Genomic DNA, 57,671 nt, shown 5'->3' on the forward strand with positions numbered 1-57,671 from the left:
CTTGGTGCGTTCGCTGAGCTCTAGGCTGTCCAGGTCGATGCGACCATCCGGAGTGGCGGTGTACCACTTCAACGTCGCGCCGGTGCGCTGGGCGAGTTCCTGCCACGGCACCAGGTTGGCGTGGTGCTCCAGTTCGGAGACGACGATCTCGTCGCCTTCTGTGACCTGCAATTCCCCTGCCCGGACGTCGCCCAGTATGTAGGCGACCTCGTTGAGCGCTTCGGTGGCGTTCTTGGCGAAGGCGATCTCCCGGTCTTCGGCGCCGACGAAGGCCGCAATGGCCTCGCGAGCCGACTCGTAGGACTCGGTGGCCTCCTCCGCAATCTCGTAGGCACCACGGTGCACCGGAGCGTTATGGGTGGTCAAAAACTCCCGCTCCGCATCCAATACCTGCACTGGCCGCTGGGCGGTAGCTCCGGAATCCAGATACACCAGCTTCTTCCCGTCGCGCACAGTGCGCGAGAGAATCGGGAAGTCGCTGCGGATCTTCGCGGTGTCCAGGGAACTGTTTGAACTCACAAGTTCACACTTTCTGCCCAGTTGATCCTGGGGCGAGCAAGGTTGGTTGAAAGAAACGGATGGGGGGGATAGACCGCAGGCTTAGATGAACTTGTCGTAGCCTTCGGCCTCGAGCTGCTCAGCCAGCTCCGGGCCACCGGATTCTACGATGCGGCCGTTAGCGAAGACGTGCACGTGGTCTGGCTTCACGTAGTTCAGGATGCGCTGGTAGTGGGTAATCATCACCACGCCACCGTTCTCGCGCTCCTGGTAGCGGTTGATGCCGTCGGAGACGACGCGCAGCGCGTCAACGTCCAAGCCGGAGTCGGTTTCGTCCAGGATGGCGAACTTCGGCTTCAGCAGCCCCAGCTGTAGGATCTCATGGCGCTTCTTCTCGCCGCCGGAGAAGCCCTCGTTGATGGAGCGCTCGGAGAACGACGGGTCGATCGCCAGCTCTTCCATCGCGCCGCGGGCTTCCTTGACCCACTCGCGGATCTTCGGTGCCTCACCGCGCACAGCGGTGGCGGAAGAACGCAGGAAATTAGCCATGGAGACACCCGGTACCTCAGTCGGGTACTGCATAGCCAGGAACAGGCCCGCACGGGCGCGCTCGTCGACTTCCATGTCCAGCAGGTTCTCGCCGTCCAGCAGCACCTCGCCTTCAGTGATCTCGTAGCGCGGGTGGCCAGCGATGGCGTAGGACAGGGTGGACTTGCCAGAGCCATTCGGGCCCATGATGGCGTGAGTCTCACCGGAGTTGATGGTCAGATTAACGCCGTGCAGGATCGGCTTCGGATCCTCGTTCTCGTCGGCGGGGACGACCTGCGCGTGCAGGTTCTTGATTTCCAGAGTGCTCATTGTGTGTAAAAGCTTTCTTTGGGTGTTTGACGGGTGAATGAATTTAAAGAACCGTGTGCTGCAGCTCGGCTTCGACCTTGTCCTCCAGCAGCTCGCGGATGGACTCTTCCGGAATGCGCTTGATCACGTCGGTGAAGAAACCACGGACGATCAGCATTTTTGCGCTAGCCGGGTCGATGCCTCGGGACTGCAGGTAGAACATGTGCTCGTCGTCGAAGCGACCGACGGTGGCGGCGTGCCCCGCGCCGACGATCTCGCCGGTCTGAATCTCCAGGTTCGGCACCGCATCAGCGCGCGCGCCGGAGGTCAGCAGCAGGTTGTTGTTCTTCTCGTAAGTGTCGGTGCCCGTGGCAACCGGGCGGATCAGAACGTCGCCGATCCATGCCGTGCGTGCCTCGCGGGCATCTTTGCCCTTCTCCGGCTCGCCCTGCAGCGCACCCTTGTACAGCACGTTGGAGCGGCAGTTGCGGATCGAGTGATCCACCAGCAGGCGCTGCTCGAAGTACTGACCCGCATCCGCGAAGTACAGGCCCAGCAGCTCAGCGTCGCCGCCGGTGTCCGTGTAGCGCACGTGCGGCACGGAACGCACGACGTGGCCGCCGAAGGCCGCGTAGTAGTGGCGCACGGTTGCATCGCGGCCAACCTGGATGTGCGAGTTCGACAAGTGTACCGCATCGTCGTTCCAGTCCTCGAACACCACGGTGGTCAGCTTTGCACCGGTGCCAACGACGAACTCGACGTTGTCAGAGTGTGCGCCGGAGCCCTCGTAGCGGACGAACACCACGGCCTCGGCGTGGGGCTCGAGCTCCACGACCAGGGTGCCGTAGGAGACCTCGTCTTCCCCCGGGCCGTCGACGGTGATGGTCACCGGAGCCTTCAGCGCCGCATCCCTGGAGATGCGCACGTAGTCCGCGGACTCGGTGTTCTCCCACGCCTGGGCTGCGGCACGATCCACGGGAGCACCCGCGCGGCCGAGACGCTTGTCGCCCGGTTCCAACTGCTCGATGGTCACGTTGGGGGCGTCATCATCAGAAACACCGACAGCAACCGCAGCGCGCTTGCCAGCTACGGCCGAGCCATCGTGCAGGCCGCGCAGCTCGCGCAGCGGGGTGAAGCGCCAATCCTCATCCTTACCGCGCGGCACGGCGAAGTCCGCGGCCGAGAAAGAGGTGAAACGGTCACCCTTGGTCTGGTGATCCGTACCAGCCTGGACCGGTGTGATAGTCGCTTCGGTTTCGTTGAGTTGGGTGGTCATTTGGTTTAACCCACCGATCCTTCCATCTGCAGTTCGATTAGACGGTTGAGCTCCAGGGCGTACTCCATGGGCAGCTCCTTGGCGATGGGCTCCACGAAGCCGCGGACGATCATCGCCATTGCCTCTTCCTCCTCGATGCCGCGGGACATCAGGTAGAACAGCTGATCCTCGGAGACCTGGGAGACGGTGGCCTCGTGGCCCAGCGTCACGTGGTCGTTACGAATGTCGTTGTACGGGTATGTGTCCGATCGAGAGATGGAGTCGACCAGTAGCGCGTCACACTCGACGTTCGACGCGGAGTGGTGCGCATCCTTGTTCACCTGCACCAGGCCACGGTAGGCAGCGCGGCCACCGGCGCGGGCGACGGACTTGGAGACAATGTTCGAGCTCGTGTGCGGAGCCATGTGCACCATCTTCGCGCCCGTGTCCTGGAACTGACCCTCGCCAGCGAAAGCCACGGAGAGCACCTCACCCTTCGCATGCGGGCCGGTCATCCACACGGCCGGGTACTTCATGGTCACCTTCGAGCCGATGTTGCCGTCGACCCACTCCATCGTGCCGCCCTCTTCGCACTTGGTGCGCTTGGTGACGAGGTTGTAGACGTTGTTCGACCAGTTCTGGATCGTGGTGTAGCGGCAGCGGCCGCCCTTCTTCACGATGATCTCAACCACTGCGGAGTGCAGGGAGTCGGTCTTGTAGATCGGCGCGGTGCAGCCCTCGACGTAGTGGACGTATGCGTCCTCGTCGACGATGATCAGCGTGCGCTCGAACTGACCCATGTTCTCGGTGTTAATGCGGAAGTACGCCTGCAGTGGGATGTCCACGTGCACGCCCTTCGGAACGTAAATGAAGGAACCACCGGACCAGACGGCCGTGTTCAGTGCGGAGAACTTGTTGTCGCCGGCCGGGATAACGGTGCCGAAGTACTCCTCGAACAGCTCAGGGTACTCGCGCAATCCGGTATCGGTATCGACGAAGATCACGCCCTGCTTTTCCAGGTCCTCACGGATCTGGTGGTACACAACCTCGGACTCGTACTGGGCGGCCACGCCAGCGACCAGGCGCTGCTTCTCGGCCTCCGGAATGCCCAGCTTGTCGTAGGTGTTCTTAATGTCCTCCGGCAGATCCTCCCAGGTCTGAGCCTGCTTCTCGGTGGAGCGGACGAAGTACTTGATGTTGTCGAAGTCGATATCGCTAAGGTCCGCGCCCCACGTCGGCAGCGGCTTCTTGTCGAAGATATTCAAAGCCTTCAGGCGGCGCTTCAGCATCCACTCTGGCTCGTCCTTCTTCGCGGAGATGTCGCGGACGACGTCCTCGTTAAGGCCGCGGCGGGCGGAGGCGCCGGCGACATCGGAATCGTGCCAGCCGTAGCCGTACGCGCCGATGGAATCGATGATCTCTTCGTCGGTCTGGGGTTTAGTTTCAGGTGTTTGTGCAGCTTGAGTCATGGTTTAACTTTCCTTCTTGGGGGAAGGGTCAATGGTTCTAAGCGGAATATAGGTGGTGCAGACACCGTTGCCGTCAGCGATCGTTGCCAAAGGTTGAGTGTGCTGTCCCAGCAGCTCTGCAACCACCCGGTGCTCCGCCGCGCACAATTCTGGGAACTCGTGAGCGACATCTTGGATCGGGCAGTGATGACGGCAAATCTGTACGCCACCGCCTGCGTGACCGACAGTGGCAGCGTAACCCCGCTCGGTCAATGCATCGGCAATGGCCTGGGCCTTGGCGGCAACGTCCGCATCGGCGTCGGAGACGTCCTGCAGCAGATCGTTGATGCGCTGAGCGGCGAAATCCTCCACCGCTTCCTCCCCGCCGGCAGAGCGAAGAGCGCGCAGCGCCAGCAAGGCGAGCGTGTCGTAATCATGTCCAAACTCGGCCCTGCCTTCGTCGGTCAGCCTAAAGAGCTTGGCGGGCCGTCCACGTTGCCCGGATCGAGGTGCCTCGACGACCTCGGCGAGGCCATCGGAAACGATGTTGTCTAAGTGACGCCGAACGCCGGCGGCGCTTAGCCCGAATGCCTCGCTAATGTCCGATGCGCTCACCGGACCGTGGCGCAGCACGTGCAGAAGAATGCGGTGCCGCGTGTCGTGTTCTGCGGTGGGCTGGGTTGCCCGCTCCTCAGATGTCCGTGCCACGCTGTACCTCCTTTGGCTCCTGTTCGAGTGCGCCTGTGCAACTAAAAGTTGTGCCTACATGATTAGACAACAAAAGTGTGTCGTAAATATTCCCGCTTGTCTACTAAGGCAACCCTGCCTAACTGGAACTGAGTGTGCTTCTTTTCGTTGTGGCGCTGGTCACGGCCATGCATGACGAAGATTGCTTGCGACATTCGGTAGTATTTGCACCTATGACTACCCCCACCTCAGCCACCCCGAGCTCGCCTCGGGGGTCGCGTCTCCTGGCGCCCTGGCGGAGGTTCCAGGAGCAATTGCCCCAACTGGGCCTGGCGGGATCGCGTTCGGCACAACTGCACTCTGATTCCGAAGGCGACAATGTGCCGGAAAGTTCGCTGCAGCTCCAGCCTCTCAGCCGCGGGCTGTCTATGCGCCTCTACGCTGCGGTATTCCTAGGCGCCCTAGGCACCATGTTGATCACGGTCGGCGGCTTGGGCGCCGGCGCGTTCCCCGTGATTCACAACCCCTATTGGGACTTCCCCGGTGTGAACACGCTGGCGCGGATGCTGCACTCCACCACCGTTCTTGTCTTCGTGGGGATCGGCTTCTTAGTTTATGGCTGGCTGCTTCTGTTTACCTTCGCTGTTTCAGCGCCTGGTCGGCCCAACCAACCGATCCCGGTACGCACCTACTGGCGCACTTTCTTCGTGTGGGTCACCCCGCTCATGGTTACCCCGCCGCTGTTCACCCAGGACATTTACTCTTACCTGGCGCAGGGGGCGATCGCCGCGAAGGGCTGGGACCCCTACAGCGCCGGACCTGTAGACTTGCTGGGCATCGATGATCCCTTAGCCCGTTCCGTGCCCTTGATGTGGGCGCACTCCCCCGCCCCCTACGGCCCGGTGGCGCTGGGCTATGGCGAGGTCATTTCCATGCTGACCGGCAACTCCATCATCCTCGGCATCGTGCTGCACCGGTTGGTGGCCATTCTGGGGCTGGCCTTAAGCGGCTGGGCGCTTGTCCGTCTGGCACGGCGCTGTGGCGTGTCGAGCGGAGCTGCGTTGTGGCTGGGCGTGTTGAACCCGCTGGCGATCCTGCACCTGGTCGGCGGCATTCACAACGAGGCGGCCCTGATCGGCCTTCTCCTTGCCGGGCTGGAGCTCGTGCTGCGTGGCGTGGATAACGAAGAACGCCCCCTCACCAGCCGCTGGATACTCATCATCGGCGGTTTTAGCCTGATTACAATGGCCGGCCTAGTCAAAGTCACGGCCTTCATCGGCCTGGGCTTTGCCGGTGCCGCGCTCGCCCGCTGGTTCGGCGGGCGCCTGGTGGATCTCTTCTCTGCAGCGGCCGTCGCCGTAGTGGTCGCAGCTGTAACCTCCGTCGTATTCTCCCTCGTCACCGGGGTCGGCTTTGGCTGGATCACCTCCCAAGGTGGCGCTGCGGAGATCATTTCCTGGATGTCGATCACCACCTCCCTTGGCTTGACCTCCGGAGCACTCGGATCTCTTTTGGGGCTGGGCGATCACACTGATTCGGCGCTCATCGTCTTCCGTACACTCGGCCTGCTTGTGGGCGCGTTCTGGGTTGTTCGCATGCTGTGGGCCTCTTTCCGCGGCCGTATCCACCCCGTAGGCGGGCTGGGCGTGGCCACCCTCATCCTGGTGCTCTTTTTCCCCGTCGTTCACCCGTGGTACCTCCTGTGGGCGATTCTCCCCCTCGCGGCCTGGGCGAACCGGCGTGCGTTCCACCTCACCGCCGTGATCTACTCGGTGGTGTTCAGCTTTTTTATCCTCCCCCGCGGATTGTCCCTGCCGACGTCCACCGTTATCTACATTTATGCAATGAGCTTCGTATTCTTCCTGGTAGCGCTGGTTGTCCTGCGGGCATTTGCCGCCCACAACGCAGATCTGGCAGAGGCTTTGTCGTTCCGCCCCAGTACACTCAGGCGAACGGTAGCCGCTACTACGTAAAACCCTTCTAGGGGGCTAGACTCTCTCATCATGACAACAAGACCTGAAACCCAGGCACCCCAAGCAGCCCCAGCACGGGCAAGCTCTCCCGTGCTTCAGCTCCGCGACGTAGTCAAGACCTACGGTGAACGCCGCGCCGTCGACGGACTGAGCCTTGAGCTGTCCGCCGGCCAGGTGCTCGCACTGCTAGGCCCGAATGGCGCGGGCAAAACCACGACCGTCGAAATGTGCGAGGGCTTCATCCGCCCCACCGAAGGCACCATTCGCGTATTCGGCAAGGATCCCGCCGTCGAATCGGATGAGGTCCGCAGCCGCATCGGGGTAATGCTGCAAGGTGGCGGCGCGTACCCCGGGATCCGCGTGGGCGAGATGTTGCGGTTGGTGGCGTCGTATTCGAAAAACCCCTTGGACCCCGACTGGCTGCTCGAGACCGTCGGGCTGACCGGCCACGAAAAGACACCCTACCGGCGCCTATCGGGCGGTCAGCAGCAGCGCCTGAGCCTGGCCTGCGCGCTGGTGGGGCGGCCCGAACTGGTGTTCCTAGACGAGCCGACCGCCGGCCTGGATGCCCAGTCCCGCCTGGCGGTATGGGATCTTGTGGCCTCGCTGAAGCGCGACGGCGTGGCGGTGGTGTTGACCACCCACCTGATCGACGAGGCCGAGGCGCTGGCCGACCAGGTGGTCATCATCGATTCCGGTTGCGTGGTCGCTTCCGGCACACCGGAGGAGATGATGTCAAGCCGTGACCCGAACTCCACCGGCGCGTGGCTGTCGGTGCAGGTTGATTCCGACGCCGCACTCCCCGCTGTCTCCGCGGCCATCGCCAAGCGCGCGGAGGAGCCGGTGACGGTGGGCGAGCTGCGCCCCCGCCACTTCAGAATCGAGGCCGAGGGGCTGAGCCCGCAGTTGGTCGCAGCGGTGGCCGAGGCTTTCGCCGATGAATCCGTGATGATTAGCCAACTCGAGGTCAACAGGCAGTCGCTGGAGGACGTCTTCCTCTCTATCACCGGAAAGGACATCCGCTCATGAGTACCACCAGCCGCTTCGAGCCGGGTCTCTTTGCCCCTGCATCCCAGCAGGCGAAGTCTGGTGACATCGTCAAGGCCCAAGCCAAGATCGAATCGCTGCTCTTCTTGCGCCACGGGGAGCAGCAATTGCTCTCTATGGTCATTCCGCTGGGGCTGCTTATTGGTCTGACGCTGATTCCCGGCGATGACGCATCCCACGCAGTGACACGCATATTTCCCATGGCTTTGGCGATCGCCCTGATGGGCGCGGGCTTCACTGGACAAGCCATCGCAGTGGCCTTCGACCGGCGCTATGGGGCTCTGAAGCGCATCGGCGCGGCGGGCGTGCCCACCTGGGCGCTGATCGCGGGCAAGGTCGTCGCGGTGTGCATCGTGGTCTTGCTGCAAGTGTTGGTGCTTTCCATCGCCGCGTTCGCGCTGGGGTGGCGCCCGGACATCGTGGGGCTGCCCGCTGCCCTGGTGACGGCGGTGCTGGGAGTGGCGGCCTTCACCAGCCTGGGCCTGCTGCTGGGCGGCACCCTGAGCTCGGAACTGGTGCTGGCGCTGGGCAACACGATCTGGTTCGTTCTACTGGGCGCGGCTGTGTTCGCCACCATGGCAACCCCGGCCGGTGAAAACGTCAATGCTTTCCTCATGGCCGTGCCCTCTGTGGCGCTGATGGAAGGCTTCCACACCGCCGTGGTTGCCGGTGGATTCAACTGGTTGGCGCTGCTGAGCCTAGCCGTGTGGGCCGTGATCGGCTCGGTCCTCGCACTGAAGCTTTTCCGCTTCACCATGGAGAGCGACTAGCGGAAGAAGGGCTAGCGGCAATTAGCCCCGCCACGTGGGCTTCCGATAGTCTTAAAGGCGTGCTTGAGACTATGAAACGACGCGCCGCGGAGGAGAACAATCCCTTCGTCAGAGCGCTGCTGAAGCTGTACGCCTTTGCACATGCAGTCGACCGCAGGTTTGGCTTCCCTCGGCCCGTTACCGCGCCGACGATTCGGCGCCAGCGGCTCTTCGCCATCATCCTGTTGGCCTGCCAGACGGGAATTACCTTCACCGGCTCGTTGGTGCGCGTTACGGGCTCCGGCTTGGGTTGCGACACGTGGCCGCAGTGCCACCCGGGCTCTCTGTTTCCTGTTGCTGGTTCCGCGCCGTGGATTCATCAGTTGATTGAATTTGGCAACCGGACGCTGACGTTCGTCCTGATCATCGCCTGCCTCATATGCTTCATTGCGGTAGTGCGAGCCGCGCGCCGCTCCTCAATCCTCCACCTGGCTTTCGTCCAGGGAATCGGCATTATCGCCCAGGCAGTAATTGGTGGAATCACCGTCCACATGGATCTCATGTGGTGGATGGTTGCGCTGCACTTCCTGCCGAGCATGCTGCTGGTATTCCTGGCCGCCAAACTAGTTGTGCGAATCGGCGAACCCGATGACGGCGAAATGCAGCCGCTGATGCCCCGACCGTTGCGCATCCTCACTGATGGCTCTGCGATTAGCTTGGCAATGGTGCTAATGACCGGCACTTTGGTTACCAGCGCGGGTCCCCATGCTGGCGATGAGGCTATTTTGCCGGAGCACCGCCTGCAGGTGCCTCTGATCGACATGGCACACATCCATGCTGGTTTCATGTACCTCTACCTGGGCCTGACCGTCGGCCTGTTGGCGGGCGTGTTCGCGTTGAATCTGGAGCACCGCATCAAGACGGCTTCCTACTGGGTGATCGCAGCGATCATTCTGCAGGCCATCATCGGCATCATGCAGTACTGGCTGGGTGTTCCCCGCTGGTCGGTGCCGATCCACGTTATTGGCTCGGGGCTTACCACCGCGGCCACCGGCTTCCTCTGGGCCCTGAAGTACCGCTACAGCGGCGGCAATGCCACCTTGACGGGCACGACGACCGGCGACAGTCAGCGTCAAGAGACCGTCGCAGCCTAGTACGGCTAAGATTCGGAGCCAAAGAGTATCGTCTAGTTGCCCGCGACGAAGGGGGCCGAATCATGACTCAGCCGACGCGCATGCCGCGCACCACCCTGGAGTTCAATTCGGGGCTGGACACTCCACTGGTGCCTGAACGGGGCGAACACTACTACTCCACCCCCAACCCGATGCGGGATAACAGTGGGGCCTTTGAAGCAATAAAGGCAGCGGGTCCGCAGCCTTACGCTCGGGACCTGCCGGGTCGCATGATTATCTTCCTGGTCGTTGGGTTCTTCGGTGCCGTCTTCGCTGCTATTGGTCTCATGCTGATTCTCAGCAAACTTCACCATGGGGTTGCAACGGCAGACAGTCTCCGTCTCACGGATACGGTCTTTTTCATCGTTGGAATAATCTTCGTCGTTGTCGCGGTCTACTCGATCTCCAGCGCCCTAGCACGACGCAGGCAAATCGTCACCGCCTGGAAGAATGGCTGGATCGACTACTACCCAGCGCTGGTCGGGCAGGTCTATCATTGCCGCACCGAAAGGCGAGAAAGCGAATCCTCAGGCTCAACGTTCTATTACTACTATCGGGCGCCTCTCCACGTGCTTTACCCTGATGGCTCGTTCCGGCAGATGCACTCCTTTGAGTTTGAGATGAAGCGCAAGCCCGACTGGTATCGCACCCGTTTTAATATGGCCTCATCGGCGGAAATTGCTGTCGTGGATGGTATGAACAATAACGGCTGGGCGATCGTCGGTATCAGTCGTCGACCCGGGCAAACCCACGCGGAGCTCGATTCCGGGCTCACGAAGAAACAGTGCGAAGCCGTATTCAACCTCGCCGAACGCGATTGGTTCAGAACGGCTTGGTGATCTTAGCCGTGATCCTAGGTCGTGATGCTAACCGAGCACAGCCTCGGCGAGAGTCTGCCAGCCCAGCACGGCATCAACAGACAGAGCCACGAACAGTAGCGACAGGTAGTTGTTCGATAGGAAGAACAGCTGCATCGGCTTGACCGGGGTGCCGTTCTTCACGCCACGGTGAAGCAGATGCGCCTTGATACTGAACCAGGCGCCGGACAGCACAGCCGCTGCCAGGTAGATCCAGCTAGCAGCCGGGACAAGCAGAAGCGAAGTGATCACGGTCGCCCAGGTGTAAGCCAGGATCTGGCGCGTAACCTGTAGCGGAGGCTTGACCACGGGCATCATGGGCACGCCCGCGGCCTCGTAGTCCTCGCGGTAGCGCATTCCCAGAGCCCAGGTATGCGGCGGCGTCCAAAAGAAAATAACCATGAACAAAATGAGCGCCTGAACCCACGAAGACCACCCAGCGTGGAAAGCACCGCCGCTGTTATCGGTGATGACGGCCCAGCCAACAATCACCGGCATGCAGCCCGCAGCGCCGCCCCAAATGACGTTCTGCCAGGTGCGACGCTTCAGCCACTTGGTGTAGACAAAAACATAGAACCAGTTCGTCAGCACGATAAAGCCGGCGGCCAGCCACGAGTGGCACAAGAAACCCAGCCACAGCACAGAGGCAATCAGCAGCACCCAGGCGAAGATACGAGCCTCGCCGACGGAGACGGTCTGGCGGGCAGTGGGACGGCGGCGGGTGCGGCGCATCAGCTGGTCGATATCGTGATCCACCACGTTGTTGAACGTGTTAGCCGCACCAGCGCCCATCCAGCCGCCGATGAGCGTGAGGAGGATAAGGCCGAAGTTCACTTCGCCGCGCGCTGCCTGCAACATCGCAGGGATCGTGGCCACCAGCAACAATTCAATGACCCTGGGTTTGGTCAGTGCTAGATACGCCTTGGCCGTCTCAGCGAATGTCTTCACCGGCTGCCTCGCCTCCACCTTCTCGAAAGTTTTCCGAATCGCGTCTAACGCTACCCGAGCGCGGGGTGCAGGCCGAAACAGAGCCTGCACTCGCCCATCTACATATAGTCGTACGTGAGCTCCAAATAGTTCCCGCAAGGTGCAAAAAATTTTTACCCCGATATTCGAGCCTGCAACTGCGCCCACTGGCCACGGCGAGCGACTACGACCATTAGTATGTATGGGGTATTCGGCTTGATGAAGAAAGGCAACTGACAGTGACTCTCTCCCCAGAACAGCAGGCACTTACGGTGCGCAACTATCCGGCGGACTGGACGGAGACCGACACGCGCGCGGTCGACCTTGCCCGCGTGCTGGCCGCAGACGCCGTGGAGAAGTGCGGTTCGGGCCACCCCGGCACGGCAATGAGCCTGGCGCCGCTGGCGTATACCCTCTACCAGCGGGTACTGCGCCACGATCCGCAGGACGTGCACTGGGTAGGTAGGGATCGCTTCGTACTTTCTGCAGGCCACTCCTCCCTGACCCAGTACATTCAGCTGTACCTGGGCGGCTTCGGCCTAGAGCTGGAGGACCTGCAGGCACTGCGCACCTGGAACTCTAAGACCCCGGGCCACCCGGAGGTACACCACACCGATGGCGTGGAGATCACTACCGGCCCACTGGGCCAGGGTCTGGCATCCGCGGTGGGCATGGCAATGGCCTCCCGCCGCGAACGCGCCCTGTTCGACCCGCAGGCACCGGCCGGCGAGTCCCCCTTCGACCACTTCATCTATGTCATCGCCTCTGACGGCGACGTGCAGGAGGGTGTGACCTCCGAAGCCTCCTCCCTGGCGGGCACCCAGCAGCTGGGCAACCTCATCGTATTCTGGGACGACAACGGAATCTCCATCGAGGACCAGACCGAGATCGCCTTCACCGAGGACGTCTCCGCGCGCTACGCCGCATACGGCTGGCAGACCCTCGAGGTCACCGGTGAGGATGTCGAGGGCATCCTGGACGCGGTCGAGCGCGCCAAGGCCGAGACTTCCCGCCCCACCTTCATCCGCCTGCGCAGCGTTATCGCCTACCCCGCCCCGACGAAGATGGATACCGGCGCTTCCCACGGCGCTGCCCTCGGCGCGGAGGAGATCACGGGCATCAAGCAGGCCCTGGACTTCCCGGACGAGCCGTTCCCGGTGGAGGACAACGTAATCGCCCACACCCGCGGTCTGATCGATCGTGGCGCGGAGGCACACAAGCAGTGGCAGGTTCTTTTTGACGCCTGGGCGGAGAACAACCCGGAGAGCAAGGCTCTGTTCGACCGTCTGTACTCCCGCGAACTTCCGGAGGACTTCGACGCCGAGGTTCCCAGCTGGGAGGCCGGCGAGTCCCTGGCTACCCGCAAGGCTTCGGAGGCCACCCTGCAGGCTCTAGGTAAGACCCTGCCGGAGCTGTGGGGTGGTTCCGCCGACCTGGCTGGCTCCACCAACACCATCATCAAGGGCTCCCCGAGCTTCGGCCCGGAGGCCATCAGCACCCGTAACTTCACCGCGGTGCCGGGTGGCCGCAATCTGCACTTCGGTATCCGCGAGCACGGCATGGTCGCCATCCTGAACGGCATCGCCCTGCACGGCCCGACTCGCCCGTACGGCGCGACGTTCCTGCAGTTCTCCGACTACGCGCGCGGTGCGGTGCGCCTAGGCGCCCTGATGAAGTCGGATGTTTACCACGTGTGGACGCACGACTCCATCGGCCTGGGTGAGGACGGCCCCACCCACCAGCCGGTCGAGCACCTGGCATCCCTGCGCGCTATCCCCCACCTGGCGGTTATCCGCCCTGCGGACGCCAACGAGACCGCTGCTGGCTGGGTGGCTGCCCTGCAGGCCGAGGAGTCCCCGAAGGCTCTGGTCTTGACCCGCCAGAACGTCCCCGTGCTGGAGGGAACCCAGGACAAGGCTGCCGAGGGCGTGGCCCGCGGCGCCTACGTGCTGGTCGAGGAATCGACGGACACTCCGGAGGTCATCCTGCTGGCCACTGGCTCCGAGGTACAGCTGGCCGTGGAGGCCGCCAAGGAGCTGGAGAGCCAGGGCGTGGGCACCCGCGTGGTCTCCATGCCAGTCATGGAGTGGTTCCTCGAGCAGGATGCCGAGTACCAGGAGCAGGTTCTGCCGAGCGACGTGACGGCTCGCGTCTCCGTCGAGGCCGGAATCTCTATGCCGTGGCACCGCTTCGTCGGCCTCAACGGCCGCACCGTCTCCCTGGAGCACTACGGCGCTTCTGCTGACTACCAGACGCTCTTCCACGAGTTCGGCATCACTTCCGAGGCAGTCGTCGCCGCTGCGCACGACTCCATCGCGGCGAACAAGTAAACCCCACCTGAGCTAACCCCACCCCCACAGCAAGGACTGATTCCTTACATGAGCACCCCCGCCAACATCGACGCACTTGCACGAGCCGGCACCTCCGTGTGGCTGGACGACCTGTCCCGTGAGCGCCTGCGCACCGGCAACCTCGCTGAGGTCATTGAGAACAAGGGCGTGGTCGGCGTGACCACGAACCCGGCCATCTTCGCCAACGCGATGTCCCAGGGCACGGCTTACGACGAGCAGCTCCGCGAGCTCGCCGCCGCTGGCACTCCGGCTGACAGCGCGGTGTTCGAGATGGCGGCGGACGACGTGGCGGACGCCTGCGACGTCTTCCTGCCCATCTACGAGAAGACCGATGGTGTGGACGGCCGAGTCTCCCTCGAGGTGGATCCGCGCCTGGCCAACGAGCGCGAGGCCACCGTCACACAGGCGAAGGAGCTGGCTGCGAAGGTGGGGCGCGAAAACCTGATGATCAAGATCCCGGCCACGCAGGAATGCCTGCCCGCCATCACCGACGTGCTGGCCGAGGGCATCAGCGTGAACGTGACCCTGATCTTCTCCGTCAGCCGCTACATCCAGGTGATGGAGGCATTCATTGCCGGAATTGCCCGCGCCGCTGAGGCCGGCAAGGACCTCACCAAGATCCACTCCGTGGCCAGCTTCTTCGTCTCCCGCGTAGACACCGAAATCGACAAGCGACTGGATGGCATCGGCACCGACGAGGCCACTCAGCTTAAGGGCAAGGCAGGCGTGGCCAACGCGCAGCTGGCCTACGCCGCCTTCGAGGAGCGCCTGCTCAACAACCCCGACTGGACCGCGCTAGCCGACAAGGGAGCCCATGTACAGCGACCACTGTGGGCGTCCACCTCAGTAAAGAACCCCGAGTACCCAGACACACTCTACGTAACCGAACTGGCCGGTCCCTACACCGTAAACACGATGCCGGAAAACACCCTGGACGCGACGATCGACCACGGCGAGATCCGCGGCGATTCCCTCAGCGACACCGCGGAGGACGCGCGCGAAGTGTTCGCCCGGTTGGATGCGGTCGGCGTGAACCTGGCCGAGGTGTGGGCAGTGTTGGAGGACGAGGGCGTGAAGAAGTTCGTGGACTCCTGGAACGAGCTGCTGGACACCCTATCCGCGCAGCTAGAAGCCAAGTAGCTCAAGCAGCACAAGCAGCGCTCACCCCCACCGACTAAAAAATAGGACTTTAGACAAGTGCAACTTCCCTTTTCCGCCGAGGAATGGCGCAACCCGCTACGCGACGAATTGGATAAGCGCCTGCCGCGCATCGCCGGCCCCTGCGGCCTGGTGATCTTCGGTGTAACCGGCGACCTGGCGCGCAAGAAGCTGCTGCCCGCCGTATACGACCTGGCAAACCGTGGCCTGTTGCCACCCGGTTTTAGCCTGATCGGCTACGGCCGCCGCGACTGGTCGAAGGAACAGTTTGAGGAGCAGGTTCTGGAGTGCGTCAAGGATCGCGCGCGTACCCCGTGGCGCCAAAACGTGTGGGATCGCCTCGCCGAGGGCATTTTCTTCGTCACCGGCGACTTCACCACCGATTCTGCTTTTAACGCCCTCGCGGAGAAAACCCGGGAGATCGACAACGAACGCGGTACCGCAGGCAACTGGGCTTATTACCTGTCCGTCCCGCCGGACCACTTCCCTAGCGTGTGCCACCAACTCGAGCGCTCTGGGCTGGCGAAGGCGGACCCGGAACTGGGCGAGCTGCACAACGGCTGGCGACGCGTGGTTATCGAAAAGCCCTTCGGCCACGACGAGCAGTCGGCGCACGAACTCAATGAGATCGTGAACAGCGTGTTCCCGGAATCTAGTGTGTTCCGCATCGACCACTACCTGGGCAAGGAGACGGTGCAGAACATCCTGGCGCTGCGCTTCGCCAACCAGCTGTTCGACCCGATGTTCAACGCCCACTACGTGGACCACGTGCAGATCACCATGGCCGAGGACATCGGCCTGGGCGGACGCGCGGGTTACTACGACGGCATCGGCGCCGCCCGCGACGTGATCCAGAACCACCTGCTGCAGCTACTGGCTTTAATCGCTATGGAAGAGCCGGTGACGTTCAACCCGGAGGAGCTGCAGGCAGAAAAGGTGAAGGTGCTGCGCGCAACAACCCCGGTGGGGCCTTTCGCGCAGACTACGGCGCGCGGGCAGTACACCTCCGGCTGGCAGGGTTCGATTCCGGTGAAGGGGCTGCGCCAAGAGGACGGCTTCGACCCGGAGTCCACCACGGAAACCTACGCCGCGGCTACCTTCGAGATCTCCTCCCGCCGCTGGGCCGGGGTGCCGTTCTACCTGCGCACCGGCAAGCGCCTGGGGCGCCGTGTGACGGAGATCGCTATCGTGTTCAAGGAGGCTCCACACCTGCCGTTCGGTCCGGGACAGACCACCGCCCAGGGCAATAACATGCTGGTCATCCGCGTGCAGCCCGAGGAGGGCGTGCTGGTGCGCTTCGGCTCTAAGGTTCCGGGCTCGGCCATGGAGGTCCGCGACGTGAACATGGACTTCAGCTACTCCGAATCCTTCACCGAGGAATCCCCCGAGGCCTACGAGCGCCTGATCCTGGATGCCCTGCTGGACGAGGCGAGCCTGTTCCCCACCAACGAGGAAGTGGAGCTGTCCTGGAAGATCCTGGACCCGATCCTGGACCACTGGGCCCTCCACGGGCGCCCGGAAGACTACCCCGCCGGCACGTGGGGGCCGAAGGGCGCCGAAGAGATCCTGTCCCGGTCCGGGCGGCAGTGGCGTCGCCCCTAAAGCCGCTTCCGTTCTCCCCCACCTACCCCTCTGACCGCGCGAGGAGCGCTCACTAAACGCCTATGATCATCGACCTACCGAACACCAAGACTAAAGACATCGAGCGGCGCATCCGTGCGTTGCGTGAGGAACGCGGCGACGTCACGAGCGGCCGCGTGCTTACGCTTATCGTCGTGACTAGCGAGGACGATGACCTCGACCGCATTATCACCTCCACCCACGACGCCTCCCGCGAGCACCCCGCTCGCGTGATTGTGCTGGTTATGCATCGCAGCGAAGAGTCCATGCTGGACGCGCAGCTGCGTATCGGTGGCGATGCCGGCGCCTCCGAGATCATCATTATGCACCTGCACGGCGAGTTGTCCGCCAACCGCGCCTCCGTCGTGACTCCCCTGCTGCTGCCCGACACTCCGATCGTGGCCTGGTGGCCAGGCACTGGCCCGCGTAATCCGGCGGCCGACCCCATCGGCGCGCTGGCGACCCGCCGCATCACCGACTCGCTCACGGACGAGGACGAGGATGCCCTCTACCGCCGCCGTATGACGTATACCCGCGGAGATTCGGACATGGTGTGGAGCCGCATCACCCTGTGGCGCGGACTGCTGGCCTCCGCACTGGATCAGCCGCCGCACCACCCAATCGTGTCCGCCGAGGTGTGGGGGCCGAAACACGACCCGTCTGTAGACATTGCCGCCGGTTGGCTGGCGGAGCGTCTGGATGTTCCGTTGACCAGGCACGTTACGGTCGATGGTCACTATGCCGAGGACGTCGAAGGCAATCGCCAGATCTCTATCGAAAAGGCGGTGCTGTATCGCCAGGTGGGGGCCATTGAGGTTGAAGTTATTGACGCCAACACGGTATCGCTGACCGTCGGCGACCAGAAGTCTATGGTCACCCTCGGCAGGCGTGCGCTGGCCGATTGCTTGGCCGAGGAGCTGCGTCACCTGGACCCCGACTACGCCTTCGGCCATGCCCTCCGCGGCCTGGTGCGGGTGAATCGACCGGATCGTGGTCCCCGCACTTCCCAGTATCGTGGCGTGCAATCCCCCAGCCCGCAGGAGGACAAGCTGGACCGCTGGACCTCCCGCGATGCCCGCGAAACCTATAACACCTTCGATGGTCAGGAGTCTTTACGATGAAGCCCACGCAGAATAACCGCCGTACCGCTGTCGTCAGCGACAAGACCGGGGTGGAGCTGCGCCCCCGCGACAACAAGCAGGACCTGGCAACAGCCGCAGCCCGCGAATTCATCAACACTGTGGCAGAACTGCAGCGCACCGGGGACACTGTAACGGGCGACGGCATCGTCCGCGTGGTGCTCACCGGCGGCGGCGCAGGCATCGCCACCCTGGCGGAGATCGCCGCCCTGGACCATGCGGCGCAGCAGACGGCGGAGGACTTCCCCGTCACCGCGATCGACTGGTCCCAGGTATATGTCTTCTTCGGTGACGAGCGCTTCCTGGCCGCCGGCGACGCGGAGCGCAACGACAAGCAGGCCTTCGATGCCCTGCTGCGCCACGTGAACATCCCTTCGCTGAACGTATTCCGTGTTCCGGCCCTGGCCGCCGGCGAGGAACCTGACGGCCCGGCGCTGGATGCCGCCGCGGAGTTCTACGGCAAGACGGTGGATCAGGTGGCTCCCGAGGGCTTCGATATCCACCTGCTGGGAATGGGGCCAGAGGGGCACATCAATTCGCTGTTCCCGCACACTGACGCGCTACTGCACGCCGAGGGTTCGGTAGTGGCGGTGCGCGAGTGTCCGAAGCCCCCGGCGGAGCGCATCAGCCTGACCATGCAGGCGGTCAACCGCTCCCGACAGGTGTGGCTGCTAGTCAGCGGTGAGGAAAAGAAAGAAGCTGCGGGCCAGGTGTTCAACGGCGGCAATGGCGCCGAATGGCCCGCAGCTTTGGCCTCCGGAACGAAGGCGACGCTGCTGTGGGTTGACGAGGCCGCCAACCCACTGCGTTAAGTTGTTAAGCGGTCTGGCTTTTAGGCCAGGCCGTAGTGCAGAACCAGGTTCAGGCCGACCAGGGCCAGCAGCCAGATCACTGCGGTGCCCACGGTCAGGCGATCCAGGTTCTTCTCCGCCACGGTGGAACCGGACAGGTTGGACTGCATGCCGCCACCGAACAGGCTGGACAGGCCGCCGCCCTTACCCTTGTGCAGCAACACGGAAAGGCCCATCAGCAAGCTGGTGATAACCAGGATGATCTGCAGCGTTAGGATCAATGCCCTACCCTCAACTCTTCTTTTGAAATCGACTTACTACAACTTTCAATTAACACCATGAATTTACCCGCTGTAGGCCCCGCGTGACAACCTGCCACGCGGGGTGCGGCGTTCTAGCCCCCTTGCTAGCTCGAGTTACCTAACCCGAGTTGCGCAGCGCGGTGGCCAAACCGTTCATCGTCAGCTGGATGCCCGAACGCACGCTATCGGAATCGTCGCCGGCGCGGAAGCGGCGCAAAAGCTCCACCTGCAGCAGGTTCAACGGGACCAGGTACGGGAAGCGGTTACGCACGGAGCTGACCAGCTCCGGGTTGTCCGCCAGCAGAGTTTCCCGCTCGGTGATCTGCAGGAACATCTCCACGGTCAGCTTGTACTCCTCGACGATCACGTCGAAGATGCGCTCCGCCGCCTCCCTATCGCCCACCAGCTCGGAGTACAGCTGCGCGATGGAAAGGTCCGCCTTAGACATCACCTGGGCCATATTAGAAAGCACCGAGTCGAAGAAAGGCCAGCGCCTGTGGAGCTCCCGCAGGTAGTTGAGGCGCGAGGTGGCGTCACCAGAAACAGAAGAACCATCCTCGATCCAACACTTCAGGGCACTGCCCACGCCGAACCAACCGGGCAGCATCACGCGCGACTGCGACCAGCTGAGCACCCACGGGATGGCGCGCAGATCCGTAACCGCGGTGGTCTGCTTGCGCGAGGAGGGGCGAGAGCCGATGTTCAGGCTGCCGATCTCCGCCAGCGGCGTGGAGGTGGTGAAGTACTCGATGAAGCCCGGGTCCTCGTGCATCAGCGCGGAGTAAGCCTTCCTAGACTCCTCCGCGATCTGCCGCATGGTCTCGAAGGCCACTTCGGGATCGTCGAGGTCGTCGACGGGCAGCAGGCTGGCCTCCAGAGTGGCGGCCACGAGAGCCTCCAGGTTGCGGGAGGCGTTCGCGGGGTCTCCGTACTTGGCGGAAATGATCTCACCCTGCTCGGTGATGCGCACCGCGCCTTGGACCGCACCCTTCGGTTGCGCCAGGATTGCATCGTAGGATGGACCGCCGCCGCGGCCGACGGTGCCGCCACGTCCATGGAACAGGCGCAGGAACAGCCCGGCCTCACGGGAAGCCTCGACCAGCGCCAACTCCGCGTCGTAGAGCGCCCAGTTGGCGGCGAAGTAGCCCCCGTCCTTGTTGGAATCGGAGTAGCCAAGCATGATCTCCTGGATATCCCCGCGACTCGCCACGTAGTTGCGGTACAGCGGCAACTGCCAGAGCTGGCGCATGATGTCCGCACCACCGGCGAGGTCGTCGATGGTCTCGAACAGCGGGATGATGTCCACGGATCCCTGCGGGTGCTCGCCGTTCGCCTGGATCAGCCCGACTTCCTTTAGCAGGATCATCGGCTCGATCACGTCGGAGACGGACGAGGCCATAGAGATGATGCAGTGCGGCACCACTTCCGCGCCGAACTTCTTAGCGGCCCTCGCGGCCGCGCGGAAGATGCCGAGCTCACGGTCGGCCTCCTCCGACCATGTGGCCTCCGGGTCGGCTAGGGGCCGCGGGCTGGCCAGCTCGGTCAGCAGCAGCTCCACCTTCGCGTCCTCGTCCAGCTCGGCGTAATTTTCGGCCACGCCCGCGCGGGCGAAAACTTCCGTCAGTACATTGTCGAAGCTCTCGGAGTTCTGGCGCAGGTCCAGCGAGTACAGGTTGAAGCCGAAGGTCTCCACGGCTTCCCGCAGGTCCGCCAGGGTGTGATCAGCCAGCAGGTCGTCCATGGAGTGACGCAGAGCCTCGTCGACCGTGTCGATGTCCGCCAGCAGCTCCGCCGGGTTGGCATAGGGCTCGTGGCCCTTGTGGATGCCGCCGGAGACCACCGGCTCTCCCAGGGTGTGCTTGGCCGTGGCAGCCACGCGCCCACGCATACCGTGGAGGGCGCGGCGGAAGGGCTCGTCCACGCGGGAAGGCACGTCGTTGCCCCCACGGTCGGCCAGCTGTTTCAGCGCTTCGGTCGTGTCAATGAACTTGGAGGACAGGCTGAGCTCGTGCTCCAGCGCGTAGATGGTCTTCTGGTAGTGGTCGAAGATTGTGCGCGCGGCGAAGGTCGTGGCGATGCCCACCGTTTCCGCCGTCACGTACGGATTGCCGTCGTGGTCACCGCCGATCCACGAGCCGGGGCGCACGACCGCGGTGCGGGGCACCACGTCTCCGTACTGCTCCTTCATGTGCTCGTTCACGCGGCGGTTGATGGCCGGGATCTCGCTGAGCAGGCTGATGCCGTAGTAGCGGAGCCCCACCTTGATCTCGTCCTCGATGCGCGGACGCACGCTGCGGATCAGGGAGGTCTGCCACAGCAGCGTCATCCGGCGCCGAATGACCAGCTCGATCTCGGCCAGCTGGCGGGAGGAACGCACCGACTCGGGGTTGAGCTTCAGCTCCTTGAGCACACGTGCGCGGCGGCGCATCATCTTCATGATGTCGGTCTGCACGTCGAACACGGTCCGCCGGCGAGTCTCCGTCGGGTGCGCCGTCAAAACGGGTGCTACCAGAGCGTTCGCCATGGTCTCGGCGACCTTCTCCACCGGCACCTCACGGTTGTGCAGCTCCTGCCAGGTGTAGGCCAGCGTGGAGCGCGGTGCGGTGTTGCCGCGGTCCTCCTCGAGGTCGCGCACCCGCTCGACGTACAGGTCCTCTGCCAGGTTAGCCATCAGCGCGAAGTGGGAGAACGCGCGGATGACCGGCAGTGCCTTTTCGGTCGGCAGTGTGTTGAACTGCTCGGCGAGCTCCTCGATAGGCATTTCGCCGTAACGCAGGTCGAACGCCGCGCTGCGGGTGTTTTCGATGAGGTTGAAGGTGTAGTCGCCCTCCTGCTCGCGGATGACCTCACCCAAGATGCGCCCTAGGTAGCGGGTATCGTCCCGCACCGTTGGGTTGATCTCGGGGTGGGCAATCTCTTCGGGAGCGACGGGAATTGCGGTGCCGCGGATCGTGTCTTTGCTCATCTCTATCGCTTCTTAAGCGGTAGCCTTAGCCGCTGCGGCAGCCAGGCGCGCGAAGTCTTCGCCATCTAGTGACGCCCCGCCGACCAGACCGCCGTCGACGTCCGGCTGGCTGACCAGCTCTCCGACGGAATCGGTCTTCACGGAACCGCCGTAGAGGATGCGGATGCCACCGGCAACCTCCTCACCTGCCAGCTCTGCGACGAGTTCGCGAATGGCGTGGCAGACTTCCTGCGCGTCCTCGGCGGAGGCAACCTTGCCGGTGCCGATGGCCCACACCGGCTCGTAGGCGATGACCGTCTTGGCCAGATCCTCTGCGGACAGACCGGCCAGGGAGGCCTTGGTCTGCTCCTTGACGAACTCGACGTGCTCGTCTTTTTCGCGGACGTCCAGCTGCTCGCCGACGCACACGATCGGCTGTAGCTCGTTATCGAGTGCGGCGCGTGCCTTGGCGGCCACTACCTCATCGGTCTCCCCGTGGTACTGGCGGCGCTCCGAGTGGCCGACGATGGCCCAGGTACAGCCGAGCTTCTGCAGCATCGCACCGGAAACCTCACCGGTGTAGGCGCCGGAGGCGTGCTGAGAGACGTCCTGGCCGCCGTAGGTGATGGCCAGCTTGTCGCCGTCGACCAGGGTCTGCACAGAGCGGATGTCGGTGAATGGCGGGATGAAGGCCACATCAACGGCCTCGTAGTATTCCTTCGGCAGCGCGAAGACGAACTTTTGGACGACCTGCATGGCCTCCAGGTGGTTCAGGTTCATCTTCCAGTTGCCGGCGATAAGGGGCTTGCGTGCGGTCATGAAAGTCTATGCCTCTCTAGCTCTTTCTAGATAGTTGCTGTGTGTGTGCAGTTCTTATGTGTTGCAAACGACGGAGCTGCTTAGCTCTCCAGGACGGAAACGCCCGGCAGCTCCTTGCCTTCCAGGAACTCCAGGGAGGCGCCGCCGCCGGTGGAGATGTGGGAGAAGCCCTCCTCGTTCAACCCCAGGGTGCGCACAGCTGCGGCCGAGTCGCCGCCGCCGACGACCGAGAATGCACCGGCAGCGGTGGCGTCAACAATTGCCTGAGCAACACCGCGCGTACCCTCCGCGAACGCAGGGAACTCGAAGACGCCCATGGGGCCGTTCCAGAAGACGGTCTTGGACTTCGAGAGAACCTCGGCGAAAGTCTTAACGGACTCCGGGCCGATGTCCAGGCCCATCCAACCAGTCGGGATAGAGTTCAGGTCGACGGTGCGGTGGTCAGCATCCTTGTCAAAGCGCTCTGCAACCACGACGTCGGTGGGCAGCACGATGACGTCACCGAAGCGCTCCAGCAAGTCCTTGCAGGTGTCGATCATGTCTTCCTGCAACAGCGATCCGCCGACCTCGTAGCCCTTGGCAGCGAGGAAGGTGAAGCACATACCTCCGCCAATGATGAGGTTGTCCACGCGTGGAGCGAGCGCCTCAATGACGCCCAGCTTGTCCGAGACCTTGGAGCCACCCAGCACGACGGCGTAGGGCTTCTCCGGTGCTTCCGATACCTTGCGCAGCACGTTGAGCTCGGCCTCCACCAGGCCACCGGCATAGTTTGGGAGTTTCCTGGCCACGTCGTAGACAGAGGCCTGCTTGCGGTGAACTACGCCGAAGCCGTCGGAGACGAAGGCGCCGTTGTCGCCGGTCAGTGCAGCCAGCTCGCCGGCGAACTCCGCGCGCTCAGCCTCGTCCTTGGAGGTCTCGCGGCCGTCGAATCGAACGTTCTCCAGCAGGAGGATGTCACCGTCGTCCAGGCCATTGGCGCGCTCGTGGGCATCCTCGCCCGTGACATCGGTGGCCAGCGGTACCCACTGATCCAAACGCTCGGCCAGAGCCTCGGCAACAGGGGCCAGGGAGAACTCGTCCTTGAACTCGCCCTTCGGGCGGCCCAAGTGGGCGGAGACGACGACGCGGGCGCCGGCTTCCAGCAGGGCCTTCAGCGTCGGCACAGAGGCATCGATGCGACCTGGGTCGGTGATGTTGCCGTCGGACAGCGGGACGTTCAGGTCAGCGCGGACCAGGACATGGCGACCCTGTACACCCTCGTTGATCAGATCTTGAACGGTCTTGATGGCCATGGGAAGCTCCTTAAGTTTTCTGCTGGGGTTAAATCTTTTGGGTTAAAGCGGGTTTGTATGAATAAGAGAAAACGGGTCGACTCGATCGGCGCGACGCGCTAACGTGCGACGATCGGAGCCGAACCCGTCATCGTCCACAAGGGACTTTCGGCCGGTAAGCGACCTAAAGGCGCTCGCCGACGTAGGTGACCAGGTCAACCAGGCGGCAGGAGTAGCCCCACTCGTTGTCGTACCAGGAGACAACCTTGACCTGGTTGTCGATGACCTTGGTCAGGCCGGAGTCGAAAACGGAGGAGTGCGGGTCGCCGACGATGTCGGTGGAGACCAGCGGAGCGTCGTCGGAGTACTTAGCGATGCCCTTGAGCTCGTTCTCGGCAGCCTTCTTCAGCGCAGCGTTAACAGCCTCAACGGTGACCGGCTTCTCAGCCTCGAAGGTCAGGTCGGTCAGGGAGCCGGTGATAACCGGAACGCGGACTGCGTAGCCGTCCAGCTTGCCCTTCAGCTGCGGCAGAACCAGGGAAACTGCCTTAGCTGCACCAGTGGAGGTCGGAACCAGGTTCACGGCTGCGGCGCGGGCGCGGCGCAGGTCCTTGTGCGGAGCGTCGTGCAGGCGCTGATCGCCGGTGTAAGCGTGGACGGTGGTCATCAGGCCCTTGACGATGCCAAACTCTTCGTCCAGGGTCTTGGCCAGCGGAGCCAGGCAGTTGGTGGTGCAGGAAGCGTTGGAGATGATGTGGTGGTTCTCCGGGTCGTAATCAGTGTGGTTAACACCGACGACGAAGGTTGCGTCCTCGTTCTTCGCCGGAGCGGAGATGATGACCTTCTTGGCGCCGGCCTCGATGTGAGCCTTGGCAGCCTCGGCGTCGGTGAAGAAGCCGGTGGACTCGATAACGATGTCCGCGCCCAGCTCGCCCCACTTCAGGTTCTTCGGCTCGCGCTCAGCGGAAACGGCGATGCGCTTGCCGTCGACGGTGATGGACTCGTCGTCGTACTCGATCTCAGCGTCCAGACGACCCATCACGGAGTCGTTCTTGAGCAGTACGGACAGGGTCTTGTTGTCGGTCAGGTCGTTAATGCCGACAACCTCGATGTCAGCGCCCTGGGAACGGATAGCGCGGAAGAAGTTACGGCCGATGCGGCCAAAGCCGTTGATGCCAACACGGATAGTCATAAGTTGATCTCCTAAACAGAGCGTCTACATTTACCTCGATCTAGACGCCAAGGCCCACGGCTCAAAAACCAAGCCCTCGACCCTCACGCCGACACTTCCGAGAGTACCCGCGGCACATCAGCTTCGCAGGGATTCCTAACCCCCTTTAGGACGGGGGTACTAGTCCACATCATTAAACAGCTCCGAGGTCACCGCGGAGTGCGTATCCGGTAGCCCCAGCTCCTCGGCGCGCTTGTCCGCCATAGACAGTAGACGGCGAATACGCCCTGCCACCGCGTCCTTCGTCATCGGAGGCTCCGCTAGGCGGCCGAGCTCCTCCAAGGAGGCCTCCTTGTGCTTAACACGCAGTTGGCCGGCCTGGGCCAGGTGCTGAGGAACGTCGTTATCCAGGATCTCCAGGGCGCGCTCCACGCGGGCTGCAGCGGCGACGGCGGCACGCGCGCTGCGGCGCAGGTTAGCATCGTCGAAGTTGGCCAAACGGTTGGCCTTGGCTCGGTTCTCCCGGGTGCGGCGCTGCTTCTCCCACACCTCACGGGTGTCCTGGGCGCCCATCAGCATTAGCAACCGCCCGATAGAATCGCCGTCGCGAATCACCACGCGGTTGACTCCCCGGGCCTCCTTAGTCTTGGCTGTCACGTCGATGCGGCGGGCAGCGCCCACCAGCGCCAAAGCAGCCTCGTTGGAGGGCGTCTGCACTTCCAACGCAGAGGATCGACCCGGGTCTGTGATGTAACCGTGAGCCAGGAAGGCGCCGCGCCAGGCCGCCACGCATTGATCCTTGGTACCGCCGATGATGAACCGCGGCAGGCCGCGAACGGGCCGCCCCACGCGGTCAATCAGTTCGGTACGGCGGGCCAGCTCCATGCCGCCTTCAGTCCAGCGCAACACGTGACGTGGGCGGCGGCGCAGGTTACCCGCACCGATGATCTGGTGCTCCGGCTCGATCTTGAACAGCTGCTCGACCATGCCGGTCAGCCGCCGGGCGGTTTCCGCCGAGTCGACTTCGGACTCCACTACGATCTTCTTGCCCACCAGGTGCAGGGCGGCCGTGTAGCGCAGCAGGCTGGCGACCTCGGCGGTCATTACGTCGTGGCGGGTCACCAAAACTCGGTTTAGCTCTGCCTTCACATCAGCCGTCAGTGCCACGGGCTTCCCTTCTTTTGTCTCTTTTGGCTCTTGTATCCCGATTGGTCGTACGCATCTAGTGCTCAAAGCATCTGATTATAGCTGGGAAAGCTATTCCCGCTCTGGCAGGTCCTTCACTCCTCCGGATACTTCCTGCAACACAGCGGCAAGCTTCGCCGGGTTGTGTCGGTCGGTCCAGCGTCCCCGGTTGTCGTCCTCCCGCACGTCGCGGTAGATGACCTTGGCGCCTAGTGCTGCTGCGGCTCTATCGATATGACGCCGAGCGCTGGCCACTGGCATCGTTGACAGATCGACGATGACAACGTCAATCTGCAGGCTCGGGCAGTGCTGACGCACCATATGGATGTGATGTTCGAGGGACATGCCCGCGGTCTCCCCCGGTTCCGGGACTAGGTTCAGTACCAGGGCCTTGACGGCTTTTGTCTGATTCAGGGCGTCCACGATCTCCGGCACCAGCAGGTGCGGGATGACACTCGAGAACCAGGAGCCCGGCCCCATGGATACCAGGTCGGCATTGCGGATCGCCTCCACGGCTTCCTTCGATGCCGGCGAGTTCTCTGGGTACAGTTTTACGCGGCGCACTTCGCCGAGGGTGGAGGCAACCGCCACCTGGCCGCGGACGGCCACGACCTCGCGGGGGTCCTCTTCCAGCCCCAACACCTCGGCCTCGAGGTCCAGCGGCTCGTTGCTCATGGGGATCACGCGCCCCTCGATGCCTAGCAGGCGGCCGATCTCGTCGAGGGCTTCCATCTCGCTGCCAATCACCTGGGCCAGGCCGGTGATGAGGAAGTTGCCGAGCGCGTGGCCCTTCAGCGCCCCGGAGCCTCCGAAGCGATGCTGAAGGACTTCCTCCCACATGCGCCCGCGCTCATTGTCACGGGTCAATGCCGCCAGGGCCATACGCAAGTCTCCCGGTGGAAGCGATCCCAATTCGCGGCGGATACGGCCGGACGAGCCGCCGTCGTCGGCAACCGTCACGATGGCGGAAACGTAGTCGGCGATGGTGCGCGCCGAACGCAACGTGTTAAAAAGCCCGTGCCCGCCGCCGAGGCAGGCGATGTTCACAATGGGCTTGCCGGGTTTCTCGGAAGCATTCATGGTTTGTCTCCGGCCCCTTCCTAACGTTCCAGGTCCCGGTGGGACAGGTTTACCAGCACACCATCATCGGCCAGGCGACGGGTCAGTTCCTCGACGATCGCCACGCTGCGGTGGTGCCCACCCGTGCAGCCGATGGCCACGGACACGAAGAACTTGCCCTCCTTGCGATAACCCGGCAGCACCGAATGGATTAGCCCAACGATGTGGTCGAGGAACTCTTGCGCGCCTGGCTGAGACAGCACGAAGTCGGAGACGGGGGCGTCGATACCTCTAAAGGGGCGCAGCTCCGGATCCCAGTAAGGGTTCGGCAAAAAGCGAGCATCCAACAGTATGTCGATGTCCTTCGGCGGACCGTGCTTGAAGCCGAAGCTTTGCACGTTGATGCGCACGCTCGAGTGGTCGGCTGCGGCGAAAAACTTCTCCAGCTCCCGGCGCAGGTCGTGGATGCTGCGGTTAGTAGTGTCCAGCACGATGTCGGCGCGCTCGCGGATGCTGGTCAGCATCTCGCGCTCCCGATCGATGCCGTCTTGCAGCGTGTCCGTCTGCTGCAGCGGGTGGGTGCGGCGGACGGCGTCGAAGCGGGCGATCAGCGCCTCGTCGGTGGCATCTAGGTACAGCACCGTCGGGCGGCGGCCACCGGTGTGCAGGTCGTGCAGCACGCTGGTGAGGTTGCCGGCGAAGTCGCGGGAGCGCACATCGGTGACAATGGCCAGCTTTTCGATCGGCGAATCCTCAGAGAAACTGAGCTCGACCATGCGCACGATCAGCTCGGGCGGGAGGTTGTCTGCGACGTACCACCCGAGCTCCTCTAGGGCCGCGGCAGTGGCTCGACGCCCCGCGCCAGACATGCCCGTAATCAGGATCAAACTGGGCTCTTGCTGCGTTGATGCGCTCATGCCCCCGATCCTACCCAGCATTCAGCGCGTCGTGAATGAGTTGCGCCAACTTGGGGCCAAACCCCGGAAGCCCGGCGATGTCTTCCACGCTGGCGGCCTTGACCCTCGCCACGGAGCCAAACTCATTGACCAGCTGTTTGCGGCGCTTCGGGCCCAGCCCCGGAATATCGTCCAGCTTGCTGCGGCGCATACGGGCGCTGCGCTGCTGACGGTGGAACGTGATGGCGAAGCGGTGCGCTTCGTCGCGCAGATTCTGTACCAGGTACAGCGCGGGAGAGCTGCGGGGCACGATGATCGGATACTCCTCCCCTGGCACCCAGATTTCCTCCAGGCGCTTGGCGATGCCCACCAGAGTGACGTCGTTGACGCCCAACTCGTCGAGAACCTCCTGGGCGGCGTTTACCTGCGGCAGGCCGCCGTCCACGATGAAAAGCTGCGGCGGGTAGGCGAACCTGCGCTTCTCGGCAGCTGGGTCTGAGCCCTCCGGGGTGCTGTCCTCCAGCTCCGTCTCGCCCTCCAGCAGATCGCCCGCGTCGTCGCCCGCGGGCACCGCGGACTTGTCTTGCTGATAGCGCTTGAAGCGGCGGCGCACGACCTCCGCGATGCTGGCCACGTCGTCGGAGTGTCCGTCGCCCGCCGCGTCGCGGATCTTATACCGGCGGTAGTCGGACTTCTTCGGCAGACCGTCCTCGAAGACTACCAGGCTGGCCACCACGTCGGTGCCCTGGATGTGCGAGATGTCGGTGCACTCGATGCGCAGCGGGGATTCGTCCATCCACAGCGCCTCCTGCAGCTCTTTAAGCGCCGCCGAGCGGGCTGTGATGTCTCCCGCACGCTTCAGCTTGTGCTGTGCCAGCGCCTGAGTGGCATTGGTCTCCGCGGTGGTCATCAGCGCCTTCTTATCGCCGCGCTGCGGCACGCGGATCTGCACATTGGAGCCACGCAGGCTCGTCAGCCACGCGGCCAGGCCACCGGCATCTTCCGGCATCGCGTGAACCAGGATCTCGCGGGGCACGGGTGTGACCTGTACGTCGCCCACCAGATCGCCCAGGTCCTGTACGGCGGCCGGGTTGATGGCGCGGGCCAGGTCCCGGTCCACCTCCGGACCGGAGGCACCTCCCACCTGGGACTCCGTCGCCTTCGCCAGCTCCGCGGTCTCACCGTAGAACTGGGTGATAAAGTCCGCGACCAGTTTCTCCTCGCTCAAGTCCTCGCGCTCGACCACCCAGCCGCGCTGGCCGTGGATGCGCCCGCCGCGGACGTGGAAGATCTGCACTGCGGCCTCCAGCTCGTCGGCCACGAAGGCGATGAGGTCTGCGTCTGTGTTGTCGGAGAACACCACCGCCTGCCGCTCCATGGATTTCTGCATGGCCTGCAGCTGGTCACGTAAGGATGCGGCGCGTTCAAAGTCCAGGTTCTCGCTGGCCTGCTCCATCTCCTTGCGCACCCTGCGCAACACAGGCTCGGTGTTGCCCGCCAGGAAGCTGGAGAACTGATCCACCAGCTCGCGGTGGCCTTCCGGGGTGATCTTGCCGACGCATGGGGCACTGCAGCGATCGATGTAGCCCAGTAGGCAAGGTCTTCCCAATGCTTCGTGACGCCTATACACCCCAGCCGAGCACGTTCTGACCGGAAACACGCGCGTCAGCGACTCGAGGGTTTCCCGGATCGCCCACGCCTTAGGATATGGACCGAAGTAACGCACGCCCTTGCGCCGGGGGCCGCGGTACATGAATGCGCGCGGGATCTGCTCCTTCACGCTGATCGCCAGCATGGGATAGGTCTTGTCGTCCCGATACATCACGTTGAACCGGGGGTTGAAGCGCTTGATCCAGGTGTATTCCAGGTTCAGCGCTTCCAGCTCGCTGGAAACAACCGTCCACTGCACGTGGTTGGCGGACTGCACCATCGCCCGGGTGCGCGGGTGCAGCTGGTCGAGATCCTGGAAATAGTTGGACAGCCGGGCGCGTAGGTTCTTGGCCTTGCCGACGTAAATGACGCGCTCGTGGGCGTCCCGAAAGGTATATACCCCCGGGTCGGTGGGTATGCTGCCGGGCTCGGGGCGGTAGGAAACGCTAGTCATCGAAAGGCATGTAGCGATCCTCCAGCTGGCGGAAATCCTCTACACGCTGGGCGATCAGCTGTTTGTCGTAGATGTTCAGCGCCATCATCGGCACGAACTCGAAGTCCGGCAGTTCCAGGCGCGCCCACTTGGCCTCTTGCGGGAAGGACAGCCCGTGGATGATCTCCCACGGGTAGAACTGTCCGTTCACGATGTTGCGCACCTCCACGCCCTCACTGTTCACCTTGACGTGCGGGCGGAGCAGGGATAGCGCTACGAAGGAGAAGACCAGGCCGATGCCGATGAACCCCCATTGATCGGCCTTCGTCACCGTCACGCCGGTATCGCCCACAGCCACGACGATGGCCATAAAGACGTGCACCGCCATGATCAGCACGACCAGGATCCACGCCAGCTTCTTCAAGAAGGGCGAGGATACTTCCAGCTCCCAATTCTCCTTATCGCTCACGGCAATCCACCCTACTCTGTCCGGGGTGGTAGACCCTAAACGCCACGCTCAATCTGGCGTAGCACCAGCGCGGTGTGGATCGCGGCGACTGCTGCGTCGCGCCCCTTGTCCTCTTTCGCATCGACGCCACCCGCACGGTCCACTGCCTGCTCATGGGTATCGACGGTCAGCACGCCGTTGCCGACGGGCGTTCCCGAATCCATGCCCGCACGCGTCAGGCCATAGGTGACCGCATCGCAAACCACGCGGAAGTGCTCGGTCTCCCCCTGGATTACGCAGCCGTTCGCCACTACGGCGTCAAAACGCTTACACGCTGCGGCGACGGCAACCGGCAGCTCCAGTGCCCCGGCGACCCGCCACTCCGAGACCTGCGCCCCGGCTTCCTTGGCAGCGGCGATCGAGTGCTCGTGCAGCTGGTCGGTGATGTCGGCATTCCAGGATGCGCTGATGACGGCCACGGTCATGCCATAGGCAGAACCGGCCTTGAGCTGGACGTCGGCGACTCCGTTGTGTGCCACGGTGCGGGGCTCCTTCTTTCTTCTAGCGTGTTCTAGTCCAGGGTATCGAGTTGGTGGCCCATGCGGTCGCGTTTCGTGCGAAGATACACCACGTTGTCCTCGTTGGCGTTGAGCTCCACCGGGATGCGCTTGGTCACGTCCACGCCGTGGCTGGCCAGGTCGTGGATCTTGTCCGGGTTGTTGGAGATCAGGGCGACCGAATGAACCTGCAGGTCCTTGAGGATCTGTGCGGCGGCGCTGTACTCGCGAGCGTCCACCGGAAGCCCCTGCTCCAGGTTTGCGTCGACGGTATCTAAGCCTTCGTCTTGCAGCACGTAGGCCCGCAGCTTCGGCAGCAGCCCGATGCCCCGACCCTCGTGGCCGCGCAGGTAGATGACCACTCCCCGGCCCTTGGCCTCGATGTAGTCCAGAGCGGCGGAAAGCTGGTCCCCGCAGTCGCAGCGACGGGAACCGAAGACGTCGCCGGTCAGGCACTCGGAGTGGACGCGCACCGGAACTGGCTCCTCGCTGGCCGAACCGACATCGCCCTTGACCAGAGCCACGTGCTCCGTGCCGTCGATGATGTTGACGTAGCCGATGGCCCGGAAGTTGCCGTGAACGGTCGGCAGGCGGGTTTCCACGGCGCGCTCGAGGGTCTGGGTGTGGTGGCGGCGCCAGTCCTGCAGCTGCTCGATGCTGATCAGCGCCAGGTCGTGCTCGTCGGCGAAGCGGCGCAGCTCCGGCAGGCGAGCCATGCTCGTGGGATCCTCCTCAGAGACGATCTCGCACAGCGCGCCGGCGGGCGCCAGGTTCGCCGCGCGGGCCAGATCCACCGCGGCCTCGGTGTGGCCCTGGCGCACGAGCACGCCACCGCGCTTCGCGCGCAGCGGCACCACGTGGCCGGGACGGTTAAAGGTCGCGGCGGTGGATGCGGGATCGGCCAGCAGGCGCACGGTGCGGGCACGGTCGGTGGCGCTGATGCCGGTATCCACGCCCTCGGCGGCGTCCACGGTGACGGTGTAGGCGGTGCCACGGACGTCCTCGTTGCGGGCCACCATCGGCGGTAGGCCCAGGCGGTCGCAGTCGGCGCTATCCATGCCCACGCACACATAGCCAGAGCTGTGGCGCACCATAAAGGCCATCAGCTCCGGGGTGGCCAGCTCTGCGGCGAAGATGAGGTCGCCCTCGTTCTCCCGGTTCTCGTCGTCGACGACCACCACTGCCTTGCCCGCGGCGATGTCGGCGATGGCGCGCTCCACGGAGTCCAGGTTGATGTCTTGGGGTTCGCTAGTTTCGCTCGTGCTCATTGGTGCCCTCTATGCCTCTCACTGATCGTCCTGCGCGCCGTGCTGTGCCAGCCGCTCGACGTACTTCGCCAGCACGTCGCATTCCACATTCACCGTATCGCCCGGGTTCAGATCCCCCAGCATCGTGTCCGCCAGGGTGGTCGGGATCAGGGAGACCTCGAACCACGCCTCACTTGAGCCAGACCCGCCTGCTTCGGCCACCTCCGCCACGGTCAGCGACGTGCCGTTGATCGCCACGGAACCCTTTTTGGCCACGTAGCGCGCCAGTTGGGGATCCTCCAGCTGGAAGCGGAACACCTCCCAGTGCTCCGAGGGGCGGCGCTCCTGCAGAGTCGCAGTGCCGTCCACATGGCCTTGCACGATGTGCCCGCCGAAGCGCTGTCCGCTGGCCATGGCGCGTTCCACGTTCACGCGGTCGCCGACGGAAATGTGCCCTAAGGCGCTGTAGTCCAGCGTCACTTGCATCACATCGGCGGTGAACTCCTCGGGTGCGAGCTCGGCCACGGTCAGGCACACGCCGTTGATGGCGATGGAGTCGCCACGCTTGGCGTCTACGAGTACACGCGGAGCGGTGAAGCGCATCCTTAAAGAATCCCCGGCTTCTTCGATCGCGGCTACCCGCCCGACCTCCTCGATGATCCCGGTGAACATACGCGCTCCTTAAACTTTGTGTATGTGATTACATACACATTATCCCACTGTGGGCGGATCCCAGTATCAGGGGGTGCGCCCGGGCGCGGTCAGCGTCCAACGCAGATCTTGGCCGAAAACCTCCAGCTCACGCGGGACGAAACGGCGGATGTCCCCGATCGTTTGGCCAAGGCTGTTCTCGCCATCATTTAGTGACGCCACCCCCGCCCCCAATACCGCCGGGGCCGCGTAGCACTGAACCTCGTCCACTACGTCGGCTTTCACGAACGCTGCGGCTACTTGAGCTCCGCCTTCCACCAACAGGGTGCGCACGTCGCACTTCCAGAGCTCTGTTAGTACTTCGTGCACATCGCGAGTCTGCAGGTGCAGAGCTTGTCCTGGCGCGGCGAACACCGCCGCGTCGGCGGAAATGGCGCTAGTGCCCATGATGACTCGCAGGGGCTGCAGCTCCTCGGCAAACGGCTGCCCGTCGGCATCGCGGGCGGTCAGCCGCGGGTTATCCGCCGCAATGGTTCCGGTGCCCACCAGGATCGCGTCGCGGCGCGTCCTATCGAAGTGCACCGCCACCCGCGCTGGCTCGCCGGTGATCCACTGGCTGGTTCCATCCACGGCTGCCACCCGGCCATCCAGCGTGGAGGCCATTTTCAGGCACACGTGCGGGCGCTGCCGGGCCATGGAAATCAGCCAGGGTTCCACGCTGTACATCTCCGACCAGGCGGGGAGCTTTGCTTCGTCGCTGGCCGTCGGATGCGGCAGATAGGGGCCATGGACCTCCACTCCGGCCGCCCGCAGCGTGGCGGCGCCACCCTCAGCGGTGGGATTTGGATCCGCGAAAAGGAAATCCACCCGCCGGATACCGGCGCGGATGAGGGCCTCTGCGCACGGGCCAGTGCGGCCGGTGTGGTTGCAGGGCTCCAGGGTGACGATCGCCCGGCCACCCCGCGACTTCTCCCCTGCCTGCTGCAGGGCGACAACCTCGGCATGCGCCCCGCCGGGGGGCTGCGTGAAACCGCGGCCCACCACCTTCCCGAAGGAATCCTCGATCACCGCGCCCACCGGCGGGTTCGGGCTGGCAAGCTGGGCCGCCTGCCAGCCGAGACTGTGGGCGTCAGAAAAAAGAGAAAGATCCATAGAGCTACTTGGCGCTGGCGCGGATCTCATCGACCGCCGCGGCGGGGTCCGGCTTGCCAAACACACTGGAACCAGCGACGAACACATCCACGCCCGCGGCGGCGGACTCGGCGGCGGTCTCAGCCCCAATGCCACCGTCGATCTCGATGAGGGTATCCAGGCCGTCGGCATCGATCCGGCTGCGCAGCGCGCGGACCTTATCCAGCACCTCGGGCATGAACTTCTGGCCGCCGAAGCCAGGCTCCACGCTCATGACGAGCACGAGGTCGAAGCGATCCAGGTGGTCCAGCAGCGGCTCCACCGGGGTGTTGGGCTTGATGGAGATGCCCGCCATCGTGCCGTGACCGCGCAGCTTGTCAGCCAGGGCGATGGCGGTATCGACGTCCGCGACGGCCTCCAAGTGGAAGGTCACGGAGTGAAAATCGTCGGCGTAGTCCTCCGCCCACTTCTCCGGGTTCTCGATCATGAGGTGCACGTCCAGGTGCTTGTCCGTGTGCGGCAGCAGGGACTTGGCCACGGGCAGGCCGAAGGAAAGGTTCGGGACGAAGTGATTGTCCATCACGTCGATGTGCAGCCAGTCGGCGTTCGGCACGCGGGCAACCTCCTGGGCCAGGTTGGCGAAGTCGACGGCGAGGATGGACGGGGCGATCAGCGGGGTGCGGGAATCGGACATGGGTTGGTCTTCCTCACTCTTGGCTAGTGCTTGTGCTTGTGTCTGTGCTTGTGCTGTTGCTGGCGGGGCGCAGGGCAGCGAAAAACATCGCGTCCGTGCCGTGGATGTGCGGCCAGAGCTGTACAAACGGGGCGGTCTGGGCGGTGTTCGTATCAGCCAGCTCGGGCAGGAACTCAGTGACGTCCAGGATTTCCGCGCCTGTGCGGGCTGCGACGGAGCGGACGACCTCGGAGGTTTCCTTGGGGTGCGGCGAGCAGGTGGAGTAGATCACCACGCCCCCGGCGGCGGTGGCTGCAAGCCCGCTGACCAGCAGCTCGCGCTGCAGCGTGACCAGCGGGGCGACGTCCTGCGGATCCTTGGTCCAGCGGGCTTCCGGGCGGCGGCGCAGCGCGCCCAGGCCGGAACATGGCGCGTCGATAAGCACGCGCGCGAAGCCGCCCTCCGGGGCATCCAGGTCGCCGATGGCCTCCAGCTTGCGGCCATCGCCGACGTGCACGCGAACGGGCAGGTCGCGGGTTGTCTGCTCTATCAGCTTGGCGCGGTGATCTGCGATCTCGATTGCATCCACGGTGGCCTGCTCCGACATGGCCACTGAGGCGATAAAGGCGGTCTTGCCGCCCGGGCCCGCGCACAGGTCCAACCAGCGGGCGGGCAGGCTATCAGCGACGGTAACGCGGGTGGTGGCCAGGCCGATCAGCTGGGAGCCTTCGTCCTGAACGCTGGCCATCCCCTCGCGCACCGGGGCGATTTCGCCTGGGGCGCCCTCGTCCAGGTACACCGCATAGGGAGAGAACTTGCCTTCCGTGCCGCCGCTGATCAGCGCCAGTTCCTCGCCACTGATCTGCCCGGGGCGGGCGGCCAGGTGCACGATCGGGCGGGCGTCGTCGGCCGCCAGGGTGCGCTTGAGCTCGGCGCGGCCGGCATCAGTCGCGGGGTCCACGCCCAGCGCGTCGGCGAAGACCTCGGCGATCCACTCGGGGTGCGCGTTGCGCAGGGCTAGGTCGGCCAGGCTGTCGCCGGGCGCCACGCGCTCGATCCATGTCTCTGGCTTCTTGCGGGTCAGCGCGCGCAGCACGCCATTGACGAACCCGGAGGCCTGGCCTGCTCCGAAGGCTTTCACCAACTCCACCGAGGTGTTCACCGCGGCGTGGTTTTCCACCCGCGTGCGCAGGATCTGGTACGCGCCCAGTCGCAGGGCGTCCAGCGCCACCGAGTCGATCTTCTCGATCTTGCGGCCGGCCGCGTCTTCGATGATCGCGTCCAGCAACCCCCGCGCCCGCAGGGTGCCATAGGTCAGCTCGGTCGCAAATGCGGCGTCGCGACCCTTGATGCTCGCCTCCCGCAGCGCCTTGGGCAGTGCGAGGTTGCCGAAGGCACCGTCGACCGTGACATCGCGCAGCACGCCGAAAACCACGTCGCGCACCTTGTCGCCGGAGCCCCGCGACTTGCTCTTTCGCTGCTTGTGCTCGGGTCGGCGCTGCTGGTAGCCCGTCGCCTTTTGGCGCTGTCCCTCGCCACTGCGGGCGGATTCGGAACGAGACCTGAAGCCTCCCATGGCCTTACTCCCCCGTCTCCCGCGCGCTGAACGTCGGGCGGCCCGCCAGCAGTTCTTGCTGCCCGCGCGCCCACGCTGCGGCTTCCATCATCTTTTTGCCGGGCGGCTGGATGCGCGTGATCTCTAGCGGGTCGGTGCCGGTGCCGACGAAAACCTTTCTTGGTGACGCCACCACTTTGCCAGCCGCAAGGCCAGTGACCTCTTCTGTGTTACTGGGCAGCAGCATCCCGATCTTGTATCGCTGGCCGTCCAGGAGAGTCCACGCACCGGGTGCCGGGGTGTGGGCGCGGGCAACGCGCTGGATTAGCTTGGCCGGTTGGGACCAGTCGATCTGGGCGTCCGTGGGGTGAATCTTCGGTGCGTGGGTGGCCTGCGAATCTTCCTGCGGAGAAAGCTCGGCCGTGCCTTCGTCCATGGCGATGAGCGTATCGGCCAGCAGTTCCCGACCTGCGTAGGTCAGGCTGGCCAGCAGGTCGTCGGCGGTGTCCTCCAGGCCGATTGTCTGTGTCAGCTGGGCGGCAACGGGCCCGGTGTCCAGGCCTTCCTCGATGCGGAAGATGGAGGCGCCAGTGGTCTCGTCGCCCGCCGCCAGGGCGGCTTGCACGGGCGCGGCACCGCGCCAGCGTGGAAGCAGCGAGTAGTGCAGGTTCACCCAGCCGTGCTCAAAGACGCCGAGGATGTCCTTGGGGATCAGGTTGCCGTAGGCCACGACCGCGGCTGCGGTTACCCCCTGCGATGCAAGGTCCCCCAGTACGGCGCGGGCCTCGTCACCAGATTCAGTTCCGGCCTTGAGGCTCGGCCACTTGTAGGTCGGGATGGCGGCCTCCGCGGCGACCTTCGCGACCTTCGATGGGCGCAGGCTACGGCCGCGCCCCCTCTTGGCGTCCGGCTGGGTAACCACCGCAACGACCTCTATGCGCTCATCGGCGATGAGGTGCTCGAGGGCCACGGCGGCCGGCTCCGGGGTTCCGGCAAAGACGATCTTCACTGCTTAAACCACTCCGATTCGCGGATCTGCTTCATTGCCTCGCGGCGCTGTTCGGTTGAAAGATGCTGAATGAACAGCACTCCGTCCAGGTGGTCGGTTTCGTGCTGCACGCAACGGGCCATAAGGTCCGTGACCTCCCGATCCACCTGCTCGCCGTCCACGGTCACCCCGCGCAGGCGCACGTGCTGGGCGCGGGTGACGTCTCCGTGGACGTTGGGGATGGAAAGGCAGCCCTCGCCGCCGGTCTGGGTCTCCTCGCCCACGGCCACCCAGGTGGGGTTGATCACGTGGCCGCGGTCGCCGTCGCAGTCAAAAACGAAGATGCGACGGGTGATGCCGATCTGGTTGGCGGCCAGGCCCACTCCCCCGTAGTGATCCATGGTCTCCAGCATGTCCTCGACCAGCCGCCGGGTTCCGGCATCCTGGATCTGTTCTGGCTTGACGGGGTCCGCCACGGTCTTGAGTACCGGGTCCCCGAAGTAGCGCATGTTAAGCACGGTCATGGTTATTAACCCTAACCGATGCGCACGGGATCCATGACAACCCGCAAGGCCTCCGGTTGGGCAGCTCGAGAGCCCCGGTGGATGGTCCGCACCGACTGCGCGCTGCGCAAGGCCTGGCCGAGGGGTATCCGCTGGTCGGCGGGCACGCGCACCAGCAGCCTGCGTGCGGACCTTCTGGCCTGCGGGTCGTGGGGGTCGATCCCCGCGGGCAGGCGCACGCCGGGTGGCAGCTCCACCGGCCCCAGCGTCTCCGCGCCTTCGGGCAAGTGCCACGCCGCCTCGAGCGCTTCGATGGCAGAGGTGGTGCCGTCGATCGCGGCCACGCTAAAGGCGGGTGGGAAGGCGGCCTCGGCCCGGTGCGCCAGCTCTGCGCGCGCAGATCCGACGGGATCCCAGCGGATCAGTTGTTGAGCCGTTGACAGGTTCGCTGCCCCGGCGAAGACCACCTTGCCGCCCTGGCTCCGTGGTGCGACGAGGGCGGCGGCCTCCATCCAGTGCCGCAGCGCGGTCTCCGCGGCGCGGAGATCCTGCCTTCCCAGCAGGATCCACGGGTCCACCAAGATCGCGGCGCCATACAGGCCACCCTCCACGGTGGGTTCTGCGCCAGGGGTGGCCACCACGATACTTTTGCGCAGCCGCACGCTATCCACCACGTGCTTGCCGCCGCTGGCAATGATCGGCACCCCGGGGAATGCCCGCCCCAGCTCCTCCACCGTCCGGTCGTGGCCGATAACGGACAGCCGCACGCTGTGGTTGCCGCAGGCGGAACACGTAAACAGTCCGGCGGTCAGCCCGCACCAGCGACAGCGCGGCGGGGCAGCCTCGGCGCTCGTGGGCAACTCCAAAGGGCCGTTGCAGTGCCGGCAGCGGGCGGGCGTGCGGCACTTCGCACACGCCAGCGCGGGCGCGTATCCCCGCCGTGGAACCTGCACCAACGCGGGCACGCCGTTATTCACGCACTCGCGTAGCGCCTCGAAGCCCATGGAGGGAATGCGCGCCCCGGGCGCGTGGAGCTCCCTCTCCGTCGCGCTGTCGGTCTCCCCCATACCCCGGATCCACGGCATCACCTCGTGCAGTACCTCTCGCGTGGGCAGCAGCGGATACACCAGCCCGTTATCCACCCATTGCTGCACCTCAGCCGAGCGATGCACCCCGGCGATCAGTAGCCCAGCCCCGGTGCGCTGGGCGTGCAACGCCAGCGCCTCTCGCGCGTGAATGTACGGGGCGCGAGGATCCACCAAGTTGTCGTCAGCCTCGCCTACCAGCACCATCAGGCGGGGCGCGACGACGGGCAGCAGAGCCGCAGAGCGCGTGCCCACCACCACGCGCGCCTGGCCCGCGAGGACTGAGAGGTAGCGGCGATAGCGCGCATTCGGCCCCACCTGTGCCGTCAGCTCCATCACCTGGGCGGGGTTCATGTACTCTTTCAGCCCCGCCACCAGTCGATCCACCAAGCGTTGGTTGGGAGCCACCACCAGCACACTTCCCTGCGTATTCCAGGCCACGGCGGCGGTGATTGCCGCGATGAGGGTGGGGATGTCGCGGCCTGGGGGCGTCAATAAACAAGCACGCGCGGCCTTGCCCTCGACGAGCGCGGACAGGTACGCCGCGCCGTGAGTGTAGGGCGCCAAAGCCTCCACGGCGGCGGCGTAGGAATCGGCGGCGGCCTGCTCGACAGATTGCAGCTTGGCCCCGAGATCTACCCAGGCCGCGCCGTCGGCGAACAACCCCGCTTTTTCGGCCGAAGCATGGCGGGAGGGCACGACGGAGCGCAAGATATCCGAACGCACGCCCGCGTAGCGCTCGGCCAGGGTGTTCACGAGCTCCCACAGGGGCTTCGGCAACACCTTGATGGGGCTGATTACGCGCTCCAACTGCCGCAACTCGCCGGGATGGTCGCTCCGGCGGCGGCGCTCGATAACGAAAGCGTCGACCAAACGGCCTGAAAAGCGAACGCGGACGCGCACCCCCGGCTGGGCATGCGCGTCCATGTCCGCGGGCACCGCGTAGTCGAAAAGCCGGTCAAGGTGCGGCACGCCGAGCATCGGCAATACGCGGGCGACGGGATGGTCCACGGTGCTTATAACCTGCTTAACCTACTGTGCTGCGTTGACGGCCTTCTGCAGTGCATCCACCTTGTCGGTGCGCTCCCACGGCAGGTCCAGGTCAGTGCGTCCAAAGTGGCCATAGGCGCTGGTCTGGGCATAGATCGGGCGCTTCAGGTCCAGCTCCTGCAGGATCGCAGCCGGGCGCAGGTCGAACACCTGGCGAACGGCATCCTGGATCGCCTCGACCGGTGCCTTCTCGGTGCCGAAGGTCTCCACGTACAGGCCCACCGGGGTCGCGCGTCCGATTGCGTAGGCCACCTGCACCTCCGCGCGGTCGGCCAGGCCGGCGGCGACGATGTTCTTGGCGACCCAGCGCATAGCGTAGGCACCAGAGCGATCCACCTTGCTCGGATCCTTTCCGGAGAATGCTCCGCCGCCGTGGCGGGCCATGCCGCCGTAGGTGTCGACGATGATCTTGCGACCTGTCAGGCCCGCGTCGCCCATCGGTCCCCCCAGTACAAAGGAGCCGGAGGGGTTCACCAGCAGTGTGTAGTCGGTGTCCGCCAGATTGCCGCTTAGACCCGCTTCGTCCAGCACGTGCTGGACAACGTGGGTGCGGATCTGCTCGTGCAGCCACTCCTGCTCGATGCCCGCGTCGTGCTGGGTGGACACCACGACGGTATCCAGTCGCACCGGGGCGCCTTCTGCGTCGTAGGCGAAGGTGACCTGGGTTTTGCCATCGGGGCGCAGGTGCGGGACGATGCCATTCTTGCGTACCTCCGTGAGGCGACGGGACAGGCGGTGCGCCAGCGCGATGGGCAACGGCATGTACTCCGGGGTTTCGTTGGTCGCGTAGCCGAACATCAGACCCTGATCGCCGGCGCCCAGGCGGTCGATCTCGTCCAGCTCCGTGCCGCCTTCCGCGTCGTGCGAGCGGTGTTCGAGAGCGGTGTCTACACCCTGGGCAATCTCCTGGGACTGCTCGCCGATGGCCACGCTAACACCACAGGTGGATCCGTCGAAGCCCATGTCGGAGCTGTTGAAGCCGATCTCTAGCAGTGTCTTGCGCACCAGCGCGGGGATCTCTACGTAGGTGGTGGTGCGAATCTCGCCGACGACGTGCACCAGGCCGGTGGTCACGACGGTCTCAACGGCCACGCGCGCCTCGGGGTCCTTAGCAATCAGTGCGTCGAGGATCTTGTCGGAGATCGCATCGCAGATCTTGTCGGGGTGCCCTTCGGTGACGGACTCGCTACTAAACAGGCGCAAAGACACGTGGATTTTTCCTTTTGTAAGTTCGAATTGCTTAAGACTTCTAAGTCAATGGACACATACTAGACCAAGCTGTCTGTATTTGTCACGTAGCTGTCTAAAGAGTCTCGCACACAGCTCTCCAGATCGCTGCAGCGACCCCGGTCTTCGGGCCTTGTGGAACTTCGATGACTTCCCCGTCTGGGCGCAGAATCCAGCCCGAGCTATCCGGTTGCCCGAAAACCTTGCCGTCGCCGACTGCGTTGCACATCAGCAGGTCGCAGCCCTTCTTTTCGAGCTTCTTGCGGGCGAAGTCGAGCGGGGAACTGTTTTCGTCGCCGGTTTCTGCCGCGAAGCCCACGATCTTTGTTGTGGACGCCACGTCTCCCCGTCTGCGTGCTTCAACCACGCCCACGAGAATGTCCGGGTTCTCGGTCAGTTGGATGGTCGACAGGTCAGCTTCCGAGCCTTTCTTCATCTTCGACCCCGCCACCTCTGCCGGGCGGTAGTCGGCAACCGCCGCGGCCATGACTACAACGTCGGCATTGGATGCGTGCTCCATGACGGCCTGCTGCATCTCGCAGGCGGTCTTCACACGCACGACGTCGGCGCCGATGGGAGTGGGCAGGTTCTCGGTCACACCGGCCACCAGGGTGACCTCGGCGCCGCGCTGGGCGGCAACTTCGGCCAATGCGTAGCCTTGGCGGCCCGAGGATGCGTTGCCGAGGTAGCGCACGGGGTCCAACGGCTCGTGGGTGCCGCCGGCACTGATGACCACCTTCTTGCCCTCCAGATCGCGGGTAAAGGCGTCGCGATCTGCTAAAACGGTGAGCGCCAGCTCGCCGATCTGCTCCGGCTCCGGCAGCCGCCCGGCGCCAGTATCCTTGCCCGTGAGCCGCCCGTAAGCGGGATCCAGCACCGTCAGGCCGTGGCGACGCAGTGTTGCAACGTTGTCCACGGTCGCCGGGTTCAGCCACATCTCGGTGTGCATCGCCGGAGCCAGCACCACGGGGCAAGTGGCAACCAGGCAGCTGGCTGTGAGCAGATCGTCGGCACGCCCGTGGGCGATCCGGGTCATCAGGTCTGCGGTGGCCGGAGCCACGACAATCAGGTCGGCCTCCTGCCCCAGACGGACGTGCTGTACCTCGTCCACGGCGTCAAAAACATCGGTCGCCACAGGCTGGCCCGAAAGAGCCTCGAAGGTGGCGGCACCCACAAAGTTCAATGCCGAGCGAGTGGGAATCACCCGCACCTGGTGGCCGCGTTCGGTGAAGTAGCGAACCAAGTGAGCGGCCTTATACGCAGCAATGCCGCCCCCTACGCCGATAACGACGCGGAGCGGCTTGGTGTTCAATTCAGCTGATGCAACGTTCACAACGAATCAGCCTAGCTGGTTTAACCCTCGGTGTGTTCCAACAGATCCCGGTTAATCTCGCGCAGGGCGATGGACAGCGGCTTCTCGTGAACATCCGGGGTCACCAGAGGTCCGACGAACTCGAAGACGCCCTCGTCGACCGTCTGGAAGTAGTCGTTGATCTGACGTGCGCGCTTAGCGGCAAAGATGACCAAAGCGTACTTGGAGGAAACCTTCGTCAGCAGCTCGTCGATCGGTGGATTGGTGATGCCTACAGGAGGATCGAATACGCTGTCGTTCGCATTCACGTCCTGGTTTTCCACGGTATTCACCTTTTCTTTGGTGGGTTGTTTGATTATGTATTTAGTTCTTTAAAGCGCGGGACTGGCGTGTGTGCCACGGCCCCTTCTGCGTCTCGACTAGCGGAGGATCTCTCTGATGGCCGCCACGGCCTTATCCACGTCGTCGTTCACAACCACGTGGTCAAACTCGGACTGTGAGGCCATCTCGACCTTCGCAGTCTGCAGGCGACGCTCGATGACGTCCTGAGTCTCAGTGCCACGGCCGGTCAGGCGGTCAACCAGCTCCTCCCACGACGGCGGAGCCAAGAAGACAGTCTGCACCTCGGGCAGCATCTTCTTCACGTTACGTGCGCCCTCGAGATCGACCTCGACAAGCACAGGACGGGAATCAGCCAGCGCCTTTTCGATAGGCTCGCGCGGCGTGCCGGAAAGCTGTAGGCCTCCGTGGATCTCCGCCCATTCCAGCATCTTGTCTGCCGCAATGTTCTGTTCGAACTGTTCGCGGGTGACGTAGATGTAGTCCTCGCCGTCGATCTCGCCGGGACGCGGGTCGCGGGTGGTCATGGACACGCTGAAAAACAGGTCCGGAACGTCGGTGCGCAGGCGGCGCACGACGGTGGACTTCCCCACCGCCGAAGGCCCTGCCATGACGACGATCCGTCCGCTATTCAGGTCCGGGCTCAAGACTATTCCTCGAAACCGAAGTGCTCCAGCAGGGCACGGCGCTGACGGTCACCCAGGCCGCGGATGCGACGGGTCTCAGCGATCTCCAGCTCCTCCATGATCTCCTTGGCCTTCACCTTGCCAACCTTCGGCAGGGAAACCAGCAGGGCGGAAACCTTCATCTTGCCCAGGGTCTCGTCGGTCTCGGCGTCCTTCAGGACCTGCTTCAGGTCGGTGCCGCCACGCTTCAGCTTCTCGCGCAGTTCTGCGCGTGCCTTGCGTGCCTCGGCTGCCTTCTTCAGCGCTGCTGCGCGCTGCTCATCGGTCAACTGGGGAAGTGCCACGGGTGCCTCCGTTAAATTTTTCTCGTCTTAAATGATGGAAAGTTTCTCTGGTCTGGAACCAGCATGCTGTAGAGACCAAACGGTATTCCAAGCAACGCTGGATATTAAATCCTCTCGGTTAAAAATGCCAAGCTGACACACCGAAATTCATTATTCAGATTCATGTTTTCGACTACTGTACACGCTTCGACCGAGCCACCTATATGTGCAGGCGGCACGCTTTGTGAACAGGTTTCAAACAATGGATATCAGTGTAACACCTGAATCCATGAGGAACAGCAAAAGCCCCTGCTAGAGCCGTAGGGTTGCCGCCTGCTCTGCTACGGCGTTGCGTAGGTCTGCAACTCTAGGCCCTGCGTGCAGTACACCGCGGGATACGTTGGGCGAGACTAGTGACGCCGTCTGGTCTCCCCCGGCGATACGTCTCACATCGTCCATGGTGCCTCCTTGGGCGCCGACACCCGGCATCAGAACCATGCCGCCCACCTGATCCAGCCGTGGTGGCTCAGCCAGCGTAGCGCCGACTACCACGCCGAGGTTGCCGGCACCGGAATGCTGGGCGTTCTCCGTGGCCACACGGTCCACGATGTATTGGGCCAAGTTCGTGTCTGTGTCGTCGAAGTGAGATCGTTGCAGCCCCCGCGCCTCCGGATTCGAAGTAGCAGCCAGGACGATCACTCCCCGACCGTGCCGCTCCCCGAGGTCGATGACGGGGCGCAGGGAGTCGAAGCCTAACCACGGGGATACGGTCACAGCGTCGCTGCACAGCGGGGATTCCGGATCCAACCATGCCCGCGCGTACCCGGCCATGGTCGAGCCAATGTCGCCTCGCTTGGCGTCGGCGATCACCAACACCCCTGCCTTCCGCAGCTCCGCGATGGAACGCTCAAGCACAGCCAACCCCGCCGAACCGAACTGCTCGTAGAAGGCCACCTGGGGTTTGACCACGCAGGCGACGTCCGCGAATGCCTCCACGCAAGTCTTGCTGAAGGCTTCCAGGCCAGAGACATCCGCCTTCAGTCCCCAGGCCTCCAGGATGCCCACGTGCGGATCCATGCCGACGCAAAGCTGCCCGAACTGCTGGGAACGCTCCAGGAAGCGCTCCCCGAAGGTTGGGCGGGCTACCGGACTCGCACTCGCGGTCACGAGTGATCGACCTCCTGGATGGCGCGCACGGTCGGCTCGGCGCCCTGCAGAGCTTCGATGCCCTGCACGGCTGCAACGGCACCCTGGACGGTGGTCACGCACGGCACACCCATGTTCACCGCAGCGGAGCGGATGTCGTAGCCATCGTGACGTGCCCCGGCGGAACCAGCCGGCGTATTCAGGATCAGGTCGACATCGCCCTCCTTGATCCAATCGCCCACTGTGCGCAGCGGCTCGCCGTTGGCATCCACCAGCGGGGTGTTCTCCGCGGCAGCGCGGCGCTCGTCGGAAATCTTGGCCACGACCTCGCACTCCACGCCGTTGCGACGCAGCATGGCGGCAGTGCCCTGGGTTGCCAGGATCTTGAAGCCCAGCGAGTGCAGGCGCTGGATCGGCAGGATCAATGTGCGCTTGTCACGGTTGGCCACGGAGACGAACACGGTGCCCTCGGTCGGCAGATCGCCGGTGGCTTCCTGGGACTTTGCAAAGGCGGTGCCGAAGTCGTCGTCCAGGCCCATAACTTCGCCGGTGGACTTCATCTCGGGGCTCAGCAAGGAATCCAGCACGTGGCCCTCCGGGCTGCGGAAGCGGTTGAAGGGCATCACGGCCTCCTTCACTGCGATCGGGTGGCCCTGCGGCAGGGATCCGCCGTCGCGGTCGTGCGGCAGGATGCCCTCCTCGATCAGATCCGGGATGCTGGTGCCCAGCATGATGCGCGCGGCGGCCTTGGACAGCTGCACGCCCGTGGCCTTCGAGACGAAGGGCACGGTGCGGGAAGCACGCGGGTTGGCTTCGATGACGTAGAGGATGTCGTCCTTCAAAGCGAACTGGACGTTCATCAGGCCCTTCACACCGATGCCATGAGCCAGCTTGGCGGTGGCCTTGCGCACCTTGTCGATGTCCTCGGCGCCCAGGGTCATCGGCGGGATCGCACAGGCGGAGTCGCCGGAGTGGATACCGGCCTCCTCGATGTGCTCCATCACGCCGGCCAGGTACACGTGTTCGCCGTCGCACAGGGCGTCGACGTCGATCTCGATGGCGGAGTCCAGGAAGCGGTCCACCAGGACCGGGTGGTCGTTGGTGATCTCGGTGGCGCGCTGAATGTAGTCGGAAAGGCTTTCGTCATCGTAGACGATCTCCATGCCGCGGCCGCCCAGCACGTAAGACGGGCGCACCAGTACCGGGAAGCCGATGCGGGCGGCCACGTCGTGGGCCTCCTCCACGCTGGTGGCGGTGCCGAACTCTGGAGCTGGCAGGGCGGCCTGTTCCAGAACCTTGCCGAACTCGCCGCGGTCCTCGGCCAGGTTGATGGCCTCCGGGGAGGTGCCAACGACCGGCACTCCAGCGTCGGCCAGCCGCTGCGCCAGGCCCAGCGGAGTCTGGCCGCCCAGCTGCACGATTACGCCTGCGATCTCGCCGGACTCGGCTTCAGCGTGGTAGACCTCCATGACGTCCTCAAAGGTAAGCGGCTCGAAGTACAGGCGGTCGGCGGTGTCGTAGTCCGTAGAGACGGTCTCCGGGTTGCAGTTGACCATGACGGTCTCATAGCCCACGCGGGACAGCTCCAGGGCGGCGTGCACGCAGGAATAGTCGAACTCGATGCCCTGGCCAATGCGGTTCGGGCCAGAGCCCAGGATCAGCACCTTCTTCTTGTCCGGCTGCGGGGCAACCTCGGACTCTGCGGCCGGATCCAGCTCATAGGAGCTGTAGTGGTACGGGGTCTTCGCCTCGAATTCAGCGGCGCAAGTGTCTACGGTCTTGAAAACCGGGCGGATGCCCTGTGCCCAGCGCAGGGCGCGCACGCCGTCCTCGCCCGCCAGTTCTGGGCGCAGCGCTGCAATCTGCTTATCCGACAGACCCATGTACTTCGCTTCGCGGAGCAGGTCGACGTCCAAGACTGGGGCGTCAATAAGACGGCTGCGGAACTCTACCAGACCGGCGAGCTCGTGCAGGAACCAGGGGTCAATGCCGGAAGCTGCATAGACTTCCTCGACGGTGGCTCCCAAGCGCAGGGCCAGCTCCACGTCGTACATGCGGCCCTCGGTCGGACGCTTCAGATCCTCCAGCACTGCTTCCTTGTCGGTAGCGCGCTCGCCGGCGAACTCCTCGTCCGGGACCGTCCAGAAGCCGGCCTGCTTGGTCTCCAGGGAACGCATGACCTTGTTCAGGCCCGTGATGTAATTGCGGCCGACAGCCATGGCCTCACCGACGGACTTCATAGTGGTGGTCAGAGTGTCGTCGGCGCCGGGGAACTTCTCGAAGGCGAAGCGCGGGGCCTTGACGATCACGTAGTCCAGGGTCGGCTCGAAGGCTGCCGGGGTGACCTCGGTGATGTCGTTGCGAACCTCGTCCAGGGTGTAGCCGATGGCCAGCTTGGCAGCCAGCTTGGCGATCGGAAAGCCGGTGGCCTTGGAGGCCAGGGCGGAGGAGCGGGACACGCGCGGGTTCATCTCGATGGTGATGATGCGCCCGTCCTTCGGGTTCACAGCGAACTGGATGTTGCAGCCGCCGGTATCCACTCCGACTTCGCGCAGGATGGCGATGCCCTGGTCGCGCATCACCTGGTACTCGCGGTCGGTCAAAGTCATGCTCGGGGCGACGGTCATGGAGTCGCCGGTGTGCACGCCCAGCGCATCCACGTTCTCAATGGAGCAGACGATCACGACGTTGTCCTTGCCGTCGCGCATCAACTCCAGCTCGAATTCCTTCCAGCCGAGGATGGACTCCTCAATCAGAACATTGGCCTCCGGCGAGGCAGCCAGGCCGCCGCCGGCGATGCGCTCCAGGTCTTTTTCGTTGAAGGCCAGGCCGGAACCCAGGCCACCCATGGTGAACGACGGGCGCACGACGACCGGCAGGCCCAGCTCGGCGACCGTCTCGTGAACCTCGTCCATGTTGTGGCACACGCGGGAGCGGGCGGAATCGCCGCCGATCTTCGCCACGATGTCCTTGAACTTCTGGCGGTCTTCACCGCGCTCGATGGCGTCGATGTCCGCACCGATCAGCTCCACGCCGTACTTGTCGAGGATGCCCAGGCGGTCCAGCTGGATAGCAGCGTTCAGCGCGGTCTGGCCGCCCAGAGTCGCCAGGACTGCGTCTATCTTGTGGCCGGCGGCCTGCTGCTCCTGGAAGATCTTCTCAATGTACTTCGGGGCGATCGGCTCGATGTAGGTGTTATCGGCGAACTCCGGATCCGTCATGATCGTCGCCGGGTTGGAGTTGATCAGCGTAACGCGCAGGCCCTCTTCCTTGAGCACACGGCAGGCCTGGGTGCCGGAGTAGTCGAACTCGCAGGCCTGGCCGATGACGATCGGGCCGGAGCCGATGACGAGTACGTGGTTGATGTCTTCGCGACGTGGCATTGGTTTTCCCTTTAGTTCAGTGTTGCTGGCTGTTGCTTAACTTGGCTCTGTTGATTTGCTCTGCGGCGTTAGCAATTCTTCTCGAGGTTCGCGAAGAACTTATCGAACAGTGGGTTTGCGTCGTGCGGGCCGGCTGCCGATTCCGGGTGGTATTGGACGGAGAATGCGCTGCCGTCCAGCAGTGCCACGCCCTCGACGACGTCGTCGTTCAGGCAGGTGTGCGTAACCTGCGCCTCGCCGAACGGGGTGTCGAACTTCTCCAGCGCCTTGCCCTTCAGGGCGAAGCCGTGGTTCTGCGCGGTGATGTCGATCCGGCCGGTCTGGTGGTCCAGCACCGGCACGTTGGTGCCGCGGTGGCCGAACTTCAGCTTGTAGGTCTCCATGCCCAGCGCGCGGCCGAGCAGCTGGTTGCCGAAGCAAATGCCGAAGAAAGGAATCTTAGCCTCCAGGATTTTCTTCAGCTCCTCCACCGTTGCGTCGGCGGTTGCCGGGTCGCCCGGGCCATTGGAGATGAACACGCCGGTAGCGTTGTACTCTTCCATCAGCTTCTGCATCTCTTCGAAGCTGGTGTTTGAAGGCACGACCACGCTGCGCACGCCGCGCTTGGAGAACTCGCGCGGGGTGTTCGTCTTGATGCCCATGTCGTACGCGATGACGGTGTACTTGGTCTCCCCTTCCGGCTCCACCACGTACAGCTCGTCGGTGCTGACGTCGGCGGAGAGATCCGCACCCGCCATAGAGGGCTGGGACTGCACCTGGCTGAGCATCTCCTCGTCGGAGGTGAGGGCGTCACCGCTAAAGATGCCCGCGGCGACCGAGCCCTTGTCGCGCAGGTGGCGCACGATGGCGCGGGTGTCGACGTTCTGGATACCGATGATGCCCTGAACCTCCATCTCGTCAGTCAGGCTGCGGTCGGCGCGCCAGTTGCTCACGGAGCGGGACAGGTCGCGGATAACCAGGCCGGCGACCCAGATCTTGTCTCCGCGGGACTCGGAATCCTCGTCGTTCCAGCCCGTGTTCCCGATCTGCGGGGCGGTCGCCACTACGATCTGACGGTGGTAGGACGGGTCGGTCATGGTCTCCTGGTAGCCGGTCATGGCTGTGGTGAACACCGCCTCGCCCAGGGTGCGGCCCGTCGCGCCAAATGCGCGGCCGCGGAAGATCTTCCCGTCGGCGAGAACCAGTGCTGCTGGCGTGTAGCTCATTGTGCTTGTTTCCTTAACTCTTAGCTGTTGTGTTTGGTTCTTTTGTATTGACGCCCACTCGTGGGTACTTAGTTCACTGCTGAGCCGTTCTTGCAGGTCACCTTGCCTCGCAACAGCGTGGTGGTCACCTTGACCGGCATCTCCATGCCCTCGTACGGGGTGTTGTCGGCCTTGGAGGCCATGTCCTTTCCGTGCGCCGTCCACTTCTGGTTCACGTCCACCGCGCACAGGTTCGCCGGCTCCCCTACCGCGATCGGGCGGCCGTGGCCGGGCAGCTTGGTGATCTCCGCCGGGCGCTCGGACATAACCTTGGCGACGAAGTGCCAGTCCTCGTCGCCATCGATGACGAAGATCTTGGCGATCAGCGCCAGCGAGGTCTCAATTCCCAGCATGCCGGGACGAGCCTGGTCGAATTCGCAGCACTTGTCCTCGGAGCCGTGCGGGGCGTGGTCGGTGGCCACGCAGTCGACGGTGCCGTCGATCAGGGCGGTGCGCAGAGCCTCCACGTCGCGCTGCTCGCGTAAAGGCGGGTTCACGCGGTTCACGCCGTCGTAGGTCTCCAGCCGCGCATCGGTGAGCAGCAGGTGGTGCGGGGTGACTTCCGCGGTAAGCGGGATGTCCTGGGCTTTAGCCCAGCGCAGCAGCTCCACAGTTCCCTCGGTGGAGGCGTGGCAGATGTGCAGGCGGCCGCCGTAGTCTCGAGCCATGATGGCATCGCGGGCGACGATGGATTCCTCAGCCACGCGCGGCCAGCCACCCAGGCCCAACCGGGCGGCGGTCTCACCCTCGTGAGCCACGGCGCCTTCGGTCAGGCGGGGCTCCTCGCAGTGCTGGGCCAGCAGCACGTCCATACCCTTGGAGTATTCGATCGCGCGGCGCATCAGGCGGGGGTCGTCGACACACTTGCCGTCGTCGGAGAACATACGCACCTTCGCATCGGAATCGGCCATCATGCCGAACTCCGTGAGCTCCTTGCCCTCCAACCCCTTCGAGATCGAGCCGACCGGGTGCACGTCGCACAGGTTCGTGTTCTGACCCTTGAACCACACCATCTCCGCGATGGCGGGGTTGTCCGTGACGGGCGCGGTATTCGCCATAGTGAACACCGCCGTGAAACCGCCCTGGGCGGCAGCCGCCGAGCCGGTGGCGATAGTCTCGGTATCCTCGCGGCCCGGCTCGCGCAGATGAACGTGCATGTCCACCAGGCCAGGCAGCAGCACCTGGCCGTCCAGGTCCAGCACCTCCGCGCCCTGTGGGGCGGAACCGGCGAGGTCAGCGCCGATCTCGGCGATCACGCCATCCTGGATCAGCACGTCCTGCTTCTCCCCCTCGCCGTACAGCAACACGCCGCGCAGCAGCACTGCATGATCCGCGCCGGTGGGGTGGCTCGCCAGCTCGCCGGTGGCCGGGTACTCGGAGGTCATGGTCAAAGCTCCTTCGTCGAAAGTCTTCTTATGTGTCTGGGCCATGTGCGCCTAGCCCTCTTCCCCAACTAGCAGGGTGAACAGCACCGCCATGCGCACGTGCACGCCCGCGGTTACCTGGTTCAACACCACGGTCTGCGGGGCATCGGCAACGTCGTAATTGATCTCCATGCCGCGCAGCATCGGGCCCGGGTGCATGATGATCGCGCCTTCCTTCATACGCTCCGCGCGTGCCTGGGAAAGGCCGTAGCGGGTGGCGTATTCGCGGTGTGAGGGGAAGAAGCCGCCGTGCATGCGCTCAGCCTGGACACGCAGCATCATCACAACGTCCGCGTCGGCGATCTCGCTGTCGAAGTCGTAGCTAACGCACACGCTATCCGGCTCTGCGCCCCAGTGCTCAATACCCAGCGGCACCAAGGTTGGAGGTGCCACGAACACCACCTCCGCGCCGAGGGTCGTGAGCAGCTGCGCATTTGACCGAGCAACGCGGGAGTGCAGGATATCCCCGACGATCACTACTTTCTTGCCGCTAATCTCCCCGATGCGGTTGCGCATCGTGGTGGCGTCCAAAAGAGCCTGGGTGGGGTGCTGGTTGGAACCGTCACCTGCGTTGATGATGGCCGTATCGTCCAACCAACCGGCCACCTGCCGAGCCGCACCGGAGGACGGATGGCGCATGATGATCGCGTCGGCTCCCACGGCCTTCAGGGTCAGCGCGGTATCGCGCAGGGACTCGCCCTTCTTTACGGAAGAGCTGGAGGCGGAGATGTTGATGACGTCCGCGCTCATCCACTTGCCCGCGGTCTCGAAGGAAGATCGCGTGCGGGTGGAGTTCTCGTAGAACAGGGTGAAGATCGTGCGGCCGCGCAGAGTAGGCAGCTTCTTCATCTCGCGACCCTCTAGCGCCTCGGCGAAGCGGTCAGCCTCGTCCATCAGGCCTAAGATCTCGGACTTGTTCAGATCGGCAATGCTAATCAGGTGCTTCATGGCTTAGTTGCTCACTTCCCCAGTGCCTGGCCTGCGGGTCAGCACCACGTTGTCTACCCCGTCCAGCTCCGCGAGGTTCACCGTCACGTCCTCGTCAGCCGCGGTCGGAATGTTCTTGCCCACGTAGTCCGCGCGGATCGGCAGCTTGCGGTGACCGCGGTCGATCAGCACCGCGACCTGTACGGCATAGGGCCGGCCAATGTCCGTCAGCGCATCGAGTGCCGCGCGGATGGAACGGCCACTGTAAAGGACGTCGTCGACCAGGACGACGATGGCGTCATCAATCCCCTCCGCGGGAACCTTGGTGGGCTTAAGCGCTCGGTGCGTGGTGTTGCGCAGGTCGTCGCGGTACAGGGTGATGTCCAGGGAACCCTGGAACACCTCAACCCCCGTGAAGTGTTGAATCTTCTCGGCCAGGCGGGCCGCAAGCGGCACTCCCCCCGATGGAATGCCAAGTAGAACTACGCGCCGGGGGTCTTCCCCATCCAGCGCCGTCTTTTCAATAATCTGGTGCGCGATGCGCGCGACAGTACGGGAAACTTGATCTGCGTCGAGTAGGGTGACGCCAGCTTCCCCAGCCGTCGAGTTCATCGTGACCTCCTTTCCCGCCTCTCTGTGCGGTCCGTTAAAGGATGTCTACTTTTTGACGACTAGAAGTCTATCACGCTTCGCCGGACTCTTTGATGACCCCGTCGAGCAGCCCGTCCAACTCGTCGGACTCCTCGGTTCCGGCCGACTCAGTCTGCTCCGCTCGCTCGGCCCTCTGAGCGGCCGCCGCATCGGCGATCTGCATATCCGTCTGCAGCTGCAGATCCTTATTGATGCCGTCCAGCACCGCGTGGATGTAGCTGGGTGCCTTGTCGTGGGAGTACTCGCTAGCCAGCTCCACTCCCTCGACCACGGCCACCTGCGGGGGCACGTCGTCGTTGAACTTCAGCTCCCACGCCGCCACCCGCAGCACCGCGCGGTCGACGGCCGGCAGGCGACCCAGCTGCCAATCACTGGACAGATGCAGGGCGATGGCCTCGTCCAGCGCATCCAGGTTCGTCGCCACGCCGGGCACAATCTGCTGGGTGTACTCCGGCACGGGCTTGACCTGGTTCGCCGAATCCTTCGCCAGCGTAATGCGCTCCTCGACGATCTCCACCGGATCGATGTCGCGAAACTCGGCCTCGAACAGGATGTCCACCGCGCGCCGGCGCGCCTTGTAGCGCGAGCCGTGGCGCTTGAAGGAAGCGGCCTTAACCGCCTTAGCAGCGTTGCTATCAGCTGTACGTTCTTCAGTCATGGGTGAAAAACAGTCGCTGCCTTAGTTGTTTACGCGGGACAGGTACTCGCCCGTGCGGGTGTCCACCTTAACGACGTTGCCGGTCTCGAGGAACAGCGGCACCTGGATCTCCGCGCCGGTCTCCAAGGTGGCGGGCTTGGAACCGCCGGTCGAGCGGTCGCCCTGCAGACCCGGGTCGGTGTGCTCGATCTTCAGCTCCACGGATACCGGCAGTTCAGCGAACAGCGGCTCGCTCTCGTAGAAAGAAACCTGGACGCTGGTGTTTTCCAGCAGGAACTTCGCGCCCTCGCCCATCAGGTGCGGGGCCAGCTCGATCTGGTCGTAGGTCTTCTCATCCATCAGCACGAAGCTGGTGCCGTCGTTGTACAAGTAAGTCATGTCGCGGCGGTCCACGGTAGCGGTCTCTACCTTCACGCCCGCGTTCCAGGTCTTGTCGATGGTCTTGCCGGAGACGACATCCTTGAGCTTCGTGCGCACGAATGCGGGCCCCTTGCCCGGCTTGACGTGCTGGAATTCGACGATCTGCTGGAGCTTGCCATCAACCTTGAGCACAAGGCCGTTCTTGAAGTCAGCGGTGGTTGCCACGAATGGTCTCCTTATTGAGATTGCGATTGCGAGTAAAGAATTTTTTGGCTGCTACAGTCTAGCAGCCGGCCAAACCTAAACGACGATGAGTTCCGTCGGCGAGGCGTTGAAGCTACGCGCCCCGTCGGCGGTGATGACGTACGTGTTCTCTATGCGCAGCCCCGTCTTGCCGGGGATGTAGATGCCCGGCTCGACCGTCACGGTCATGCCTTCCACTAGCTCTTCTTCGGGATTGACGCCCGCCGCTGCCCGCGGGGCCTCATGCACGTCGAGGCCCACGCCGTGTCCTGTGGAGTGCACGAAGAAATCTCCGTAGCCGGCCTCAGTAATGACGTCGCGGCAGGCGGCATCCACGTTGCGTAGCGCCACACCTGGTGCCAGGATCGCCTCGCCGGCCTTCTGGGCGCGGTAGACCACATCGTAAAGCTCGCGGGAAAGCTCGTCGGGCTCGCCCACGCACACAGTGCGAGTCTGGTCGGAGGCGTAGCCGTCGAGGTACACCCCGAAGTCCACGGTCACCAGGCCGGGAACAATTCTGTCGCGGGAGACGCCCGCATGCGGCTTGGCGGCGTTTGAGCCACTGGCGAGGATCGTGTCGAAGCTCAGCCCGTCGGCTCCGGCAGTGCGCAGCTGGAACTCTAGCTCCGCCGCCGCCTGAATTTCGGTGATGCCCTCGCGGATTCCATCGTCCTCAATGAACGAGCGCCACACGCTATCGGCCAGCTCACCGGCTGCGGCCAGAGCCTCGATCTCCAGTTCGTCCTTGACCAGGCGCAGGTCCTCCACCACCGAGGTAAGTACCGGTGGGTTGTCCAGGGCACGGGCTTGCCCGTAGTCCAAGCTGGGCTCCACGGCAAAATCCTTCCCCGCAAACTCGGCGGCGCACTCAAACAGCTGGCCGCCGATTTCAATGGCGACGTCTTCCGGCTCGCCGGTTTCCAGTCGGATCTGCGTGTCGTAGCGCCCGTCCGTCAGCAGGAGGTGCTGGCCGTCTTCGCGGATCACCATAAGCGCGTTGGAGCCGGAGAAACCGGTCAGGTAGCGGACGTTTTTCAGGTCACTGATCAGCAGGGCCGTGTGCGCGGAGTCCTGGATCTTTACTGTGGCCTGGTTGCGGCGGGTGCGGTAGGCGTCAAAAAATTTTCTAGACATAAACTCTCCAACTTCCCTTCAACAGTAACTAGCAGTGACTACTGTGCGAAGAACCGCAGGGCGGCGACGTAACCGTAGATCCCCAGGCCGGCGATCACTCCGCTGGCCAGGGGGCTTAGGTAGCTGTGGTGGCGGAACTCCTCGCGTGCATGCACGTTCGAGATGTGCACCTCTACGAAGCCCGCTCCGTCGGCGATTTCCGCCAGTGCGTCGCGCAGCGCCACGGACGTGTGGGTAAAGCCACCGGGGTTGATGATTACCGCGGCCGCTTCGTCGGCGGCGCGGTGGATGCGATCCAGCAGCTCGCCCTCGTGGTTGGACTGGAAGAAGTCGACTTCGATGCCCAGGGACGCCGCCTCGCGGGCCAGCAGGTCCTCCACGTCGGCCAACGTCGTGGTGCCGTAGACCTCCGGCTGGCGCTTACCCAGGCGGTTTAGGTTCGGGCCGTTAACCACGCACACCTTCGGCGCCTGGGGCTGTTCCGTATTCATCGTTGTCTCCTCCTAGTTGGTTGTCGCTAGCTGGCTATCGGCTCTTTTAGGCTTCCACGCTAGCGGCGTAGGCCGCGCGCAGCAGCTCCTCGCTTGGGCCTTCCAGGCGGGTGGGCTTGCCGATCTGCTCGAGCACCACGAAGCGGATCTTGCCGCCTTTGTTCTTCTTGTCGCGGCCCATCGCCGCGAGCAGCTCGTCGAGCTCGGCGCCGTCGTAGCTGGTCGCCAAACCTACCGAGTTTAGGATGTCGCGGTGACGCCGAACGTCCTCCTCGCCCAGCAGCCCAGCAGCTTTTGCTAACTCCGCCTCGAAGATCATGCCCACGGCAACGGCTTGACCGTGGCGCCAGCGGTAGTCCTCGTGGTGTTCGACGGCATGGCCGTAAGTGTGGCCGTAGTTGAGGATCTCGCGCAGACTGGATTCCTTCAGATCCACCGCCACAACGTCCGCCTTCACCTGGATGGCGCGAGCGATCAGCTCTGGCAGACTACCGTGAGGATCCAACGCGGCCTGCGGGTTGGCCTCGTAGATGTCCAGGATCTGGGTGTCCGCAATGAAGCCCGCCTTGACGATCTCCGCCGAACCGGCGACCATCTCTGCTTCCGGAAGGGTTTCCAGGACCTCGAGGTCGACGATGACAGCGCTGGGCTCGTGGAAGGCCCCTACCAGGTTCTTGCCGGCGAGAGTGTTGATGCCGGTCTTGCCACCGACGGCGGCGTCCACCATGGCCAACAAGGTGGTGGGATAGTGCACGACCTTGATCCCGCGCATCCAGGTGGCGGCGATGAAGCCGGCCAGATCCGTGGCAGCACCGCCGCCGAGACCAACAATAGTGTCGGCGCGAGTCAGGCCAACCTCCGCGCAGACATCCCAGCACTCGGCGGCGGACTGCGCTGTCTTCGCCGATTCTGCGTCCTGGATCTGGTGGGTGTGCACGGCGTAGCCGGCATCGGTGAGGCGCTTGGACAGTTCGGCGGCGCGGTCAGCAAGGGCGGGCTGGTGGATGATCAAATAATTTGCGGTGGTTCCCGCGGCCTTTAGGATCTCCTCGGTGGCGAAATCGATGCCGCGGTCGATGACCACCTCGTAGGGCGACTGGGAGGCCACTTTGATGCGCTGCTGCTGAAAGCCTGCGGACTGTGCTTTGGTCATGGTTGGAGAAGATCCTTATGTGGGGTTCTGATTACTGGGTCCGATTATTAGGGCCGTGTTGGATGGGAGGTGTCGCGCTCCTTGAGTCGCTCCAGGCGTACCTCTTCGATAAAAATCAGAATGTCGGTGACCACCCGGCGGGGCTCCTTGCCGTCGCAGCGCACCATGAAGTTAGAGACTTCTTCGTAATACGCGGAGCGCTGTGCGAATAGCTGCGCGTACTTGCTACGCGGGTCAACGACATTCAACAGCGGCCGAGTGTTCGAGCCGGAGGTGCGCCGCACGCCTTCGTCGATGGAGACGTTGAGGTACACCACCGTGTGGTCGGCGAGTAGCTGCCGAGTGCTTTCAGTCACCACTGCCCCGCCGCCGAGGGAGACAATCCCACCGGTCTGCAAAGCCTCGGCCACCACGATGGCCTCTTGCTCACGGAAGCCCGGCTCCCCGAGCTCGCCCATAATCTGGTTGCAGGTCTTGCCGAGCTTCTTCTCGAGCATGTGGTCCGTGTCCACGAGCTGCAGGTTCAATGCATTGGCCAGGCGCTTACCGATGGTCGTCTTGCCGGAACCAGGAAGTCCCACCAGCACCGCGCGGGGACTCATCGGATTTCTCCATCCGCCACTTCCCCGTCGGCCACGTCCCAGCCCGAAGTGGACCAGTCAAGGCGGGTCTCAACGTATTCGAGGTAAGACTGCACGTTGCGCTTGGTCTCCTCCACGGAGTCGCCGCCGAACTTCTTCAGCACGGCGCGGGCCAATACCAAGGCGACCATGGTCTCGGCCACCACGCCGGCAGCCGGAACGGCACACACGTCGGAGCGCTGGTGGATGCCCGTAGCGGCCTCGCCGGTGGCCATGTCAACGG

The 57,671-nt window shown here is 64.0% G+C and carries 53 protein-coding genes (2 of these 53 only partly in view); 10 read left to right on the top strand and 43 right to left on the bottom strand.

What is annotated here, in order from left to right; translation table 11 throughout:
• The 5 genes from MHX63_RS00555 to MHX63_RS00575 all read right to left on the bottom strand — a co-directional run.
• Positions 1-519 carry the start of a cysteine desulfurase gene (locus MHX63_RS00555; protein ID WP_239386702.1) on the bottom strand. 735 nt of this gene lie to the left of the window's left edge, so only the first 519 of its 1,254 coding nucleotides appear in the window; it begins with the start codon at positions 517-519; its stop codon lies off the left edge, out of view.
• A gap of 81 nt (positions 520-600) precedes the next feature.
• The gene (gene sufC / locus MHX63_RS00560; protein WP_239386703.1) at positions 601-1,356 is read right to left on the bottom strand and encodes a Fe-S cluster assembly ATPase SufC; all 756 of its coding nucleotides are present in this window, start codon (positions 1,354-1,356) and stop codon (positions 601-603) included.
• Between the two features lie 43 nt (positions 1,357-1,399).
• Positions 1,400-2,611 carry a Fe-S cluster assembly protein SufD gene (gene sufD, locus MHX63_RS00565; protein ID WP_239386704.1) on the bottom strand — a complete coding sequence of 404 codons (1,212 nt, stop codon included), beginning with the start codon at positions 2,609-2,611 and terminating at the stop codon, positions 1,400-1,402.
• Positions 2,612-2,616: 5 nt separating this feature from the next.
• Positions 2,617-4,059: a Fe-S cluster assembly protein SufB gene (sufB, locus tag MHX63_RS00570; protein WP_239386705.1), complete on the bottom strand. Its 1,443-nt coding sequence runs from the start codon at positions 4,057-4,059 to the stop codon at positions 2,617-2,619.
• A gap of 3 nt (positions 4,060-4,062) precedes the next feature.
• Complete coding sequence (locus tag MHX63_RS00575; RefSeq protein ID WP_239386707.1) at positions 4,063-4,746, bottom strand: MarR family transcriptional regulator; 684 nt, start codon at positions 4,744-4,746, stop codon at positions 4,063-4,065.
• A gap of 212 nt (positions 4,747-4,958) precedes the next feature.
• Here MHX63_RS00575 and mptB point away from each other — a divergent pair, with 212 nt between their 5' ends.
• The 5 genes from mptB (at position 4,959) to MHX63_RS00600 (ending at position 10,505) form a co-directional block, all read left to right on the top strand.
• Positions 4,959-6,698 carry a polyprenol phosphomannose-dependent alpha 1,6 mannosyltransferase MptB gene (gene mptB, locus MHX63_RS00580; protein WP_239386709.1) on the top strand — a complete coding sequence of 580 codons (1,740 nt, stop codon included), beginning with the start codon at positions 4,959-4,961 and terminating at the stop codon, positions 6,696-6,698.
• 30 nt (positions 6,699-6,728) lie between these two features.
• Positions 6,729-7,727, top strand: a complete 999-nt coding sequence (locus MHX63_RS00585) for an ABC transporter ATP-binding protein (RefSeq protein ID WP_239386711.1) — start codon at positions 6,729-6,731, stop codon at positions 7,725-7,727.
• Positions 7,724-8,515 carry an ABC transporter permease gene (locus tag MHX63_RS00590; RefSeq protein ID WP_239386713.1) on the top strand — a complete coding sequence of 264 codons (792 nt, stop codon included), beginning with the start codon at positions 7,724-7,726 and terminating at the stop codon, positions 8,513-8,515. The genes MHX63_RS00585 and MHX63_RS00590 overlap by 4 nt, the downstream gene beginning before the upstream one ends.
• Positions 8,516-8,586: 71 nt before the next feature.
• A complete protein-coding gene (locus MHX63_RS00595; RefSeq protein WP_239386715.1) occupies positions 8,587-9,648 on the top strand; it encodes a heme A synthase in 1,062 nt (353 codons plus the stop codon).
• Positions 9,649-9,710: 62 nt separating this feature from the next.
• Positions 9,711-10,505, top strand: a complete 795-nt coding sequence (locus MHX63_RS00600; protein ID WP_239386717.1) for a hypothetical protein — start codon at positions 9,711-9,713, stop codon at positions 10,503-10,505.
• A 27-nt stretch (positions 10,506-10,532) separates the two neighbouring features.
• Here the strand turns inward: MHX63_RS00600 and MHX63_RS00605 are convergent, their stop codons facing one another.
• On the bottom strand, positions 10,533-11,489 hold the full coding sequence (locus tag MHX63_RS00605; RefSeq protein ID WP_370643940.1) for a heme o synthase: 957 nt from the start codon (positions 11,487-11,489) through the stop codon (positions 10,533-10,535).
• Between the two features lie 239 nt (positions 11,490-11,728).
• On the opposite strand from MHX63_RS00605, the gene tkt reads away from it, so the two are divergent.
• The 5 genes from tkt to pgl all read left to right on the top strand — a co-directional run bounded on the left by tkt (position 11,729) and on the right by pgl (position 18,569).
• A complete protein-coding gene (gene tkt / locus MHX63_RS00610; RefSeq protein WP_239386721.1) occupies positions 11,729-13,819 on the top strand; it encodes a transketolase in 2,091 nt (696 codons plus the stop codon).
• A gap of 48 nt (positions 13,820-13,867) precedes the next feature.
• A complete protein-coding gene (gene tal, locus MHX63_RS00615) occupies positions 13,868-14,980 on the top strand; it encodes a transaldolase (RefSeq protein ID WP_239386723.1) in 1,113 nt (370 codons plus the stop codon).
• A gap of 57 nt (positions 14,981-15,037) precedes the next feature.
• Complete coding sequence (gene zwf, locus MHX63_RS00620; protein WP_239386725.1) at positions 15,038-16,600, top strand: glucose-6-phosphate dehydrogenase; 1,563 nt, start codon at positions 15,038-15,040, stop codon at positions 16,598-16,600.
• A 62-nt stretch (positions 16,601-16,662) separates the two neighbouring features.
• Positions 16,663-17,739 (top strand): glucose-6-phosphate dehydrogenase assembly protein OpcA, encoded by a 1,077-nt coding sequence (locus MHX63_RS00625; RefSeq protein WP_239386726.1) that lies wholly within the window; start codon positions 16,663-16,665, stop codon positions 17,737-17,739.
• Positions 17,736-18,569 carry a 6-phosphogluconolactonase gene (gene pgl, locus MHX63_RS00630; protein WP_239386727.1) on the top strand — a complete coding sequence of 278 codons (834 nt, stop codon included), beginning with the start codon at positions 17,736-17,738 and terminating at the stop codon, positions 18,567-18,569. Before MHX63_RS00625 ends, pgl begins: the two co-directional genes overlap by 4 nt.
• Before the next feature lie 20 nt (positions 18,570-18,589).
• Here pgl and secG read toward each other — a convergent pair whose 3' ends face one another.
• The 37 genes from secG to aroC form a co-directional block, all read right to left on the bottom strand.
• Entirely contained in the window at positions 18,590-18,829 is a 240-nt protein-coding gene (gene secG / locus MHX63_RS00635) for a preprotein translocase subunit SecG (protein ID WP_005294813.1), read from the bottom strand.
• 139 nt (positions 18,830-18,968) lie between these two features.
• A complete protein-coding gene (ppc, locus tag MHX63_RS00640) occupies positions 18,969-21,815 on the bottom strand; it encodes a phosphoenolpyruvate carboxylase (protein ID WP_239386728.1) in 2,847 nt (948 codons plus the stop codon).
• 12 nt (positions 21,816-21,827) lie between these two features.
• Positions 21,828-22,613, bottom strand: coding sequence for a triose-phosphate isomerase (tpiA, locus tag MHX63_RS00645; RefSeq protein WP_239386730.1), 786 nt, complete (start codon positions 22,611-22,613; stop codon positions 21,828-21,830).
• An 80-nt stretch (positions 22,614-22,693) separates the two neighbouring features.
• Entirely contained in the window at positions 22,694-23,905 is a 1,212-nt protein-coding gene (gene pgk, locus MHX63_RS00650; RefSeq protein ID WP_239386731.1) for a phosphoglycerate kinase, read from the bottom strand.
• A gap of 163 nt (positions 23,906-24,068) precedes the next feature.
• Complete coding sequence (gene gap / locus MHX63_RS00655) at positions 24,069-25,076, bottom strand: type I glyceraldehyde-3-phosphate dehydrogenase (protein WP_239386733.1); 1,008 nt, start codon at positions 25,074-25,076, stop codon at positions 24,069-24,071.
• 159 nt (positions 25,077-25,235) lie between these two features.
• Entirely contained in the window at positions 25,236-26,222 is a 987-nt protein-coding gene (gene whiA / locus MHX63_RS00660) for a DNA-binding protein WhiA (protein WP_239386735.1), read from the bottom strand.
• 90 nt (positions 26,223-26,312) lie between these two features.
• Positions 26,313-27,320, bottom strand: coding sequence for a uridine diphosphate-N-acetylglucosamine-binding protein YvcK (gene yvcK / locus MHX63_RS00665; RefSeq protein WP_239386736.1), 1,008 nt, complete (start codon positions 27,318-27,320; stop codon positions 26,313-26,315).
• Positions 27,321-27,340: 20 nt separating this feature from the next.
• Complete coding sequence (gene rapZ / locus MHX63_RS00670; RefSeq protein ID WP_239386737.1) at positions 27,341-28,216, bottom strand: RNase adapter RapZ; 876 nt, start codon at positions 28,214-28,216, stop codon at positions 27,341-27,343.
• Positions 28,217-28,226: 10 nt separating this feature from the next.
• Positions 28,227-30,299 carry an excinuclease ABC subunit UvrC gene (gene uvrC / locus MHX63_RS00675; RefSeq protein WP_239386738.1) on the bottom strand — a complete coding sequence of 691 codons (2,073 nt, stop codon included), beginning with the start codon at positions 30,297-30,299 and terminating at the stop codon, positions 28,227-28,229.
• Positions 30,292-30,747, bottom strand: coding sequence for a PH domain-containing protein (locus MHX63_RS00680; RefSeq protein ID WP_239386740.1), 456 nt, complete (start codon positions 30,745-30,747; stop codon positions 30,292-30,294). The genes uvrC and MHX63_RS00680 overlap by 8 nt, the downstream gene beginning before the upstream one ends.
• 35 nt (positions 30,748-30,782) lie before the next feature.
• Complete coding sequence (gene ribH, locus MHX63_RS00685) at positions 30,783-31,211, bottom strand: 6,7-dimethyl-8-ribityllumazine synthase (RefSeq protein WP_080561529.1); 429 nt, start codon at positions 31,209-31,211, stop codon at positions 30,783-30,785.
• An 86-nt stretch (positions 31,212-31,297) separates the two neighbouring features.
• Entirely contained in the window at positions 31,298-32,551 is a 1,254-nt protein-coding gene (locus MHX63_RS00690) for a bifunctional 3,4-dihydroxy-2-butanone-4-phosphate synthase/GTP cyclohydrolase II (protein ID WP_239386742.1), read from the bottom strand.
• Between the two features lie 18 nt (positions 32,552-32,569).
• Positions 32,570-33,202, bottom strand: coding sequence for a riboflavin synthase (locus MHX63_RS00695; protein WP_239386744.1), 633 nt, complete (start codon positions 33,200-33,202; stop codon positions 32,570-32,572).
• Positions 33,203-33,268: 66 nt separating this feature from the next.
• A complete protein-coding gene (gene ribD / locus MHX63_RS00700; RefSeq protein ID WP_239386746.1) occupies positions 33,269-34,333 on the bottom strand; it encodes a bifunctional diaminohydroxyphosphoribosylaminopyrimidine deaminase/5-amino-6-(5-phosphoribosylamino)uracil reductase RibD in 1,065 nt (354 codons plus the stop codon).
• Positions 34,334-34,337: 4 nt separating this feature from the next.
• Positions 34,338-35,006, bottom strand: coding sequence for a ribulose-phosphate 3-epimerase (gene rpe, locus MHX63_RS00705; RefSeq protein WP_239386748.1), 669 nt, complete (start codon positions 35,004-35,006; stop codon positions 34,338-34,340).
• 13 nt (positions 35,007-35,019) lie between these two features.
• Positions 35,020-36,561 (bottom strand): RsmB/NOP family class I SAM-dependent RNA methyltransferase, encoded by a 1,542-nt coding sequence (locus tag MHX63_RS00710; protein ID WP_239386749.1) that lies wholly within the window; start codon positions 36,559-36,561, stop codon positions 35,020-35,022.
• Positions 36,562-36,565: 4 nt separating this feature from the next.
• Positions 36,566-37,549: a methionyl-tRNA formyltransferase gene (gene fmt / locus MHX63_RS00715; RefSeq protein WP_239386750.1), complete on the bottom strand. Its 984-nt coding sequence runs from the start codon at positions 37,547-37,549 to the stop codon at positions 36,566-36,568.
• Positions 37,546-38,052: a peptide deformylase gene (gene def / locus MHX63_RS00720; protein ID WP_239386751.1), complete on the bottom strand. Its 507-nt coding sequence runs from the start codon at positions 38,050-38,052 to the stop codon at positions 37,546-37,548. The genes fmt and def overlap by 4 nt, the downstream gene beginning before the upstream one ends.
• Positions 38,053-38,063: 11 nt before the next feature.
• Positions 38,064-40,127 (bottom strand): primosomal protein N', encoded by a 2,064-nt coding sequence (locus MHX63_RS00725; RefSeq protein WP_370643941.1) that lies wholly within the window; start codon positions 40,125-40,127, stop codon positions 38,064-38,066.
• 21 nt (positions 40,128-40,148) lie between these two features.
• Positions 40,149-41,375 (bottom strand): methionine adenosyltransferase, encoded by a 1,227-nt coding sequence (gene metK / locus MHX63_RS00730; RefSeq protein ID WP_239386753.1) that lies wholly within the window; start codon positions 41,373-41,375, stop codon positions 40,149-40,151.
• Between the two features lie 94 nt (positions 41,376-41,469).
• Complete coding sequence (coaBC, locus tag MHX63_RS00735; protein ID WP_239386755.1) at positions 41,470-42,726, bottom strand: bifunctional phosphopantothenoylcysteine decarboxylase/phosphopantothenate--cysteine ligase CoaBC; 1,257 nt, start codon at positions 42,724-42,726, stop codon at positions 41,470-41,472.
• A gap of 20 nt (positions 42,727-42,746) precedes the next feature.
• Positions 42,747-43,028, bottom strand: coding sequence for a DNA-directed RNA polymerase subunit omega (gene rpoZ, locus MHX63_RS00740; protein WP_034988049.1), 282 nt, complete (start codon positions 43,026-43,028; stop codon positions 42,747-42,749).
• Positions 43,029-43,124: 96 nt separating this feature from the next.
• On the bottom strand, positions 43,125-43,691 hold the full coding sequence (gene gmk, locus MHX63_RS00745; RefSeq protein ID WP_239386757.1) for a guanylate kinase: 567 nt from the start codon (positions 43,689-43,691) through the stop codon (positions 43,125-43,127).
• Between the two features lie 2 nt (positions 43,692-43,693).
• Positions 43,694-44,014 carry an integration host factor, actinobacterial type gene (gene mihF / locus MHX63_RS00750; protein WP_239386759.1) on the bottom strand — a complete coding sequence of 107 codons (321 nt, stop codon included), beginning with the start codon at positions 44,012-44,014 and terminating at the stop codon, positions 43,694-43,696.
• Between the two features lie 291 nt (positions 44,015-44,305).
• Positions 44,306-45,160, bottom strand: coding sequence for an orotidine-5'-phosphate decarboxylase (gene pyrF, locus MHX63_RS00755; RefSeq protein WP_370643942.1), 855 nt, complete (start codon positions 45,158-45,160; stop codon positions 44,306-44,308).
• Positions 45,157-48,522 (bottom strand): carbamoyl-phosphate synthase large subunit, encoded by a 3,366-nt coding sequence (gene carB / locus MHX63_RS00760; RefSeq protein ID WP_239386761.1) that lies wholly within the window; start codon positions 48,520-48,522, stop codon positions 45,157-45,159. Before carB ends, pyrF begins: the two co-directional genes overlap by 4 nt.
• 68 nt (positions 48,523-48,590) lie before the next feature.
• Entirely contained in the window at positions 48,591-49,727 is a 1,137-nt protein-coding gene (gene carA / locus MHX63_RS00765) for a glutamine-hydrolyzing carbamoyl-phosphate synthase small subunit (RefSeq protein ID WP_239386763.1), read from the bottom strand.
• 68 nt (positions 49,728-49,795) lie between these two features.
• A complete protein-coding gene (locus MHX63_RS00770) occupies positions 49,796-51,196 on the bottom strand; it encodes a dihydroorotase (RefSeq protein WP_370643943.1) in 1,401 nt (466 codons plus the stop codon).
• Between the two features lie 6 nt (positions 51,197-51,202).
• Complete coding sequence (locus MHX63_RS00775; protein ID WP_239386765.1) at positions 51,203-52,138, bottom strand: aspartate carbamoyltransferase catalytic subunit; 936 nt, start codon at positions 52,136-52,138, stop codon at positions 51,203-51,205.
• 3 nt (positions 52,139-52,141) lie between these two features.
• A complete protein-coding gene (gene pyrR / locus MHX63_RS00780; RefSeq protein ID WP_239386767.1) occupies positions 52,142-52,729 on the bottom strand; it encodes a bifunctional pyr operon transcriptional regulator/uracil phosphoribosyltransferase PyrR in 588 nt (195 codons plus the stop codon).
• A 70-nt stretch (positions 52,730-52,799) separates the two neighbouring features.
• A complete protein-coding gene (gene nusB / locus MHX63_RS00785; protein WP_239386769.1) occupies positions 52,800-53,426 on the bottom strand; it encodes a transcription antitermination factor NusB in 627 nt (208 codons plus the stop codon).
• A gap of 21 nt (positions 53,427-53,447) precedes the next feature.
• The gene (gene efp / locus MHX63_RS00790) at positions 53,448-54,011 is read right to left on the bottom strand and encodes an elongation factor P (protein ID WP_239386770.1); all 564 of its coding nucleotides are present in this window, start codon (positions 54,009-54,011) and stop codon (positions 53,448-53,450) included.
• Positions 54,012-54,086: 75 nt separating this feature from the next.
• Positions 54,087-55,163, bottom strand: coding sequence for a Xaa-Pro peptidase family protein (locus MHX63_RS00795; protein ID WP_239386771.1), 1,077 nt, complete (start codon positions 55,161-55,163; stop codon positions 54,087-54,089).
• Positions 55,164-55,201: 38 nt separating this feature from the next.
• Entirely contained in the window at positions 55,202-55,654 is a 453-nt protein-coding gene (gene aroQ / locus MHX63_RS00800; protein WP_239386773.1) for a type II 3-dehydroquinate dehydratase, read from the bottom strand.
• Between the two features lie 46 nt (positions 55,655-55,700).
• Positions 55,701-56,807 carry a 3-dehydroquinate synthase gene (gene aroB, locus MHX63_RS00805; protein WP_239386774.1) on the bottom strand — a complete coding sequence of 369 codons (1,107 nt, stop codon included), beginning with the start codon at positions 56,805-56,807 and terminating at the stop codon, positions 55,701-55,703.
• Positions 56,808-56,854: 47 nt separating this feature from the next.
• Positions 56,855-57,409 (bottom strand): shikimate kinase, encoded by a 555-nt coding sequence (locus MHX63_RS00810; RefSeq protein ID WP_239386776.1) that lies wholly within the window; start codon positions 57,407-57,409, stop codon positions 56,855-56,857.
• On the bottom strand, positions 57,406-57,671 hold the end of the coding sequence (gene aroC, locus MHX63_RS00815; protein ID WP_239386778.1) for a chorismate synthase. The gene runs 994 nt beyond the window's last position; the window shows 266 of its 1,260 coding nt (coding positions 995-1,260); its start codon lies off the right edge, out of view — the gene reads right to left on this strand; its stop codon occupies positions 57,406-57,408. Before aroC ends, MHX63_RS00810 begins: the two co-directional genes overlap by 4 nt.

Origin of the sequence: Corynebacterium sp. ACRQK, from assembly GCF_022345965.1 — a bacterium.
GTDB lineage: Bacteria > Actinomycetota > Actinomycetes > Mycobacteriales > Mycobacteriaceae > Corynebacterium.

Coding starts and splice junctions, on each gene's coding strand:
- sufC (WP_239386703.1), bottom strand. CDS start 1,356: ATGAGCACTCTGGAAATCAAGAACCTGCACGCGCAGGTCGTCCCCGCC.
- sufD (WP_239386704.1), bottom strand. CDS start 2,611: ATGACCACCCAACTCAACGAAACCGAAGCGACTATCACACCGGTCCAG.
- sufB (WP_239386705.1), bottom strand. CDS start 4,059: ATGACTCAAGCTGCACAAACACCTGAAACTAAACCCCAGACCGACGAA.
- mptB (WP_239386709.1), top strand. CDS start 4,959: ATGACTACCCCCACCTCAGCCACCCCGAGCTCGCCTCGGGGGTCGCGT.
- MHX63_RS00585 (WP_239386711.1), top strand. CDS start 6,729: ATGACAACAAGACCTGAAACCCAGGCACCCCAAGCAGCCCCAGCACGG.
- MHX63_RS00590 (WP_239386713.1), top strand. CDS start 7,724: ATGAGTACCACCAGCCGCTTCGAGCCGGGTCTCTTTGCCCCTGCATCC.
- MHX63_RS00595 (WP_239386715.1), top strand. CDS start 8,587: ATGAAACGACGCGCCGCGGAGGAGAACAATCCCTTCGTCAGAGCGCTG.
- MHX63_RS00600 (WP_239386717.1), top strand. CDS start 9,711: ATGACTCAGCCGACGCGCATGCCGCGCACCACCCTGGAGTTCAATTCG.
- tal (WP_239386723.1), top strand. CDS start 13,868: ATGAGCACCCCCGCCAACATCGACGCACTTGCACGAGCCGGCACCTCC.
- MHX63_RS00625 (WP_239386726.1), top strand. CDS start 16,663: ATGATCATCGACCTACCGAACACCAAGACTAAAGACATCGAGCGGCGC.
- pgl (WP_239386727.1), top strand. CDS start 17,736: ATGAAGCCCACGCAGAATAACCGCCGTACCGCTGTCGTCAGCGACAAG.
- ppc (WP_239386728.1), bottom strand. CDS start 21,815: ATGAGCAAAGACACGATCCGCGGCACCGCAATTCCCGTCGCTCCCGAA.
- tpiA (WP_239386730.1), bottom strand. CDS start 22,613: ATGACCGCACGCAAGCCCCTTATCGCCGGCAACTGGAAGATGAACCTG.
- pgk (WP_239386731.1), bottom strand. CDS start 23,905: ATGGCCATCAAGACCGTTCAAGATCTGATCAACGAGGGTGTACAGGGT.
- gap (WP_239386733.1), bottom strand. CDS start 25,076: ATGACTATCCGTGTTGGCATCAACGGCTTTGGCCGCATCGGCCGTAAC.
- yvcK (WP_239386736.1), bottom strand. CDS start 27,320: ATGAATGCTTCCGAGAAACCCGGCAAGCCCATTGTGAACATCGCCTGC.
- rapZ (WP_239386737.1), bottom strand. CDS start 28,216: ATGAGCGCATCAACGCAGCAAGAGCCCAGTTTGATCCTGATTACGGGC.
- uvrC (WP_239386738.1), bottom strand. CDS start 30,299: ATGACTAGCGTTTCCTACCGCCCCGAGCCCGGCAGCATACCCACCGAC.
- ribH (WP_080561529.1), bottom strand. CDS start 31,211: ATGACCGTGGCCGTCATCAGCGCATCCTGGAATGCCGACATCACCGAC.
- MHX63_RS00690 (WP_239386742.1), bottom strand. CDS start 32,551: ATGAGCACGAGCGAAACTAGCGAACCCCAAGACATCAACCTGGACTCC.
- MHX63_RS00695 (WP_239386744.1), bottom strand. CDS start 33,202: ATGTTCACCGGGATCATCGAGGAGGTCGGGCGGGTAGCCGCGATCGAA.
- ribD (WP_239386746.1), bottom strand. CDS start 34,333: ATGGATCTTTCTCTTTTTTCTGACGCCCACAGTCTCGGCTGGCAGGCG.
- rpe (WP_239386748.1), bottom strand. CDS start 35,006: ATGTCCGATTCCCGCACCCCGCTGATCGCCCCGTCCATCCTCGCCGTC.
- MHX63_RS00710 (WP_239386749.1), bottom strand. CDS start 36,561: ATGGGAGGCTTCAGGTCTCGTTCCGAATCCGCCCGCAGTGGCGAGGGA.
- def (WP_239386751.1), bottom strand. CDS start 38,052: ATGACCGTGCTTAACATGCGCTACTTCGGGGACCCGGTACTCAAGACC.
- carB (WP_239386761.1), bottom strand. CDS start 48,522: ATGCCACGTCGCGAAGACATCAACCACGTACTCGTCATCGGCTCCGGC.
- carA (WP_239386763.1), bottom strand. CDS start 49,727: ATGAGCTACACGCCAGCAGCACTGGTTCTCGCCGACGGGAAGATCTTC.
- MHX63_RS00770 (WP_370643943.1), bottom strand. CDS start 51,196: ATGGCCCAGACACATAAGAAGACTTTCGACGAAGGAGCTTTGACCATG.
- MHX63_RS00775 (WP_239386765.1), bottom strand. CDS start 52,138: ATGAAGCACCTGATTAGCATTGCCGATCTGAACAAGTCCGAGATCTTA.
- pyrR (WP_239386767.1), bottom strand. CDS start 52,729: ATGAACTCGACGGCTGGGGAAGCTGGCGTCACCCTACTCGACGCAGAT.
- nusB (WP_239386769.1), bottom strand. CDS start 53,426: ATGACTGAAGAACGTACAGCTGATAGCAACGCTGCTAAGGCGGTTAAG.
- MHX63_RS00795 (WP_239386771.1), bottom strand. CDS start 55,163: ATGTCTAGAAAATTTTTTGACGCCTACCGCACCCGCCGCAACCAGGCC.
- aroQ (WP_239386773.1), bottom strand. CDS start 55,654: ATGAATACGGAACAGCCCCAGGCGCCGAAGGTGTGCGTGGTTAACGGC.
- aroB (WP_239386774.1), bottom strand. CDS start 56,807: ATGACCAAAGCACAGTCCGCAGGCTTTCAGCAGCAGCGCATCAAAGTG.
- MHX63_RS00810 (WP_239386776.1), bottom strand. CDS start 57,409: ATGAGTCCCCGCGCGGTGCTGGTGGGACTTCCTGGTTCCGGCAAGACG.